56 protein-coding genes and 1 riboswitch (2 of these 57 running past the window's edge) are annotated in these 56,355 nt (G+C 75.2%); of the genes, 14 read left to right on the top strand and 42 right to left on the bottom strand.

From position 1 onward, the window contains the following. From argH to ABIE39_RS12360, 9 genes are all read right to left on the bottom strand, one after another. Positions 1–419, bottom strand: partial view of an argininosuccinate lyase gene (gene argH, locus ABIE39_RS12400; protein ID WP_354051955.1) — the beginning only. The gene continues 1,036 nt to the left of window position 1, outside the view; the window shows 419 of its 1,455 coding nt (coding positions 1–419); the start codon lies at positions 417–419; its stop codon lies beyond the left edge, outside the window. Further along, positions 416–1,645 carry an argininosuccinate synthase gene (locus ABIE39_RS12395; protein ID WP_175010181.1) on the bottom strand — a complete coding sequence of 410 codons (1,230 nt, stop codon included), beginning with the start codon at positions 1,643–1,645 and terminating at the stop codon, positions 416–418. Before ABIE39_RS12395 ends, argH begins: the two co-directional genes overlap by 4 nt. 87 nt (positions 1,646–1,732) lie before the next feature. Then, a complete protein-coding gene (locus ABIE39_RS12390) occupies positions 1,733–2,269 on the bottom strand; it encodes an arginine repressor (RefSeq protein ID WP_074810086.1) in 537 nt (178 codons plus the stop codon). Beyond that, complete coding sequence (gene argF, locus ABIE39_RS12385) at positions 2,266–3,201, bottom strand: ornithine carbamoyltransferase (RefSeq protein WP_175010180.1); 936 nt, start codon at positions 3,199–3,201, stop codon at positions 2,266–2,268. The genes ABIE39_RS12390 and argF overlap by 4 nt, the downstream gene beginning before the upstream one ends. Beyond that, positions 3,201–4,445, bottom strand: coding sequence for an acetylornithine transaminase (locus tag ABIE39_RS12380; protein WP_502914865.1), 1,245 nt, complete (start codon positions 4,443–4,445; stop codon positions 3,201–3,203). The genes argF and ABIE39_RS12380 overlap by 1 nt, the downstream gene beginning before the upstream one ends. 110 nt (positions 4,446–4,555) lie before the next feature. Further along, complete coding sequence (gene argB, locus ABIE39_RS12375) at positions 4,556–5,542, bottom strand: acetylglutamate kinase (protein WP_175010178.1); 987 nt, start codon at positions 5,540–5,542, stop codon at positions 4,556–4,558. Further along, a complete protein-coding gene (argJ, locus tag ABIE39_RS12370; protein ID WP_175010177.1) occupies positions 5,539–6,750 on the bottom strand; it encodes a bifunctional glutamate N-acetyltransferase/amino-acid acetyltransferase ArgJ in 1,212 nt (403 codons plus the stop codon). The genes argB and argJ overlap by 4 nt, the downstream gene beginning before the upstream one ends. Next, positions 6,747–7,835 carry an N-acetyl-gamma-glutamyl-phosphate reductase gene (gene argC, locus ABIE39_RS12365; protein ID WP_502914864.1) on the bottom strand — a complete coding sequence of 363 codons (1,089 nt, stop codon included), beginning with the start codon at positions 7,833–7,835 and terminating at the stop codon, positions 6,747–6,749. Before argC ends, argJ begins: the two co-directional genes overlap by 4 nt. Before the next feature lie 404 nt (positions 7,836–8,239). Further along, positions 8,240–9,994 carry a 2-isopropylmalate synthase gene (locus ABIE39_RS12360; RefSeq protein WP_354051952.1) on the bottom strand — a complete coding sequence of 585 codons (1,755 nt, stop codon included), beginning with the start codon at positions 9,992–9,994 and terminating at the stop codon, positions 8,240–8,242. Between the two features lie 181 nt (positions 9,995–10,175). Here ABIE39_RS12360 and ABIE39_RS12355 point away from each other — a divergent pair, with 181 nt between their 5' ends. The 4 genes from ABIE39_RS12355 to ABIE39_RS12340 are packed head-to-tail and all read left to right on the top strand — an operon-like array spanning position 10,176 to position 13,272. Further along, complete coding sequence (locus ABIE39_RS12355) at positions 10,176–10,868, top strand: FCD domain-containing protein (protein WP_175010176.1); 693 nt, start codon at positions 10,176–10,178, stop codon at positions 10,866–10,868. Positions 10,869–10,894: 26 nt separating this feature from the next. Next, positions 10,895–11,956 (top strand): zinc-binding dehydrogenase, encoded by a 1,062-nt coding sequence (locus ABIE39_RS12350; protein ID WP_175010175.1) that lies wholly within the window; start codon positions 10,895–10,897, stop codon positions 11,954–11,956. Next, positions 11,953–12,234, top strand: coding sequence for a hypothetical protein (locus ABIE39_RS12345; protein WP_354051950.1), 282 nt, complete (start codon positions 11,953–11,955; stop codon positions 12,232–12,234). The genes ABIE39_RS12350 and ABIE39_RS12345 overlap by 4 nt, the downstream gene beginning before the upstream one ends. Positions 12,235–12,273: 39 nt before the next feature. Beyond that, on the top strand, positions 12,274–13,272 hold the full coding sequence (locus ABIE39_RS12340; protein WP_354051948.1) for a DUF4862 family protein: 999 nt from the start codon (positions 12,274–12,276) through the stop codon (positions 13,270–13,272). Positions 13,273–13,351: 79 nt separating this feature from the next. Here the strand turns inward: ABIE39_RS12340 and thiD are convergent, their stop codons facing one another. Next, on the bottom strand, positions 13,352–14,311 hold the full coding sequence (gene thiD, locus ABIE39_RS12335) for a bifunctional hydroxymethylpyrimidine kinase/phosphomethylpyrimidine kinase (RefSeq protein ID WP_354051946.1): 960 nt from the start codon (positions 14,309–14,311) through the stop codon (positions 13,352–13,354). After that, positions 14,305–14,399: riboswitch (TPP riboswitch) on the bottom strand. (Overlaps the previous gene by 7 nt.) A gap of 77 nt (positions 14,400–14,476) precedes the next feature. Here thiD and ABIE39_RS12330 point away from each other — a divergent pair. Then, on the top strand, positions 14,477–14,701 hold the full coding sequence (locus ABIE39_RS12330) for a hypothetical protein (RefSeq protein WP_074810076.1): 225 nt from the start codon (positions 14,477–14,479) through the stop codon (positions 14,699–14,701). Between the two features lie 71 nt (positions 14,702–14,772). Here ABIE39_RS12330 and ABIE39_RS12325 read toward each other — a convergent pair whose 3' ends face one another. The 8 genes from ABIE39_RS12325 to infC form a co-directional block, all read right to left on the bottom strand. After that, positions 14,773–15,657: an SDR family oxidoreductase gene (locus ABIE39_RS12325; RefSeq protein WP_354051944.1), complete on the bottom strand. Its 885-nt coding sequence runs from the start codon at positions 15,655–15,657 to the stop codon at positions 14,773–14,775. Beyond that, positions 15,654–18,275, bottom strand: a complete 2,622-nt coding sequence (gene pheT, locus ABIE39_RS12320; protein ID WP_354051942.1) for a phenylalanine--tRNA ligase subunit beta — start codon at positions 18,273–18,275, stop codon at positions 15,654–15,656. The genes ABIE39_RS12325 and pheT overlap by 4 nt, the downstream gene beginning before the upstream one ends. Continuing rightward, positions 18,275–19,396: a phenylalanine--tRNA ligase subunit alpha gene (gene pheS, locus ABIE39_RS12315; protein WP_209827670.1), complete on the bottom strand. Its 1,122-nt coding sequence runs from the start codon at positions 19,394–19,396 to the stop codon at positions 18,275–18,277. Before pheS ends, pheT begins: the two co-directional genes overlap by 1 nt. 286 nt (positions 19,397–19,682) lie before the next feature. Further along, positions 19,683–20,327, bottom strand: a complete 645-nt coding sequence (thpR, locus tag ABIE39_RS12310; RefSeq protein WP_354051940.1) for an RNA 2',3'-cyclic phosphodiesterase — start codon at positions 20,325–20,327, stop codon at positions 19,683–19,685. Then, entirely contained in the window at positions 20,324–21,202 is an 879-nt protein-coding gene (locus ABIE39_RS12305) for a TrmH family RNA methyltransferase (protein ID WP_175010185.1), read from the bottom strand. Before ABIE39_RS12305 ends, thpR begins: the two co-directional genes overlap by 4 nt. Before the next feature lie 68 nt (positions 21,203–21,270). Next, the gene (gene rplT, locus ABIE39_RS12300) at positions 21,271–21,657 is read right to left on the bottom strand and encodes a 50S ribosomal protein L20 (RefSeq protein ID WP_024840664.1); all 387 of its coding nucleotides are present in this window, start codon (positions 21,655–21,657) and stop codon (positions 21,271–21,273) included. Positions 21,658–21,724: 67 nt separating this feature from the next. Then, entirely contained in the window at positions 21,725–21,919 is a 195-nt protein-coding gene (rpmI, locus tag ABIE39_RS12295; RefSeq protein WP_108051433.1) for a 50S ribosomal protein L35, read from the bottom strand. 107 nt (positions 21,920–22,026) lie between these two features. Next, on the bottom strand, positions 22,027–23,022 hold the full coding sequence (gene infC, locus ABIE39_RS12290) for a translation initiation factor IF-3 (RefSeq protein WP_354051965.1): 996 nt from the start codon (positions 23,020–23,022) through the stop codon (positions 22,027–22,029). A 431-nt stretch (positions 23,023–23,453) separates the two neighbouring features. On the opposite strand from infC, the gene ABIE39_RS12285 reads away from it, so the two are divergent. The 6 genes from ABIE39_RS12285 (at position 23,454) to ABIE39_RS12260 (ending at position 28,227) form a co-directional block, all read left to right on the top strand. Then, entirely contained in the window at positions 23,454–23,918 is a 465-nt protein-coding gene (locus tag ABIE39_RS12285) for a transcriptional repressor (RefSeq protein WP_175010166.1), read from the top strand. Positions 23,919–24,031: 113 nt separating this feature from the next. Beyond that, positions 24,032–25,546 carry a catalase gene (locus ABIE39_RS12280; RefSeq protein ID WP_175010165.1) on the top strand — a complete coding sequence of 505 codons (1,515 nt, stop codon included), beginning with the start codon at positions 24,032–24,034 and terminating at the stop codon, positions 25,544–25,546. A 144-nt stretch (positions 25,547–25,690) separates the two neighbouring features. Beyond that, entirely contained in the window at positions 25,691–26,062 is a 372-nt protein-coding gene (locus ABIE39_RS12275; RefSeq protein ID WP_374059024.1) for a DUF1844 domain-containing protein, read from the top strand. Beyond that, entirely contained in the window at positions 26,059–26,847 is a 789-nt protein-coding gene (locus ABIE39_RS12270; RefSeq protein ID WP_255437323.1) for a hypothetical protein, read from the top strand. The genes ABIE39_RS12275 and ABIE39_RS12270 overlap by 4 nt, the downstream gene beginning before the upstream one ends. Beyond that, positions 26,844–27,605: a trypsin-like peptidase domain-containing protein gene (locus ABIE39_RS12265; protein ID WP_175009522.1), complete on the top strand. Its 762-nt coding sequence runs from the start codon at positions 26,844–26,846 to the stop codon at positions 27,603–27,605. Before ABIE39_RS12270 ends, ABIE39_RS12265 begins: the two co-directional genes overlap by 4 nt. A gap of 94 nt (positions 27,606–27,699) precedes the next feature. After that, a complete protein-coding gene (locus ABIE39_RS12260; RefSeq protein ID WP_354051939.1) occupies positions 27,700–28,227 on the top strand; it encodes a hypothetical protein in 528 nt (175 codons plus the stop codon). A 72-nt stretch (positions 28,228–28,299) separates the two neighbouring features. Here ABIE39_RS12260 and ABIE39_RS12255 read toward each other — a convergent pair whose 3' ends face one another. From ABIE39_RS12255 to ABIE39_RS12230, 6 genes are all read right to left on the bottom strand, one after another. After that, positions 28,300–29,046, bottom strand: a complete 747-nt coding sequence (locus tag ABIE39_RS12255; protein ID WP_175009523.1) for an SseB family protein — start codon at positions 29,044–29,046, stop codon at positions 28,300–28,302. After that, on the bottom strand, positions 29,043–29,774 hold the full coding sequence (gene priA, locus ABIE39_RS12250; RefSeq protein WP_074810154.1) for a bifunctional 1-(5-phosphoribosyl)-5-((5-phosphoribosylamino)methylideneamino)imidazole-4-carboxamide isomerase/phosphoribosylanthranilate isomerase PriA: 732 nt from the start codon (positions 29,772–29,774) through the stop codon (positions 29,043–29,045). The genes ABIE39_RS12255 and priA overlap by 4 nt, the downstream gene beginning before the upstream one ends. Positions 29,775–29,860: 86 nt before the next feature. Continuing rightward, entirely contained in the window at positions 29,861–30,535 is a 675-nt protein-coding gene (hisH, locus tag ABIE39_RS12245) for an imidazole glycerol phosphate synthase subunit HisH (protein ID WP_175009525.1), read from the bottom strand. Continuing rightward, positions 30,532–31,044, bottom strand: a complete 513-nt coding sequence (locus ABIE39_RS12240; protein WP_175009526.1) for a hypothetical protein — start codon at positions 31,042–31,044, stop codon at positions 30,532–30,534. The genes hisH and ABIE39_RS12240 overlap by 4 nt, the downstream gene beginning before the upstream one ends. After that, positions 31,041–31,640 (bottom strand): imidazoleglycerol-phosphate dehydratase HisB, encoded by a 600-nt coding sequence (hisB, locus tag ABIE39_RS12235; protein ID WP_175009527.1) that lies wholly within the window; start codon positions 31,638–31,640, stop codon positions 31,041–31,043. Before hisB ends, ABIE39_RS12240 begins: the two co-directional genes overlap by 4 nt. Beyond that, a complete protein-coding gene (locus ABIE39_RS12230; protein WP_209827666.1) occupies positions 31,637–32,800 on the bottom strand; it encodes a histidinol-phosphate transaminase in 1,164 nt (387 codons plus the stop codon). Before ABIE39_RS12230 ends, hisB begins: the two co-directional genes overlap by 4 nt. Positions 32,801–33,115: 315 nt before the next feature. Here ABIE39_RS12230 and adhP point away from each other — a divergent pair, with 315 nt between their 5' ends. Both adhP and ABIE39_RS12220 read left to right on the top strand, forming a co-directional pair. Continuing rightward, the gene (gene adhP, locus ABIE39_RS12225; protein ID WP_175009632.1) at positions 33,116–34,138 is read left to right on the top strand and encodes an alcohol dehydrogenase AdhP; all 1,023 of its coding nucleotides are present in this window, start codon (positions 33,116–33,118) and stop codon (positions 34,136–34,138) included. Between the two features lie 365 nt (positions 34,139–34,503). Further along, positions 34,504–36,768: a DEAD/DEAH box helicase gene (locus tag ABIE39_RS12220; protein WP_175009633.1), complete on the top strand. Its 2,265-nt coding sequence runs from the start codon at positions 34,504–34,506 to the stop codon at positions 36,766–36,768. Positions 36,769–36,795: 27 nt separating this feature from the next. Here the strand turns inward: ABIE39_RS12220 and ABIE39_RS12215 are convergent, their stop codons facing one another. After that, positions 36,796–37,275, bottom strand: coding sequence for a GNAT family N-acetyltransferase (locus ABIE39_RS12215; protein WP_175009529.1), 480 nt, complete (start codon positions 37,273–37,275; stop codon positions 36,796–36,798). After that, entirely contained in the window at positions 37,272–38,597 is a 1,326-nt protein-coding gene (gene hisD / locus ABIE39_RS12210; RefSeq protein WP_034652906.1) for a histidinol dehydrogenase, read from the bottom strand. The genes ABIE39_RS12215 and hisD overlap by 4 nt, the downstream gene beginning before the upstream one ends. A gap of 195 nt (positions 38,598–38,792) precedes the next feature. On the opposite strand from hisD, the gene ABIE39_RS12205 reads away from it, so the two are divergent. Further along, complete coding sequence (locus tag ABIE39_RS12205; RefSeq protein ID WP_175009530.1) at positions 38,793–39,029, top strand: RNA-binding S4 domain-containing protein; 237 nt, start codon at positions 38,793–38,795, stop codon at positions 39,027–39,029. Between the two features lie 27 nt (positions 39,030–39,056). Here the strand turns inward: ABIE39_RS12205 and ABIE39_RS12200 are convergent, their stop codons facing one another. From ABIE39_RS12200 to murD, 16 genes are all read right to left on the bottom strand, one after another. Further along, positions 39,057–39,461: a pyridoxamine 5'-phosphate oxidase family protein gene (locus ABIE39_RS12200; protein WP_354051934.1), complete on the bottom strand. Its 405-nt coding sequence runs from the start codon at positions 39,459–39,461 to the stop codon at positions 39,057–39,059. A 167-nt stretch (positions 39,462–39,628) separates the two neighbouring features. Beyond that, on the bottom strand, positions 39,629–43,165 hold the full coding sequence (dnaE, locus tag ABIE39_RS12195) for a DNA polymerase III subunit alpha (RefSeq protein ID WP_021481777.1): 3,537 nt from the start codon (positions 43,163–43,165) through the stop codon (positions 39,629–39,631). 99 nt (positions 43,166–43,264) lie between these two features. Further along, positions 43,265–43,786, bottom strand: coding sequence for a GNAT family N-acetyltransferase (locus ABIE39_RS12190; protein ID WP_354051932.1), 522 nt, complete (start codon positions 43,784–43,786; stop codon positions 43,265–43,267). Next, complete coding sequence (locus tag ABIE39_RS12185; RefSeq protein WP_354051930.1) at positions 43,783–44,712, bottom strand: RluA family pseudouridine synthase; 930 nt, start codon at positions 44,710–44,712, stop codon at positions 43,783–43,785. Before ABIE39_RS12185 ends, ABIE39_RS12190 begins: the two co-directional genes overlap by 4 nt. After that, positions 44,709–45,389, bottom strand: coding sequence for a signal peptidase II (locus ABIE39_RS12180; RefSeq protein ID WP_354051928.1), 681 nt, complete (start codon positions 45,387–45,389; stop codon positions 44,709–44,711). Before ABIE39_RS12180 ends, ABIE39_RS12185 begins: the two co-directional genes overlap by 4 nt. A 59-nt stretch (positions 45,390–45,448) precedes the next feature. Further along, on the bottom strand, positions 45,449–45,910 hold the full coding sequence (locus ABIE39_RS12175; RefSeq protein WP_021482712.1) for a TraR/DksA family transcriptional regulator: 462 nt from the start codon (positions 45,908–45,910) through the stop codon (positions 45,449–45,451). A 137-nt stretch (positions 45,911–46,047) separates the two neighbouring features. Then, positions 46,048–46,722, bottom strand: coding sequence for a DivIVA domain-containing protein (locus ABIE39_RS12170; RefSeq protein WP_074810057.1), 675 nt, complete (start codon positions 46,720–46,722; stop codon positions 46,048–46,050). 226 nt (positions 46,723–46,948) lie between these two features. Continuing rightward, entirely contained in the window at positions 46,949–47,239 is a 291-nt protein-coding gene (locus tag ABIE39_RS12165) for a YggT family protein (RefSeq protein WP_021482710.1), read from the bottom strand. A 151-nt stretch (positions 47,240–47,390) separates the two neighbouring features. Next, positions 47,391–47,876, bottom strand: a complete 486-nt coding sequence (locus tag ABIE39_RS12160; protein ID WP_034652914.1) for a cell division protein SepF — start codon at positions 47,874–47,876, stop codon at positions 47,391–47,393. A 139-nt stretch (positions 47,877–48,015) separates the two neighbouring features. After that, entirely contained in the window at positions 48,016–48,822 is an 807-nt protein-coding gene (gene pgeF, locus ABIE39_RS12155; protein WP_354051926.1) for a peptidoglycan editing factor PgeF, read from the bottom strand. A 34-nt stretch (positions 48,823–48,856) separates the two neighbouring features. Continuing rightward, positions 48,857–50,194, bottom strand: coding sequence for a cell division protein FtsZ (gene ftsZ / locus ABIE39_RS12150; protein WP_175009533.1), 1,338 nt, complete (start codon positions 50,192–50,194; stop codon positions 48,857–48,859). A gap of 149 nt (positions 50,195–50,343) precedes the next feature. Next, positions 50,344–51,390: a cell division protein FtsQ/DivIB gene (locus ABIE39_RS12145; RefSeq protein ID WP_175009534.1), complete on the bottom strand. Its 1,047-nt coding sequence runs from the start codon at positions 51,388–51,390 to the stop codon at positions 50,344–50,346. After that, positions 51,390–52,868, bottom strand: coding sequence for a UDP-N-acetylmuramate--L-alanine ligase (gene murC, locus ABIE39_RS12140; RefSeq protein ID WP_354051923.1), 1,479 nt, complete (start codon positions 52,866–52,868; stop codon positions 51,390–51,392). The genes ABIE39_RS12145 and murC overlap by 1 nt, the downstream gene beginning before the upstream one ends. After that, a complete protein-coding gene (murG, locus tag ABIE39_RS12135) occupies positions 52,865–54,013 on the bottom strand; it encodes an undecaprenyldiphospho-muramoylpentapeptide beta-N-acetylglucosaminyltransferase (RefSeq protein WP_175009535.1) in 1,149 nt (382 codons plus the stop codon). Before murG ends, murC begins: the two co-directional genes overlap by 4 nt. A gap of 127 nt (positions 54,014–54,140) precedes the next feature. Continuing rightward, complete coding sequence (gene ftsW / locus ABIE39_RS12130) at positions 54,141–55,487, bottom strand: putative lipid II flippase FtsW (protein ID WP_175009536.1); 1,347 nt, start codon at positions 55,485–55,487, stop codon at positions 54,141–54,143. A gap of 12 nt (positions 55,488–55,499) precedes the next feature. Beyond that, positions 55,500–56,355 carry the 3' portion of a UDP-N-acetylmuramoyl-L-alanine--D-glutamate ligase gene (murD, locus tag ABIE39_RS12125; protein WP_354051921.1) on the bottom strand. 593 nt of this gene lie beyond the right edge of the window, so only the last 856 of its 1,449 coding nucleotides appear in the window; its start codon lies off the right edge, out of view; the stop codon is at positions 55,500–55,502.

Here is a 56,355-nt window from a genome sequence, read left to right as displayed (position 1 = left end):
AGGTACATGCGCGTGAGCGTCGCGATCTGGTCGTTGCGCGACCGGCCCGCGCGCAGCTTCCCGCCGAGCTCGGGCCCGGCGCGCTCGATGAGCCCGCGCTCCAGCGCGGTGTGCACGTCCTCGTCGTCGTCGGCCGCGACGAACGCGCCCGACGCGACGTCCTCGCGCAGGCGCTCGAGCGCCGCGTGCATGCCGTCGAGCTCGTCGTCGTCGAGCAGGCCGGCCGCGTGCAGGACCTTCGCGTGCGCCTTCGAGCCCGCGACGTCCTGGCCCGCGAGGCGCCAGTCGAAGTGCGTGGACTTGCTCAGCGCAGCCAGCGCGTCGGCGGGGCCGCCGGCGAACCGGCCGCCCCACAGGCTCACCCGCGACGTCTCCGTCGTCTCGGCGGCGGTGCCGTCCTGGTCGTCGTGCGTGCTCACAGCGCTCCCGTCCCGAGGTCCACACCGTTGCCGAACTTCTCGTCGCGCGCGGCGGCGAGCTTCGCGGTGAGACCGTAGATCTCGATGAATCCCTTGGCCTGCGACTGGTCGAACGAGTCGCCCTCGTCGTACGTCGCGAGGTTGAAGTCGTAGAGGCTCGCGTCCGAGCGCCGGCCCGTGACGGTCGCCCGACCGCCGTGCAGCACGAGGCGCACGTCGCCGGACACGTACCGCTGCGTGTCGTCGACGAACACGTCGAGCGAACGCTTGAGCGGGCTGAACCACATGCCGTCGTACACGAGCTCGGTCCAGCGCTGCTCGACGCCGCGCTTGAAGCGGGCCTGCTCGCGCTCGAGCGTGACGTTCTCGAGCTCCTGGTGCGCGGCGATGAGGGCGATCGCGCCCGGCGCCTCGTAGACCTCGCGCGACTTGATGCCCACGAGGCGGTCCTCGACGATGTCGATCCGCCCGACGCCCTGGGCGCCGGCGCGACGGTTCATCTCCTGGATCGCCTGCAGCGGGGTCACCGCGACGCCGTCGAGCGCGACCGGGACGCCCTGCTCGAACGTCACGACGACCTCGTCCGCGACCGGCGGGAACGTCGGGTCGTCGGTGTAGTTGTAGACGTCCTTGGTCGGCGCGTTCCAGATGTCCTCGAGGAAGCCGGTCTCGACCGCGCGCCCCCAGACGTTCTGGTCGATCGAGAACGGGTTGTGCTTCGTCGTGGCGATGGGCAGCGCGTGCGTCTCCGCGTACTCGATGGCCTTCTCGCGGGTCAGCGCGAGGTCGCGCACGGGCGCGATGGTCTTGAGCTCGGGTGCGAGGGACGTCGTGGCGACCTCGAAGCGCACCTGGTCGTTGCCCTTGCCCGTGCAGCCGTGCGCGACCGTCGTGGCGCCGAACTGGCGCGCCGCGCGCACGAGGTGCTTGACGATGACCGGGCGCGACAGCGCCGAGACGAGCGGGTACCGGTCGAGGTACAGGGCGTTCGCGCGCAGCGCGGGCATGCAGTACTCCGCCGCGAACTCGTCGCGCGCGTCGGCGACGTACGCCTCGACGGCGCCGCAGTCCAGGGCACGCTGCCGGATGACCTCGAGGTCCTCCCCGCCCTGGCCGACGTCGACCGCGACGGCGACGACCTCGGCGCCCGTGGCCTCGGCGATCCAGCCGATGGCCACCGACGTGTCCAGGCCGCCCGAGTAGGCGAGCACGACGCGTTCAGTCATGACGGTCTCTTTCTGTGACGTGCGGGTGGGGTCCGGGGTCCAGTCTCGCAGGGCGCCGCGGCCGCGCGGGGCGCGGTCCGACGGCGGTCAGTCCGGCGTGCCGGGGACGGGCCCGCCGTGGGGTCCGGAGAGCTCGAGGAAGCGCCGCGCGAGGTCCGCGCCGCCGTCGGGGTCGCGCGCGATGACGAGGATCGTGTCGTCGCCCGCGATGCACCCGAGCACGTGCGGGAGCACGGAGTGGTCGATCGCCGACGCGAGGTAGTTCGCGGCACCGGGGGGCGTGCGCAGCACGACGAGGTTCGCGGACGCCTCGGCGGACACGAGCATCTCGGAGCACAGGCGCGCGAGCCGGGCCGCGAGGTACTCGGGCGACTCCGCGGTCTGGACGCTGCGGTCCCCGCCCTCCCCCGGCACCGCGTACACGAGCGCGCCCGAGGCGCCGCGCACCTTCTCCGCGCGCAGCTCGATGAGGTCGCGCGAGAGCGTCGCCTGCGTCACCGACAGGCCCTCGCGCTCGAGCTCGCGCGCGAGCTCCGCCTGCGAGTGGATCTCGGTCCGGCGCACGATCTCGGCGATGCGCGCGTGGCGCGCCGTCTTCGTCGTCGCCGTGCGGGGCTCGGTCACGACCGCTCCAGGAGGAACGTGAGCAGCGCCTTCTGCGCGTGCAACCGGTTCTCCGCCTCGTCCCACACCGCCGAGCGGGGGCCGTCGATCACCTCGGCGGTGATCTCCTTGCCCCGATAGGCGGGCAGGCAGTGCAGCACGATCGCGTCGGGCCGGGCGTGCGCGAGGAGCTCGTCGTTCACCTGGTACGGCACGAACGGCAGGGCGCGGTCCTCGGCCTCCGCCTCGTCGCCCATCGACACCCACGTGTCGGTCGCGACGACGTCCGCCCCCGCGACGGCCTCGACCGGGTCGGAGGTGACGAGCACGGAGCCGCCGGTCTCGGCGGCGATCCGCTCGGCGTCGGCCACGAAGACGGGGTGCGGCGGGTACCCGTCCGGCGTCCCCACCCGCACGTGCAGGCCCGCGGTCGCGCCGCCGAGCAGGTAGGAGTGCGCCATGTTGTTCGCGCCGTCGCCGACGTACGCGAGCGTCTGGCCCGCGAGCGCCCCCGTCCCGCCGCGGAGCTGGGCGATCGTCAGGAGGTCCGCGAGGATCTGGCACGGGTGGAAGTCGTCGGTGAGCGCGTTGACGACCGGGACCCGGCTGATCGCCGCCATCTCCTCGATCCGGTCCTGGCCGAACGTGCGCCACACGATGGCGGACGCCTGCCGGTCGAGCACGCGCGTGACGTCCGCGACGGACTCGCGCACCCCGACCTGGGCGAGCCGGCCGTCCACGACGACCGGGAAGCCGCCGAGCTCGGCGATGCCCGTCGCGAACGAGAGCTGCGTGCGCAGCGTCGGCTTGTCGAACAGGACGGCGACGCCCTGCGGTCCGGCGAGCGGCTGGCGGAACGTGCGGTCGTCGCGGAACGCGAGGCCGATCTCGAGCACCCGACGCTGCTCGGCGGGCGTGAGGTCGTCGTCGCGCAGGAAGTGCCGGGGGGCCATCAGGAGCTCCTCGTCGTGGGGGCGGTCGTGGGGGCCGTCGTGGGGACAGGGGGGACGTCGGCCGGGGCGGCGGCGTCGTCGGAGACCTCGACCGCGGCGAAGAACGCCACGACGTCGCGCGCCTGGTCGGGGGTGAGGACGAGCGGCGGCGCGAGCCGGATCGCGTCGGGCGCGACGGCGTTGACGACGAAGCCCGCGTCGAGCGCCGTCCGCGCGACGTCGGCCGCGACGGGCCGGGTGAGCTGCACGGCGAGCAGGAGCCCGCGTCCGCGCACCCCGGCGACGAGCGGGTTGCCCGCCGCGGAGATCCCGTCGCGCAGGAGCGCCCCGACGGTCCGCACGTTCTCGAGGAGCCCGTCGCGCTCGATCACCCCGAGCGTCGCGAGCGCCGCCGCCGCCGCGACGGGGTTGCCGCCGAACGTCGTCCCGTGCTGGCCGCGGCCGAGCAGCGTCGCCGCGCGCTCGCCGTACGCGACCACCGCGCCGACGGGGAACCCGCCGCCGAGGCCCTTGGCGAGCGTGACGACGTCGGGCACGACGCCGCCCCCCAGCGCCGGCTGCTGGTACGCGAACCACGAGCCGGTCCGCCCGACGCCGGTCTGCACCTCGTCGAGGACGAGCAGCGCGCCGTGGCGTGCGGTGAGCTCGCGCGCGGCGACGAGGTAGCCCGGCGAGAGCGAGCGCACGCCCGCCTCGCCCTGCACGGGCTCGACCACGAGCGCGGCGACCTCGCCGCGAGCCGCCACCGCCGCGGGCGAGAAGGCCTCCTCGAGCGCGGCGACGTCGTCGAACGCGACGAACTCGACGCCGCCCGGGAGCGGCTCGAACGGCTCGCGGTACGCGGCCTTCGACGTCATCGCGAGCGCGCCCATGGTCCGGCCGTGGAAGCCGCCCTGGAGCGCGAGGACCCGCGTGCGACCCGTCCGGCGCGTCATCTTGAACGCCGCCTCGTTCGCCTCCGTGCCCGAGTTCGTGAAGAACACGCGCGACCCCTCGGGGGCCTCCGCGAGCGCGAGCAGGCGCTCGGCGAGCGCGATCTGCGTCGGGGTGCCGAAGAAGTTCGAGACGTGCCCGAGCGTGCCGAGCTGGGCCGAGACAGCGGCCGTGAGCGTCGGGTGGGCGTGGCCGAGCGCGTTGACCGCGATGCCTGCGAGCAGGTCGAGGTACCGCTTGCCGTCGGCGTCCCACACGTACGCGCCCTCGCCCCGCACCAGGACGCGCTGCGGCGGGCCGAACGTGTCCATGACGGCGTGCGCGTAGCGGTCGGTCCACTGCGCGACGGAGCCGTCGGCCGGGGCCGTCACGTCGGTCGTCGGTGCGGGCGCGGGCGCGCCCTGCTGGTGGTCGAGCGCGTTCACGCGGCCCCTCCGGCGGTCGTGGTGAGCGCGGGCGCCGGCGCGCCCGCGGCGTCGGGGACGACCATCGTCCCGTTGCCCTGGGTGGTGAAGACCTCGAGCAGCGTCGAGTGCGGCACGCGGCCGTCGATGACCGTCGCCGCGGGGACCCCGCCCTCGACGGCGCGCAGGCACGCCTCCATCTTGGGGACCATGCCCGCCGAGAGCGACGGCAGGAGGGCCGCGAGCTCGGAGCGCGAGATCTGCGCGACGAGCGAGCCCCGGTCCGGCCACGACGTGTACAGGCCCTCGACGTCGGTCAGGACGACGAGCTTCTTCGCGCCGAGCGCGACCGCGAGCGCCGCGGCGGCGGTGTCCGCGTTGACGTTGAGCACCTGGGTCGGGTCCTCGAGGTCGGGGGCGATGGTCGAGACGACGGGGATGCGGCCGGCGTCGAGCAGGTCCTGGACCGCGGACGGGTGCACCTCGACGACGTCGCCGACGAGCCCGACGTCGACCGGCTCGCCGTCCACGGTCGCGTGCCGGCGCTGGGCCTGCAGCAGGCCGCCGTCCTCGCCCGAGAGCCCGACGGCGTACGGCCCGTGCGCGTTGATGAGGCCGACGAGCTCGCGCGAGACCTGGCCCGTGAGGACCATGCGCACGACGTCCATCGCCTCGGGCGTCGTGACGCGCAGCCCCCCGCGGAACTCGGACTCGATGCCGAGCCGGTCGAGCATCGCGGAGATCTGCGGGCCTCCGCCGTGCACGACGACCGGGCGCAGCCCGACGCGGCGCAGGAACACCATGTCCTCGGCGAACGCGGCCTTGAGCGTGTCGTCGACCATGGCGTTGCCGCCGTACTTGACGACGACGAGCGCGCCGGCGAACTCCTCGAGCCACGGCAGGGCCTCGACGAGCACCTCGGCCTTCTGCTCGGGGCGCAGGTCGGTGCGCGTGTCGAACGCGGCGTCGTGGGGGTGGGGAGCGGGCGTGGTGGGGTCGCTCATGAGGAGTACGCGCTGTTCTCGTGGACGTAGTCGTGCGTGAGGTCGTTGGTCCAGACGGTCGCGCTCGCGGAGCCGGCGTGCAGGTCGATCTCGACGCGCACCTCGCGCTCGGCCGCGAGGTCGACGAGCTCGCGGGGCTCGCCCACTCCCCCGGCCCGGCACACCTGGACGTCGTTGACCGTCACGTCGAGCAGGAGCGCGTCGAACGGCGCGACCTCCTCGGGGACGGTCCCGACGGCGGACACGATGCGGCCCCAGTTCGGGTCGTTGCCGAAGATCGCGGCCTTGAACAGGTTGGAGCGGGTCACGGCGCGCGCGACGGCGACCGCGGCGTCCTCGCTCGACGCGCCCACCACGGTGACGGCGACGTCGTGGCTCGCACCCTCGGCGTCGGCGACGAGCTGGCGCGCGAGCGACCCGCACGCCTCGGTGACGGCGTCGGTGAGCGCGTCGAGACCGACCTCGACCCCGGACGCGCCCGAGGCGAGCAGGATCACGGTGTCGTTGGTCGACATGCAGCCGTCGGAGTCGACGCGGTCGAACGTCGTGCGGGTCGCGGCGCGCAGCGCGGCGTCGGCCGTCGCGGCGTCGACGACGGCGTCCGTCGTCAGCACGCACAGCATGGTCGCGAGGCCCGGGGCGAGCATGCCCGCGCCCTTCGCCATGCCGCCCACGGACCACGTCGCGGCGCCGTCCGTCGCGGTGGCGTCCGTGACCTCGCGGACCACCGCGACCGTCTTCGGCACAGTGTCCGTCGTCATGATCGCGAGCGCGGCGTCACCACCGCCGTCGACCGCGGCGACCGGGTCCGCGAGCGCCGCCGCGGCGGCGTCGACGCCGGCGAGGAGCTTCTCCATGGGCAGCCGCACGCCGATGAGGCCCGTCGAGCAGACGAGCACGTCGCCCGCCGACGTCGCGAGCACGTCGGCGACGTGCTCCGCGGTCCGGTGCGTGTCGGCGAAGCCCTCCGGGCCCGTGCACGCGTTCGCGCCGCCCGAGTTGAGCACGACGGCCGTCGCGCGCCCGTCGCCCACGGCCTGGCGCGTCCAGGCGACCGGCGCGGCGAACACGCGGTTCGTCGTGAGCACGGCCGCGGCGACGTCGAGCGGCCCGTCGTTGACGACGAGCGCGACGTCGCGCGCGCCGGTGGACTTGAGCCCGGCGGCGACGCCGGCGGCCCGGAAACCCTGCGGGGTGGTGACGGTCACGGGGCGACCCCCTCGGTCGTGAGACCCGCCGTCTGGGGCAGGCCGAGCGCGATGTTCATGGACTGCACCGCGGCGCCCGCGGTGCCCTTGACGAGGTTGTCGATCGCCGTGACGGTGACGACGCGGCCCGCCGCGTGGTCGACGGCGACCTGGACGAGCGCGGTGTTCGCGCCGAGGGTCATCGCCGTCGTCGGCCACTGCCCCGCGGGCAGCACCCGGACGAACGGCTCGCCGACGTACGCGTCCTCCCAGGCCTGGCGGACGCGCGCGTCGAGCGCGGCGGGGTCGAGGCGCGCGGCGTCGTCGGACAGGCGCGCCGTCACCGTGGCGAGGATGCCGCGCGACATGGGCACGAGCGTGGGCGTGAACGAGATGCTCACGGCCGGGGCCCCCGCGGCCCGCAGGTTCTGTGCGATCTCCGGGATGTGTCGGTGCGACCCCCCGACGGCGTACGGCTGCGCCGACCCGAGCGCCTCGGACGCGAGCAGGTGCGGCTTGAGCGACTTCCCCGCGCCCGAGTACCCGTTGGCGAGCACCGCGACGAGGTCCGTGCCCTCGACGAGCCCGGCGGCGACGCCCGGCTGGATGCCGAGCGTCACGGCGGTGACGTTGCACCCGGGGACGGCCACGCGCCGCGCCCCGACGAGCCGCTCGCGCTGCTTCGTCTCGGTCGCAGCGGCGCCGGGCGCGACCGTGAGCAGGAGCTCCGGCAGACCGTACGGCCACGTGCCCGCGTGCTCGGAGCCGTAGAACGCCGACCAGTCCGCCGCGGACTCGAGCCGGTGGTCCGCACCGAGGTCGAGCACGAGGACGTCCTCCGGGAGCTGCGCCGCGATCTCGCCCGACGCACCGTGCGGCAGCGCGAGGACGACGACGTCGTGGCCCACGAGGTGCTCGACCGCCGTCGGCAGGAGCACGCGGTCGGCCAGGGATCGCAGGTGCGGCTGGTGCTCGCCGAGGAGCGTGCCCGCGTTGCTGTGCGCCGTCACGGCGCCGATCTCCACCTCGGGGTGCCCGGCGAGCAGGCGGAGCGTCTCCCCGCCCGCGTATCCCGACGCACCCGCGACCGCGACTCTGATCGTCATATGCATCACTATACATACTTATGCAACGGCGGGTCGGAGGGCCTGCCCCACGGTACGCGGGGTCGGGTCCGCGGTGCTGCATCGGCCGACGACCCGCCGAGTCGGGTCCGCGGTGGGGTCGGACCGTGCGCTCGGACTGGCACACCGTCACCTCGGTCTTCCGGGCGGAGGTCGAGGAGTGCGCCTCGACGTCCTTCGCACACGGTCCGACCCCACCGCTCGTCCTGCCCGTCACCGCACGACCCGCGCTCAGCCCCGGCCGTCCCGTCCGGTCGGGCCTGCCCCTCGGCGGGGAGCGTCTCGGCCGAGAGGCGAGAAGTGGCCCCTTCGGGGCCCGCTCGGGGGCCACTTCTCGCTTCTCGTCGCCGCGCGCACGACTCGGACCGGTCGCGAGCCCGGCGGCCTCAGGCCGTCGCCGCGCAGACCGCGCGGACGGCGGCTCCCAGGACGGACGTGTCACGACCCACGGTCCAGCGTGGGGTGCCGTCGGGGCCGCGGTGCTCGAGGTAGGTCAGCGCGGTCGCGTCGCTGCCGCTGCCGACGGACTGCTGGGTGAGCGAGAGGACCTCGACCGGGCGGCCGAGGCGGGCCAGCGCGTCGACGAGGGCGTCGACCGCGCCGGCGCCCGTCCCGGACGTGGGGACTCGCTCGCCGTCGACCGTGACCACCAGGTCGAGGTGCTCCGTGCCGTCGTCGGAGCGTCGGCTCGTCCACGCGACGGGCTCGACGGCGCCCGTGCGCGCGTACGCGGTCTCGAACAGGCCCAGGAGGGCGTCGGCCGTGACCTCCGCCCCGGTCGTGTCGGCGTGCTCCTGGACGCGGCGCGCCAGGTCCACCTGGAGGCCCCGGGGCAGGTCCAGGCCGTGCACGGACTGCAGCACGTACGCGACGCCGCCCTTGCCCGACTGGCTGTTCACGCGCACGAGGGCCTCGTACGACCTCCCGAGGTCCGCGGGGTCGACGGGCAGGTACGGCACGCGCCACGGCGCCTCCGCGGGGTCGAGGCCGACCGCCGCGGCGTCGGCCCGGTGCCGCGCCATCCCCTTGCGGATCGCGTCCTGGTGGGTGCCGGAGTAGGCGGTGTGCACGAGCTCGCCCGCGTACGGGTGGCGCGGGTGGACGTCGATCCGGTTGCACGCCACGACGACGTCGCGGATCGCGTCGAGGTCGGAGAAGTCGACCATCGGGTCGACGCCCTGCGCGTGGAGGTTGAGGCCCAGCGTGACGAGGTCGACGTTCCCCGTCCGCTCGCCGTTGCCGAACAGGCACCCCTCGACGCGCTGCGCGCCGGCGAGGACCGCGAGCTCGGCGCACGCGACGCCGGTGCCCCGGTCGTTGTGCGGGTGGACGGAGAGGATCACGCCGTCGCGCCGCGCGAGGTTCCGGTCCATGTACTCGATCTGGTCGGCGTAGACGTTGGGCGTCGCGACCTCGACCGTGGCGGGGAGGTTGAGGACGACGGGCCGCTCGGGCGTCGCGTCCCAGAGCGTCGTCATGCGGTCGCACACGTCGAGCACGTAGTCGGGCTCGGTGAGGTTGAACACCTCGGGCGAGAACTCGAAGCGGACCCGCGGGACGTCGCCGGCGTGGCGCAGCACCTCGGTCCCGGCGTCGGTGATCAGCCGGGCGAGCTCCTCGCGGTCGCGGCCGAGCACGACGTCCCGCCAGACGGGCGCCGTCGCGGCGTACACGTGGACGACGACCGGGTTGCGCAGCCCGCGCACGGCCTCGACCGTGCGCGCGACGAGGTCGGCGCGCGCGGCGGTGAACACGACGACGGTCACGTGCTCGGGCGCGAGGTCGGTCTCGGCGAGCAGGCGCACGAAGTCGAAGTCGGTCTGCGACGCCGACGGGTAGCCCACCTCGATCTCGGTGTACCCCATCGCGACGAGCAGCTCGAAGAAGCGGCGCTTGCGCGCCGGGTCCATGGGTTCCGCGAGCGCCTGGTTGCCGTCGCGCAGGTCGACGGGGACCCACAGCGGCGCCTCGGTGAGCCGGCGCGCAGGCCAGCGGCGGTCGGGCAGGTCGGGCACGTCGACGCGGGCGTGGACGTCGGCGTAGCGGGACGACGGCATGGGCGAGGGGCGCTGCCGGTTCCACGTGGGCGTGGTCGTGGCGGAGGGGCGGTCCGTGCGGGCAGGGGTGGCGGAGACGGTCATGGCGGTCCTTCGGCTGGAGCCCCGTGATGGCCGGGGCGCGGGACGACCGGCGCACGACGGACCCCCACGGCGGGGGGCCGGTCCGGTCAGACCCCGCCGTGGCGCCGAAGGAGGAGCGCCGTCCAGGACATGCGGGGTACGCTAGCCCCGATCAAGTCCTCAGACAACCTGAGAGGTTTCCATGACCGCGCTGCAGCGGCGCCCCCTGGCCGACCAGGCGGCCGAGCTCCTGCTCGAGCGCGTGCGCTCCGGCGTCTGGCCCCTCGACCACCGGCTGCCCGGGGAGCAGTCGCTCGCCGCCGAGCTCGGCGTCGGCCGCTCGACCGTCCGGGAGGCGATCCGCCAGCTCGCGGGCCGCGGCGTCCTCGACAGCCGCCAGGGCTCGGGCGTGTACGTCGTCTCGACGGACACCACCGACGACTGGGACGAGGTGCTGCGCCGCGGCGAGATCGTCGACGTGCTCGAGGTGCGCGCCGCGCTGGAGGCGGAGGCCGCAGGGCTCGCCGCCGCGCGCCGCACCCCCGCGGACCTGCGCACCATGACGACGGCGCTCGCTCGCCGCGGGCAGGTCGCGGCGACGGCGTCGCCCGCCGAGTACGTGGACGCGGACCTCGCGTTCCACCGGGCGGTCGTCGACGCCGCGCACAACGCCGTGCTGGCCGAGCTCTTCGCGACCTTCGTCCCTCGCCTGCGCCGCGCGATGGTCGCCATGGTCGATCTCGACCGGGCGGGCACGACGCACCGGCACGACCAGGACGCGCACGAGGCGATCCTCGACGCCGTGCGCGCCCGGGACGCCGGCCGCGCCTCCGCGGCGGCGCGCGAGCACCTCGCCGCCGTGCACGCGAAGGTCGCCGGGGACGGGCGGCCCTGACCGCCGCACGACCCTAGGCTGGGGGCATGCACGCGATCGTGGCCCGCGCGGCGGGCGGCCCCGAGGTCCTCGAGCTCACCGAGCTGCCCGACCCGTCGCCGGGCCCGGGGCAGCTCCGCGTCCGGTCCGCGGTGGCGGGCGTGAACTTCATCGACACGTACAAGCGCTCCGGCGTGTACGCGATGGAGTACCCGCACGTCGTCGGGAGCGAGGGGGCCGGGGTCGTCGCCGAGGTGGGCGAGGGGGTCGAGGGGTTCGCCGTCGGGGACCGCGTCGTGTGGACCGAGGCGCCGGGGTCGTACGCGGACCTCGTGGTCGTGGACGCCGAGCAGGCTCTCCACGTGCCGGACGCCGTCTCGCTCGAGGACGCGACCGCCGTCGCGCTCCAGGGGCTCACCGCGCACTACCTGTGCACGTCGTCGTACCCCGTGCGTCCGGGCGACCGCGTCCTCGTGCACGCGGGAGCGGGCGGCGTCGGGCTGCTCCTGACCCAGATGCTCGTGGCGCGGGGCGCGCACGTGATCTCCACGGTCTCGACCCCCGAGAAGGCGGAGCTGTCCCGCGGCGCGGGCGCCGAGCACGCGATCCAGTACACGGCGTTCGCGGACCTCACCGCCGAGCTGCCGGAGGTCGTGCGCGGGCTCACGGGCGGCGAGGGGGTCGCGGCGGTGTACGACTCGGTCGGCAAGGACACGTTCGACGCGTCGCTCGCGTCGCTGCGCCGCCGCGGCACGCTCGTCCTCTACGGCGGCTCCTCCGGGCAGGTCCCCCCGTTCGACCCGCAGCGCCTCAACGCGGGCGGCTCGCTGTTCCTCACACGGCCCAAGCTCGCCGACCACACGGCGACGCGCGCGGAGCTCGTCGAGCGCGCGACCGAGGTGCTCGGCGCGGTCGCGGGCGGCACGCTGCACGTGCGCGTGGGCGCGACGTTCCCGCTCGCCGACGCCGCCGACGCCCACCGCGCGCTCGAGGGCCGCGCGACCACCGGCAAGGTGCTGCTCCGGCCCGCCGGGGCGGACGGCGCGGCCGACACCACGGCCCGCACCACGACCGGTGCCTCGACCGGCACCTCGACCGGCACCGCGTGAGCTGGGACTGGGTGCCGCCGCGCCCGGGCGAGGAGGACGGCTCCGACGGCGGTCCCTCCCCCACGCTGCGCCGCACCGTGACCGTGCTCGCCGTGCTGCTCACCGCGGTGTTCGTCGTCTACTACGTGACCGCCGCGGTGCGCCAGCAGGCCGACGCGTGCGTCGCCGACCGTCCCGCGGGCGTCGCGGTGCAGGACGTCGAGACACGGTGGCGCTGGGTCCCGCCGGGCTACACGTGCGAGTACGCCACCGCCGACCAGGGCGTCGCCCGCGCCTGACGAGCCCGCCCCTTCCCCACCCACGACCGACGAGGACCGATGACCGACCTGCACGACCGCCCCCTGACCCTGCTCGGTGCCTACGCCCTCGCGGGCGTCCCCGACCCGGGCGGCTGGTACGCCGCCCTCGACGAGGACGGTCTCGACGGCCTCGAGCACCCCGTCGACCCGGACGACGCGGACGCGCTCGCGACGACCGCGGCCGCGCTGCCGCCGCACTGGGCGCTGCTGCCCACGACGGTCGCCGCGACGGCCCGCCGCGCCGCGGCCGACCGCGCCTACGGCCTCGCGTCCGACGACGAGGAGGGTCGGCGCGCGGCGGTCGACGGCGTCGCGCGCGTCCTCGCGGCCGTGGCCCGGCTCGCCGAGGCGGAGGGGCGGCGACGCGTCGTCGCGGTCGAGCTCCAGTCCGCGCCCGGTCCCGGCCGCGGGTCCGGCGCGGCGCTCGTGCGCAGCCTCACGGAGCTGGCCGCCGTCGCGCCCGCCGGGCTGCCGCTCGTGGTGGAGCACTGCGACGCGCCACGCCCGTGGGGCGTCGCGGAGAAGGGGTTCCTCGCGCTCGACGACGAGATCGCCGCCGTCGCGCGCGCCGCCCGGGACACCGGCCACCCGCTGCACGTCGGGCTCAACTGGGGCCGGTCCGCCATCGAGGGGCGCAGCGCCGCCACGCCCGTCGAGCACGCACGGGCTGCCGCCGCCGCGGGCCTCCTCGCGAGCGCGATGCTCTCGGGTGCCAGCGGGAGCCCGGGCCGGTGGGGCGCTCCGTGGGCGGACGCGCACGTGCCGCCCCACGGCCCCGACCCCGCGCTCCCCGGCCCGGACGAGACGATGCTCGGCCCGGCCGAGGTGCGCGAGTTCCTCGCCGCGGCCGGTCCCGTCCCGCTCGTCGGCGCCAAGGTGACCACGCGGCCCGCGGACGCCCCGCCCGCGCAGCGTCTCGCCGTCGCGCGCGCGACGCTCGCCGTGCTCCGCGACGCGCTGGCCGCCGTCGCCCCCGACACCGGTGCCGATCGCGCAGCGAGCCGCCCCGCCGGCTGAGCGCGTCCCGCGGGCCGCGCCCGTCCCGGCTCGACCCCGAGCCCGACCGGGCGCAGCTCGCGCCCGACCCCGCGCAACCTCAGCCCCGCGGCACGGGCGCCGAGCGGTGCAGGTGGTCGACGGGCCCGCGGCCGGTCCCCACCCGCAGAGCGGCACCGGCGCGCAGCGCGCCCGTGAGCCACTCCTTCGCCTCGCGCGCGGCCTCCTCCCAGCTCGCGCGCTGCGGTCGCAGCGCCGCGAGCGCCGCCGAGAGCGAGCACCCGGTGCCGTGGGTGTGGGGCGTGTCGACGCGCTCGGCGTCGAACGTCGTGACGGTGGCCGCCCCCGGCACGCGACCCGACGTCGGCCCGGGCGCGGGGACGACGAGCGCGTCGGGCGACGTGCGCCCGGTGAGGTGGCCGCCCTTGAGCAGCACGACGGCGCCGCTCGCCGCCGCGTACGCCGTCGCCTGGCACAGGGCGTCGTCCCACGTCGTCGCGGGCTCCCGCCCGCCGAGGACGGCGAGCTCGGGCAGGTTCGGCGTGACGACGTCCGCGCGCGCCGCGAGGTCGCGCACGGCCTGCTCGGCGCCCGCGTCGAGCAGGCGGTGACCGGACGTGGCGACCATCACCGGGTCCAGGACGACCCACGGCCGCGGACCACCCGCGGCGGCGAGGTCGTCGAGCCACTCCCCGACCGTGCGGGCGTTCGCCTCGTCCGCCACCATGCCGATCTTCACCGCGTCGACCTCGACGTCGTCCGACACGGCGTCGAGCTGCGCGCGCAGGAACGCCGGCCCGGGGACGTGCACCGACCGCACGCCGTGGGTGTTCTGCGCGACGAGCGCCGTCGTGACGGCCATGCCGTAGGCGCCGTGCGCGCAGAACGTCTTGAGGTCGGCCTGGATCCCGGCGCCGCCGGTCGGGTCGGTCCCCGCGACGGACAGGACGCGGGGGCGGGACGGAGCCGGGTCGGGCCCCCGGCCCGGGTCGGGGCGACGGTCACGGTCCGCGCGGGCGGGGACCGGGTCGGAGGTGTGCCGGGGCAGGGCGAGCGTCATCGCGCGGACATCCCTTCGCTGGTACGAGCCAGATCAGGTTCGACGGGTCTCATCTCAGCCCCGGTGCGGGGCACCCCGTGTCGCGGGCCATGCTACGCGGCGGGCCGCGCGCTTTTCACCCGCCCCGACGCGTGAGACGACGCGCGTGCGCGCGTCTTTCCGGGTATGACGCAGCACGTCGCCCCCGCGACCCGCCCCTTCCTGCCGGACGCACCCGTCCCGGTGCAGGTGCCCGCCCTCTGCACGACCTACGACCGGGACGGTCGGCGGGTCGTGCTCACGGGCGTCATCACGCACGACGCGGGCGGCCTCGTGGCCTTCGAGTACGAGCACCCCGAGCGGGGCCTGTGGCACGTGTGGGTCGACCGGGACACGTGCGCTCCCCGGTGACCGGTGCCCCGGACGCACGGACGCCGCCCGACCGGGGAGTCGGGCGGCGTCGCCGTGCGGGGTGCGCGCGCTCAGCGGGCGGGGAGCTCTCCCGGCATCGGGTCGTCGGCGCCCCAGCGCGTGACGCGCAGCCGACGGCCGTCCGGCCCGGGCAGCGCGACGCCTGCCCGGGCGGCCTCCTGGGCGGCCGTGCGGAGCGACTCGGGCGAGTCGTGCGTCACGCGGACGAACGCCCCCGAGAACGCGTCGAGCTCGCCGCGGGCGATCGCGGCGACCATCTCGACCGTGCGCTCGACGGGCGTCCACTCCGTGCGGCCCTCGTGCATGACCATGGACGCCGTCATGTCGGTCTGCACGACGCCCGGCGACACCTCGAAGGTCCGCAGCCCGAGCGCGTGGCCCGAGCGGTGCAGGTTCGCCCCGAGGCGCAGGAGCGCCGTCTTGCTCGCGTTGTACGCGCTCGCGCCCTCCATGTCGTGCGAGCCCGCGCCGCTGCTGAGGTCGACGACGCGGCCGCCGCCGCGCGCGAGCATCCCGGGGACGACCGCGCGCGCGAGCAGGAACGGCCCGCGCACGTTGGTCTCCAGGACGGCCCACCACTCGTCGGGGTCCGCCTCCCACAGCGGCACCTCGGCGTCGACCCGGCCCGCGTTGTTGACGAGCAGGTCCACGCTCCCGAGCGCGACCTCGGCCTCGCGGACGGCCGCGGCCACCGCCGCCGCGTCGGTCACGTCCGCCGTGACGACGACGGCCCGGCCCGCGCCGTCGAGCGCGGCGATCTCGTCGGCCACGCCCGCGAGCCGGCCCGCGTCGCGCGCGAGGAGCGCGACGTCGAGGCCGGCCGCGGCGAGCCCGACGGCGACCGCGCGGCCGATGCCGCGCGACGCCCCGGTGACGAGCGCGGTGCGGGCGGGCGCGACGTCCGGCGCCGCGCCCGGCCCCGGTGCGCCGCTCATGCGCGCAGCTCCGCCCCGACGCGCTCGCGCGCGGCGGCCACAGCGCCCTCCCGGACCCGCGCGACGTCGTCGGCGGTGAGGGTGCGGTCCGCGGCGCGCAGCCGCAGCGAGAACGCGAGCGACTTGCGCCCGGCGCCCACCTGCTCGCCCGTGAAGACGTCGAACAGCGCGACCTCCTCGGCGAGCTCGCCGGCGCCCTCGACGACCGCGGCGCGCAGGGCCTCGGCCGGCACGTCGGCAGTGACGACGAACGCGAGGTCCTCCTTCGCCGCCGGGAACCCGGAGACCGGGGTCGCCTGGACGGGCTCGTCCGACGCACCGGCGACGAGCGCCGTCAGGTCGAGCTCGAACGCCACGGAGCGGGCGGGCAGGCCGACGTTCTCCAGCACCTTGGGGTGCAGCTCGCCCGCGTGCCCGACGACCGTCCCGTCGGCGAGCTCGAGGCGCGCGCAGCGGCCGGGGTGGAACGGGGCCCGCGCGGTGTCCGCGACGACGCGCACGGCGTCGTCCCCCCGCAGACCGGCGCGGTTCGCGACCAGGCGTGCCGCGTCGACCGCGTCCGTCCAGTCCGCCGGACGGCCGGGGCCCCACCAGCCCGCCCGCTCGCGACGACCGACCAGGACGCCCGCGACGTGGCGCGGCTGCGTGGGGAGCGCGGCCTCGATCGCGGCGAGGTCGTCGTCGGAGGGACGCACACCGCCGGGCAGCGACGGCGCGGCCGGGGCGCCCGGGCGCGGGTGCGTCACGAGCCCGACCTCGAACACGGCGACGTCCGCGAGCCCGCGGCCCACGTTGCGGCGCGTGGTCTCCAGGAGCGTGCTCAGCACGTCCGTGCGCATCAGGGGGCGGTCGTCGGCCAGCGGGTTGAGCAGGCGCAGGGCCCGGCGGCGCTCGTCGTCCGCGGGGATCCGCAGCGCGTCGAGCTCGCCCTCGCCGACGAACGGGTAGCTCAGCGTCTCGACGAACCCGTGCTCGGCGAGCGCCCGGGCGACCGACCGGCGCACGCGCTGCTCGCGCGTGAGCCCGCGCCCGCCGGGCGCCGCGGGGAGCACCGACGGGATCTCGTCGTACCCGACGAGGCGCGCGACCTCCTCGACCAGCTCGGCCGGCTCGGTGAGGTCGGGGCGCCACGACGGCGGGGTCACGACGACGACGCCCGTCGCGGCGGCGTCGTCCGCGTCGACCGTGCACCCGATCGCTCCGAGCGTCCCGACGACCTGCTCGAGCGTGTACGGCACGCCGACGAGGCGCTCGGCCTCGCCGACGGGCAGGCGGATCGGGGCGGGCGTGGTCACCCGGTCGAGGTCGCTGACGGCCGGGTCCGCGGTCCCGCCGCCCAGCTCGACGAGCAGGTCGACGACGCGCTGCGCCGCGACCGCGGGCAGCAGCGGGTCCACCCCGCGCTCGAACCGCTTCGCGGCCTCGCTCGACAGCTTGTGGCGGCGCGACGTGCGCGCGACCGTCACGGGGTCGAAGTGGGCGGCCTCGACGAGCACCGCCGTCGTCTCCGGCCCGACCTCCGACGAGGCGCCGCCCATGACGCCCGCGAGCCCGAGCACGCGCGCGCCGCGCGCGCCGTCGGGGCTGTCGGTGATGAGCAGGTCCTCCGGGTCGAGCGCGCGGTCCACGTCGTCGAGCGTCGTGAGCCGCTCGCCCGGGGCGGCGCGCCGCACCACGACGGGGGCCGCGACCTTCTCGAGGTCGTATGCGTGCAGGGGCTGCCCGAGGTCGAGCATGACGTAGTTCGTCACGTCGACCGCGAGCGAGATGGGCCGCATGCCCGACGCCGTGAGGCGGCGCTGCATCCACGCGGGCGTCTGCGCCGCGGGGTCGAGCCCGCGCACGACGCGCGTCACGAAGCGGTCGCACCCGACGACGCCGTGGACCGGCGCCGCGTCGTCGACCTCGACGGGGAAGCCGTCGGGCGTCGCCGCGGGCGGGGGCGCGGGCAGGGAGCCGGGCAGGCCCGGGTCCGTGAAGCGCGCGCCCGTCGAGTGGGAGAACTCGCGCGCGACGCCGCGGTAGGAGAACGCGTACCCGCGGTCGGGCGTCACGTTGATCTCGAGCACCTCGTCACCGAGACCGAGCAGCGCGACCGCGTCCTGCCCCGGGGTGAGGTCCTCGGCCGCGTACCCGAGCCGCGGCAGCACGATGATGCCGTCGTGGTCCTCGCCGAGCCCGAGCTCGCGCTGCGAGCAGATCATGCCGTCGGACACGTGCCCGTACGTCTTGCGGCTCGCGATGGGGAACGGGCCGGGCAGGACGGAGCCCGGCAGCGCGACGACGACGAGGTCGCCCGGCGCGAAGTTGTGCGCGCCGCACACGATCCCGCGCGCGCCGCCCGCCGGCATGTCGGCCGGCTCGACGCCCTGGATCTCGGCGGCGTTGTGCTCCGGCCCGACGTCGACCAGGCACCAGTTGATCGTCTTGCCGTTCTTCTGCGGCTCGGGCGTCATCTCGAGGACGCGCCCGACGACGAGGGGACCCGTCACGGCCGCGCCGTGGATCGCCTCCTCCTCCAGGCCGACGCGGACGAGGTCGGCGGCGAGCCGCTCGGCGGTGAGCCCCGCGGGCAGCTCGACGTGGTCGCCCAGCCAGTCGATGGCGACGTACGGCATCAGATCTCCGTTCCGAACTGGGCGGAGAAGCGCACGTCGCCCTCCACCATGTCGTGCATGTCCGCGATCCCGTGGCGCAGCATGAGCGTGCGCTCGATGCCCATGCCGAACGCGAAGCCCGAGTACTCGTCGGGGTCGACCCCGACGGACCGCAGCACGTTCGGGTTGACCATGCCGCAGCCGCCCCACTCGATCCAGCCCGGTCCGCCCTTCTTCTGGGGGAACCACAGGTCCATCTCGGCGCTCGGCTCGGTGAACGGGAAGTACGCGGGCCGCAGGCGCGTGCGCGCGTCGGGGCCGAACATCGCGCGCGCGAACGCGTCGAGCGTGCCCAGCAGATGCGCCATGGTCAGGCCCTTGTCGATCGCCAGGCCCTCGACCTGGTGGAAGACGGGCGTGTGCGTCGCGTCGAGCGCGTCGGTGCGGAACGTCTTGCCCGGGCACGCCACGTACAGCGGCACGCCGCGCTCGAGGAGCGAGCGGGCCTGGACCGGAGACGTGTGGGTGCGCAGCACGAGGTTCGACGGCCCCGCGCCGTGCTGGCCGTCCGGTCCGGCGACGTAGAACGTGTCCTGCATCTGGCGCGCGGGGTGGTCCACGCCGAAGTTCAGGGCGTCGAAGTTGAACCACTCCGCCTCGACCTCGGGGCCCTCCGCGATCTCCCAGCCCATGCCGACGAAGAAGTCCGCGACGCGCTCCTGCAGCGTCTCGAGCGGGTGCCGCGCGCCCGCGGGGACGCGGTCCACGGGCAGCGTGACGTCCACGGCCTCCTCGACGAGGACGCGCTCGTCGCGCTCGGCCTCGAGCTCGCCCTGGCGCGCGGCGAGCGCCTGGTTGAGCCGGCCGCGCAGCGGGCCGAGGAGCTTGCCCGCGGTCTTCTTGTCCGCGGGGGCGAGCGACCCGATCTGGCGGTTCGCGAGCGCGAGCGCGCTGCGGTCGCCCGTGTGCTCGGTGCGCACGCGCTTGAGCGCGTCGAGGTCGCCGGCCGCGGCGACGGCGGCCAGCGCGGCGTCGAGCGCGCGCTGCAGCGCGTCGGCGTCGAGCGGGGAGGGGGCGGTGGGGGTGTCCGGTCCGCCGTCGCCCGCGTGGGGGGTGACGACGTCGGCGTCAGGGCTGGACATGCGTGCCTTCCTGGCGAGGGCGGGACTGCGGGGAGCGGACGACGGCCGGCGTCGACCCGCGGCACGCGCCGCTCGGGGCGGGGCGTGCGGGGCGCGCGCGTGCGCGCGTCGCCGTCATTCTAGGGCGCCCGTCCGGGCCAGGACCCGACCCGCCACGAGGCGGGCGGGGAGCACGCGTCAGTCGCGCGGGCCCGTGACGGGCCCGGGAAATCGACGACCACCGCGCAGGCTCATGCGACCCATCCTCGCACAGGCGCCCCCGGGAGCAGCCGGAGGGTGGTCCCGCTCACCGCGCGGCGGGTCCGAGCGGGAGGGTCCGCAGGGTCCGGTGCACCGGGTGCCCGGACGCGTCACCGAGGTCGGACTCGACGAGGTGCAGCGCGTCGGCCGTCCACCCGGGGCCGGCGTACACGGCGAGAGCCGCGGCGGGCGCGACGAGCGGGTCGCCCACGGTGCGGTCGGGCCGGGTCGAGCCGCGGGCGCGCGCCCGGCGGTTCGCCTGGCGCGCCCCGGCCGCGGCCCGTGCCACGGTGAGGTGCGCCCGCTGCCGGGGACGGCGGTCCACCCGGACGCCCGCGGCGCCCGCCGCCTCGGCGACCCCGGCGCTCAGCGCGCGCAGGGCGTCGGCGCCGTCCCCGCCGACGCCGACCCACAGGACGCGCCGGTCGAAGACGCCCGCGCCCCGGAGCCGGAGGTCGAGCGGCGCGGCGTCGTGCGCGACCGGCTCGAGCGCCGCCGCGAGGTCCGGGACTGCCCCCTCGGGCACGTCCCCGAAGAACGACACCGTGAGGTGCCACAGCTCGGGCGGCGTCCAGCGGACGAGCGGTGCGCCGTCGGGTCGGCGCGCCTCCTGCGCGTGGGCGTCCGCGAGGGCGAGCGCGAGGTGGTCGAGCGCCGCCGGACTCGGGTAGAGCGCGGCGAACAGCCTCACGCGCCGCCCTCCGGGTCGCCGGTCGGACCGCGGACCGGCCGGTGCGCGCGGCTGGAGGCGTAGAGGCAGACCGTCGCGGCCGTCGCGAGGTTGAGGGACTCGGCCCGGCCGCGGATCGGCACGCGCACGACGCCGTCGGCGAGCGCGCGGTCCTCCGGGGGCAGACCCCACGCCTCGTTCCCGAAGACCCACGCGGTGGGTGCCGCGAGGTCGACCGGGCGCTCGGTACCGGTGCCCGCGGCGCCGGCCACGTCGAGCAGGTCGTCGAGGTCGAGGTCCCCCGCGCCGTCGGCGGCGAGGACCGTGAGCCCCGCGCCGCGCAGCGCGGCCACGGCCTCGGCCAGGCTCACGCCCGTGACGACCGGGAGGTGGAAGAGCGACCCGGCCGTCGACCGCACGACCTTGGGGTTGTGCACGTCGACGCTCTCGCCCGCGAGCACGACCGCGTCGGCCCCCGCGGCGTCCGCCGCACGGACCACCGTCCCGGCGTTGCCCGGGTCGCGGACCGTCGCGAGCACCGCGACGAGCGCCGGGCGGTCGCGCCCCGCGAGCGTCGCGACGACGTCCTCCAGGCGCGGCGCGTGCGCACGCACGACGGCGAGCACCCCCTGCGCGTCGGCGCTCATCGCCGCGAGGACCTCGGGCGTCGCACCGTGCACGTGCAGCGCGGCCGCGCGCGCGTCGGCGACGATCTCGGGATGCCGGTCCGCCGCGGCGGGCGTGACGTAGACGTCACGGACCCGGTCGGGCGCGTGCCGGACCGCCTCACGGACGCCCTGCGGGCCCTCCACGAGCAGCTGCCCGTGCCGTGAACGCGCCGGACGCCCGGCCAGCGCACGGACCGCCTTGACCCGGTCGCTGCGAGGGTTCGTCAGCGTGGGGTCGAGCGGGCCGGGCGCCGGACGGGCGTCCGTAGCCGACGGGCGGCTGGGCGAGGCGCTGGTCAGGCTGCGGCCTTGGGCGCGTTGACGTCCTCGGGGAGCGCGTCCTTCGCGACCTGGACGAGCGCGTTGAACGCGGCCACGTCGTTGACCGCGAGCTCCGCGAGCAGGCGACGGTCGACCTCGACACCCGCGGCCTTGAGACCCTGGATGAGGCGGTTGTACGTCAGGCCCTGGGCGCGCGACGCAGCGTTGATGCGCTGGATCCACAGCTTGCGGAAGTCGCCCTTGCGCGCCTTGCGGTCACGGTAGGAGTAGACGAGGGAGTGGGTGACCTGCTCCTTCGCCTTGCGGTAGAGGCGCGAGCGCTGGCCGCGGTAGCCGCTGGCGCGCTCGAGGGTCGTACGGCGCTTCTTCTGGGCGTTGACCGCCCGCTTCACGCGTGCCACGTGATGCTCCTTGCAGTTCGGGGCTCAGGGGTGAGCCGGTCGGTGGCGGGTCCCGCCACCTGCCGGGTCACTTGCCGAGCAGCTTCTTGATGGACTTGACGTCGGCGGGCGAGACCACCTGGTCCTGGGCGAGGCGGCGCTTGCGCTTGGTGGCCTTGTGCTCGAGCAGGTGTCGAGCGTTGGCCTGCTCGCGCATGACCTTCCCGGTACCCGTGATGCGGAAGCGCTTCTTGGCACCCGAGTGCGTCTTGTTCTTCGGCATGACTGCCGTCTCTCCTTGTGTCCGGTCAGCCACCTCGCGGTGGCCGACGTGTTCGGGTCCGGGCCGGTGGGCCCGGACCCCGAGCAGGGTCCGTCCGTGGTGCCGGCTCAGCCGGCCTTGCCTCGCGGCGCCGGCTTGGGCGCCGGGCGCGGAGCACCCGGCTTCGGCGCGGCGGGCCGAGGTGCTGCGGGCTTCGCGCCGTCGGACGACGCCGGTGCGGGCGAGGCCGCGGGCGCCGGGCGGGGCGTCGCGGGCTTCGACTCCGTGGCCGGCCGGGCGGCGGGACGCGGGGCCGGAGCCGAGCGCGGGGCCGGAGCCGAGCGCGGGGCCGGAGCCGAGCGCGGAGCCGGAGCCGAGCGCGGGGCCGGAGCGGCCTGGGCCGGCGCGGGCTCCTCCGCCGGCGCGGGGGCAGGAGCAGGGGCCTCGACCGCGTCCGCGGTCTCCGTCGCCTCGACGGCGGTCTCCGTCGCTTCGACCGCGTCGGTGGCCTCGACCGCGTCGGTGGCCTCGACCGTCTCGACCGTCTCGGTCTCGTCGGTCACGTCCGCGTCGTCGCCCGAGCGCGCCGCGGCGCGCTGGGCGGACTTCGTGAGACGCGGCTCGGCCTCCTGGGCGCGCTTGCGCTGCTCGCTCTTGGCGTCGGCCTTCTTCTTCACCGGACCGAGCACCATGGTCATGTTGCGCCCGTCCTGCTTCGGCATGGACTCCACGAAGCCGAGCTCCGCGACGTCGTCCGCGAGGCGCTGGAGCAGGCGGACACCCATCTCGGGGCGCGACTGCTCACGGCCGCGGAACATGATCATGACCTTGACCTTGTCGCCCGCCGCGAGGAAGCGCTCGACGTGGCCCTTCTTGGTGCCGTAGTCGTGCGGGTCGATCTTCAGGCGGAAACGGATCTCCTTGAGGACCGTGTTCGCCTGGTTGCGCCGCGCCTCACGCGCCTTCATGTCGGACTCGTACTTGAACTTGCCGAAGTCCATGAGCTTGGCGACGGGGGGCCGGGCGTCCGGGGCGACCTCGACGAGGTCGAGGTCCGCGTCCTGGGCAAGGCTCAGGGCAACCTCGGTGCGGACGACGCCGACCTGCTCCCCGCCGGGACCGATGAGTCGGACCTCGGGGACGCGGATCCGATCGTTGATGCGAGGCTCGCTGATGTGATGCTCCTAGGAAGTCGTCGGTAGACCGCCCGGACACGAAGAAGGCCTCCGTCCCTGGCGCAGGGCGGAGGCCATCAGGTCGGGACGTCACGCGAACGCGACGACCACGGCGGAGCGCTCCCCGAGGGGCTCGCTCCGGACCAGGACCCGGCCTCTGTCGCGACGTGAGTCGGCGGTCGAGACCCGGGTGGGATGTCATCCACTTGCGCACCCGCACGCCTTCCCCACCACCCGGAACCGGGTGACGCGGACACGAACGAGTCGGTCAGTCGTCAAGGATAGCAGAGCGGTCGCGGGCGTCGAGCGGAACGCTCGTCGGACACCTGATTCGATCCATCAATGGAACTCTTCCAGAATAGGGGGGTACAGTGGTCGCCATGACCACAGGAGCGACGTCGACCGCGGGCACCGGCCTCGAGGACGGGGCCCGCCGCGCACGCCACGAGAGCGAGCTGCGCGACCACGGCCTGCGCGTCACCGCCGCACGCCTGGCGGTGCTCGACGCCGTCGAGGTGCAGCAGCACGCGGACGCCGACGACGTCCTGCGGGCCGCGCGCACCGCGCTGGGCTCCGTCTCCGTGCAGGCCGTCTACGACGTCCTGCACACGCTCACCGACAAGGGGCTCGTGCGCCGCATCGAGCCCGCCGGGCACCCGGCCCGCTACGAGCGCCGGCTCGGCGACAACCACCACCACGTGGTGTGCCGGGGCTGCGGCGCCGTCGCCGACGTGGACTGCACCGTGGGCCACGCCCCGTGCCTCACCCCCAGCAGCACCGCGGGGTTCCGGATCGACACCGCCGAGGTGACGTTCTGGGGACTCTGCCCGGACTGCGCCGACTGACCCCGCACCACCCGCCTCGGGGCCTCGTGCACCCGGAGCACGTCCGTTTCCTCACGGATGCACTGTTTGAGAACGCCACACGAGCCGTACCCGCGGCTCACGGAAGGAGACCCATGACCGCGCCCTTCACCACGACGAACGCCGGCGCCCCCGTCGCCTCGGACGCCCACTCCCAGTCCGTCGGCGCCGACGGCCCGATCGTCCTGCACGACCACTACCTCGTCGAGAAGCTCGCCCAGTTCAACCGCGAGCGTGTCCCGGAGCGCGTCGTGCACGCCAAGGGCGGCGGCGCGTTCGGCACGTTCACCGTGACCCAGGACGTCAGCGCGTACACCCGTGCGGCGCTGTTCCAGCCCGGCACGACGACCGAGATGCTCGCGCGCTTCTCCTCCGTCGCCGGCGAGCAGGGCTCGCCCGACACCTGGCGCGACCCCCGCGGCTTCGCGCTGAAGTTCTACACGACCGAGGGCAACTACGACCTCGTCGGCAACAACACGCCCGTGTTCTTCCTGCGCGACGGCATCAAGTTCCCCGACTTCATCCGCTCGCAGAAGCGTCTGCCGGGCTCGAACCTGCGCGACAACGACATGCAGTGGGACTTCTGGTCGCTCTCCCCCGAGTCGGCGCACCAGGTGACCTGGCTCATGGGCGACCGCGGCCTCCCGTCGAGCTGGCGCCACATGGACGGGTTCGGCTCGCACACCTACCAGTGGATCAACGCGGCGGGCGAGCGGTTCTGGGTCAAGTACCACTTCAAGACCCAGCAGGGCATCAAGAACCTCACGGCCGACGAGGCCTCGCAGCTCGCCGGGTCGGACTCGGACCACCACATCCGCGACCTGTACGAGCACATCGAGGGGGGCGACTTCCCGCGCTGGACGCTCTCGGTCCAGGTCATGCCGTACGAGGACGCCAAGACCTACCGGTTCAACCCGTTCGACCTCACGAAGGTGTGGCCGCACGCCGACTACCCGCTGATCGAGGTGGGCATCATGGAGCTGAACCGCAACCCGGAGAACTACTTCGCGCAGATCGAGCAGGCGACGTTCGCGCCGAGCAACTTCGTGCCGGGCATCGCCACGAGCCCGGACAAGATGCTGCTCGCGCGCATCTTCTCCTACGCCGACGCCCACCGGTACCGCGTGGGCACGAACCACGCCCAGCTCCCGGTGAACGCGCCGCACGCCGCGGCCGAGGCCGGCCACTCGTACGCGAAGGACGGGTCGATGCGCTACTCGTTCTCGTCGGCGACCACGCCGGTGTACGCGCCCAACAGCCGGGGCGGCGCGCACGCCGACCCGGCCCGCGCGGCGGAGTCCGCCGGCTGGGAGGCCGACGGCGAGCTGACGCGCAGCGCCGCGACGCTGCACCCGGAGGACGACGACTTCGGCCAGGCGGGCACGCTCTACCGCGAGGTCTTCGACGACGCCGCCCGCGCGCGCTTCCTCGAGACGATCACGGGCCACGTCGGCGCCGTGCGCAGCGAGGACATCCGCGAGCGCGCCGTGCAGTACTGGACGTCCGTCGACGCGAACCTGGGTCGCGACCTGCGTGCGGCCCTGGCCGCCGCGGACGCCCCGCTCGAGGGCGGCCAGCCCGGGACGGCCGCGGAGCCGGTCCGCGTCTGACCCCGTCGCGGCCGCCCTGCGGGGCGGTCGCACCCCGTCGGCCGCCGCCCCTCGCCGGGGGCGGCGGCCGACGTCGTCCCCGGGCAGGGGGCGGTCCGACCCCCGCCCGCACCGGGGCCACCGCTCCCGCCGCCGGATGGAAAGATGGTCGCCATGAGTACCGAGAACGCCGCCGTGCCCGACCCCGCCACCGACGCGGTGCGCGACATCGCCGACGTGGCCGCCGTGGAGGTCATCACGTCCGCGGCCGTCCACCTCATGAGCGCCGCCGCCGTCAAGTGCGGCCTCGCGGAGGACGCGCAGGAGCAGGGTCACCTCGACCTGGACGAGGCGCGCAAGCTCATCAACGCGCTCGCCGCGCTCGTGACCGCGAGCGCCCCCGACATCGGCAACCAGCACGCCCGCTCGCTCCGCGACGGGCTGCGCTCGCTCCAGCTGGCCTTCCGCGAGGCGTCGGTCTACCCGGACGCCCCGGGCGAGGGGCCGGGCGAGAAGTACACGGGCGCCGTGAGTTGAGCACTCCCCCGGTCCCGCCCCCGCACGGCCGTCCCGCGAGGCCGCCGCAGCCGCCCGAGAGCGTGCCGCGGGGCACCCCCGCCGGCGCGGTCCCGGCGACCGCGCCGGGCGCCGTCGGGCCGCCGTCGTTCGCGCCCGCGGCGGCCGGCCCCGGGGCTCCGGCACCCGGGTCGGCGTACGCCTCGACGGCCACCGGGACCGCGTCGGGCGACGGCGCGCGCACGGGCGGTGACGGCACGCTCACGCACAGCGGTGCCGCGGCGGCCCGGCCGCGACGTCGTCGCGGGGCCGTGGTCGCGATCGTCGTGCTCGCGCTGGCCCTCGCCGCGGCGCTGGGCGTCGGCGCGTACCTGTGGCTCACCACGACGCGCTGGCAGGAGACCAGCGCCGCGTGGGAGTCGGAGGCGCGCGGCCTGGGGCAGGACGTCGCGCAGCTGCGCACCGAGCTCGACGGCGCGAACGCGGAGCTCGAGTCCGCGCGCACGCAGCTCACCGCCGCCCAGGACCGCATCAGCGACCTCGCCAACGAGAAGGCCCAGCTGGGCGACGAGAACGAGGCGTCCCAGCAGTACCTGGACTACCAGAGCCGCGTCTCGGACGCCGCGGGCAAGGTCGCGGCCGCGCTCGGCCAGTGCACGACGGCGCAGACGCAGCTCATCGGGTACCTGAACAACCGGGACGCGTACGACCCCGCCGACATCGACCGGTTCGCGGACCAGGTCGGGGTGCTGTGCCAGGAGGCCACCGACGCGAACGCCCAGCTCCAGCAGGAGCTCGCCGGATGACGCGCCGCCCGTCCCGGCGCGCCTCCGCCCGCGTCGTCGGCGCGGTGCTCGGGCTGTCGCTCGTGGGCGGTGCGCTCGCCGCGTGCGGTGTCCTCCCGGAGCTCCCCGAGCCGGTGCCGGGCTCGGTCGTCCCGTCGCTCGTGGCGCCGGACGACCCGGCCGGCTCGGAGCACCTCTCCCCCGACGGGTTCGACGCCGTGCAGCGCATGGCCGTGCGCATCCGCAACGTGCGGTGCGACGGCCTGTCCACCGGGTCGGGGTTCGCCGTCGACTCCCGCACGCTCATCACCAACAAGCACGTGGTCGACTCGTCGCGCTCGCTCCAGCTCCTCACCTACGACGGGCGCGACATCGCCGCCCAGACGGCGAGCGTGGCCGGCCTGGCGGACCTCGCGATCGTCCGGACCGCGGAGGACCTCCCGTCCGCCCCGACCCTCGCCGCCGCCGACCCGGCGCCCGGCGACGCGGTGACGGTCGTCGGGTACCCCGAGGGCGGACGGCTCACCGTGACCCAGGGATCGGTGATCGGCACGACGACCGACCCGCTGCACGAGAACCTCGGCGAGGTGCTCGTCACCGACGCCCCCGTCGAGCCGGGCAGCTCGGGCTCGGCCGCGCTCAACGCGGCGGGCGAGGTGATCGGCGTCGTGTACGCGAAGACCTCGACGGAGAAGTCGCTCCTCGTGCCCGTGAGCACCCTCCAGACGATGCTCGGCGACGAGTCCGCGTTCACGGCCCTCCCGGAGTGCGACGCCTGACCCGTCCCGGCGTCCGAGCGCCCGCGGCCTCGACGACGAGGCGGTGCGCGCGGTTCCCGCGCGCACCGGGGGCCTCAGGTCTACCCTTCGTGCCATGAGCACACACGCGAGCTCGGACACGCCCCCCGTCGACCCGGCGCACGTCACCCACGCGGCACGCGACACGCTCACCGTGCGTCGCGTCTTCGGGGAGTCCTACGAGCGGGACGGCACGCTCGTCATCCCCGTCGCGACGGTCTGGGGCGGCACGGGCTCCGGCTGGGGGTCCGGCACCGGCGAGCTCTCCGGCAAGGGGGCAGCGGACTGGCGGCGTCGCGTCGGCGCGGCGTCCGCGCGCAAGGCGGACGCCGACCCGGGCGACGGCACCGCGGACGGCGGCTCGTCGTCCGACCCCGGTTCCGGCAACGCCGGGGGCGAGGCGGGCGGCGAGGGCTCGGGCGGTGGCGGCGGCTTCGGGGTGCGGGTCGTCGCGAAGGGCGTCTACGTCGTCGACGACGCAGGGGTGCGCTGGCAGCCGGCACTCGACCTCAACCGCGTGATCCTCGGCGGGCAGGCCCTGGGCGCCGTCGTGGCGTTCTCGGCCGCGCTCGCGTGGGGCCTCAGCCGCCTGCGTCGGCGCTGAACCCGGACGGGCGGTCGGTCGACCCGGACCGGCCCCGCGGACGCGCCGGCCTCACCGGGTCGACCGACCGTCTCAGTCGGCCCGGCCGACGCGCAGCTCGAGCCCGTCGACGCGCTCGGACACCACGGCGTCCGTCGCGAGCGCGGCGTTGACCTGCCCGAGCACGGCGTCGAGACCGGCGCGGTCGAGACCGGCGTCGATGCGCAGGACCACCGCGACCTCCGCCCGGCGGCCCGGCTCGGCCCAGACGCGCGCCACGTGCGGCACGCCCGCGAGCGACCCCTGGACCGCGGCGAGCACCTCGGGCACGACGACCCCGTCGACGACGGCGGGCGACCAGTCCTTGCCCTGCGCGAGCGCCCACACGGCCGGGCGCGGCACGAGCGCCGTGACCGGTCCCGCCGGGTCGAGCACGAGCAGCGACCAGTCCTCGCTCACGGCGGACAGCGCCGCGCGGCGCGCGTCCACCGGCACCGGCCGCGCGCTGGCGCGCCAGGCCGCCATCGCCGCGACGGACGTGAACACGGGCAGCGCGCGACGCCCGTCCGGCGCCTCGATGGCGACGACCCCGGCCGACGCCTCCTTGTCCACCGTGTGCCCGTGCTCGCCCTCGCCCGCGCTCTCGAGCTCGGCGAGGATCGGCACGAGCACGCGCGTCTCGCCGAGGCGAGCGACGACGTCGGACAGCGAGGCCGAGCCCGCGGCGTAGGTGTCGAGGAGCGCGGCGAGCGCGGGGTCGGCCGATCCGTCGTCGCCCGCGAAGCCGGAGGACGGCGGGAGCGCCTTGCCCGGGCCCGCGGGCTCGTGGTCGGTCGTCACGGCCGACCCGCGACGTCGAGCGCCTGCGGGAGCGTGAACGCGCCCGCGTAGAGGGCCTTGCCCACGATCGCGCCCTCGACGCCGGCCGGGACGAGCGAGCGCAGCGCCTCGAGGTCCTCGAGGCTCGAGATGCCGCCGGAGGCGACGACGGGCGCGTCGGTGCGCGCCGCGACGTCGCGCAGCAGGTCGAGGTTCGGGCCGCGCAGCGTCCCGTCCTTCGTCACGTCGGTGACGACGTACCGCGCGCACCCGGCCGCCTCCAGGCGGTCGAGGACCTCCCACAGGTCGCCGCCCTCCTGCGTCCAGCCGCGCGCGGCGAGCGTCGTGCCGCGCACGTCGAGGCCGACGGCGACCGCATCGCCGTGCTCCGCGATGACCTTGGCCGTCCACTCGGGGTTCTCGAGCGCGGCCGTCCCGAGGTTGACGCGGCGGGCGCCGGTGGCGAGCGCGCGCTCGAGCGACGCGTCGTCGCGGATGCCCCCGGAGAGCTCGACCTGGACGTCGAGGCGCCCGACGACGTCCGCGAGCAGCTCCGCGTTGGAGCCGCGGCCGAACGCGGCGTCGAGGTCCACGAGGTGGATCCACTCCGCGCCGCCGGACTGCCAGTCGAGCGCGGCGGCGAGCGGGTCGCCGTACGAGGTCTCGGAGCCCGCCTCGCCCTGGACGAGGCGGACGGCCTGGCCGTCGGCGACGTCGACGGCGGGGAGCAGCACGAGGCGGTCGGTCACGGGGGTCTCCATCGGTGTAGGCGGTGGCGCGGCGCTGTCGCGCCGGGTGGTGCGCGCCGGGCGGTGTGCCTCGGTGCGCAGACGGTTCAGAGCGAGCGGACCCAGTTCTCGAGCAGGGTCGCGCCGGCGTCGCCCGACTTCTCGGGGTGGAACTGCGTCGCCGACAGCGGGCCGTTCTCGACGGCCGCGACGAAGCGGCCACCGTGCTCGGACCACGTGACGAGCGGTCGGCGGACGGGCGAGTCCGCCGGGAGGTCCTGCCCGGTCGTGAACGACCGTGCGGCGTAGGAGTGCACGAAGTAGAAGCGCTCGTGCTCGACGCCGCGGAACAGCACGCTGCCCTCGGGCACGTCGACCGTGTCCCAGCCCATGTGCGGCACGACGTCGGCATCGAGGCGGTCCACGAGGCCCGCCCACTCCCCGAGCCCGTCGGTGAGCGTCCCGTGCTCGTCGCCCTGCTCGAACATGACCTGCATGCCCACGCAGATGCCGAGGACGGGCCGCCCGCCGGCGAGGCGCCGACCGACGATCTCGTCGCCGCGCACGCCGCGCAGGCCGGTCATGACCGCGGCGAACGCGCCCACGCCCGGGACGACGAGGCCGTCCGCGTCCTGCGCGCGCGCCCGGTCGGCGGTCAGCTCGACGTCCGCGCCGACGCGCTCGAGCGCGCGCACGGCCGAGCGGACGTTGCCGAAGCCGTAGTCGAGCACGACGACGGACGGGCGGCGGGCGGTCGACGGCGTGGCGCCGGGCTCGGTCATGCGCCGTCCTTCCGTGCGCGCCGCGCCGCCGACGTGAGCAGCCGCATCGCCTTCCAGCGGGAGATCGACGAGCTCGCCACGACGCCGTCCTGGTCGGCGAGCGTCGTCGTGCCGGTGATCAGGTCCTCGAGCGACTCGGGCGCACCGCCGAGCACGAGGCCCGGCGCGAGGCGGTCGCCCGGCACGCCGTCCGCCCAGCGCGTCATGGTGAGCTGCTCGCCGCTGCGCTCGACGAGCACGAGCGGCACGCCCTTGACGAGGGTGGTCAGGGCGGCGGCCGCGTGCGCGGGCGCGTCGCCCGCCGGGTCGCGCAGCACCGCCACGGCACCGACGTCGGTCGGGACGACGTCCGCCTCGACCTGCGCGAGCGAGCACGCTGCCGCGAGCGGCTCCGCGCCCGCGATCTGCGTGATGAGCGCCACGAGGTCGGGGACCGCCGAGGCCGTCAGCGACGAGAGGTCGTCGGGGATCTCGACGCCGTCCAGCGCGTCGTCGTCGTGCGTGCTCACAGGGCTCCCTTCGTGGACGGGACGCCCTCGACGCGCGGGTCCGGCGCGACGGCGGCGCGCAGCGCCCGGGCGAGCGCCTTGAACTGCGCCTCGACGATGTGGTGCGGGTCGCGGCCCGCGAGGACGCGCACGTGGATGCAGATGCCCGCGTGGTGCGCGATCGACTCGAGCACGTGCCGCGTGAGCGACCCCGTGAAGTGCCCGCCGATGAGGTGGTACTCCTGGCCCTCGGGCTCCCCCGAGTGCACGAGGTACGGGCGCCCGGACACGTCCACGACGGCGAGCGCGAGGGCCTCGTCGAGCGGGACCGTCGCGTCGCCGAAGCGCCCGATGCCCACCTTGTCGCCGAGCGCGACGCGCAGCGCCTCGCCGATCGTGATCGCGACGTCCTCCACCGTGTGGTGCGCGTCGATGTGGGTGTCCCCCGTCGCGACGACCTTGAGGTCGATGAGCGAGTGCTTGCCCAGCGCCGTGAGCATGTGGTCGTAGAACGGGACGGTCGTCGAGATCTCGGTCCGTCCGGACCCGTCGAGGTCGAGCTCGACGAGCACGCTCGACTCGGACGTCGCGCGCTCGATGCGCGCGGTGCGCTTCACAGTCCTGCCACCTCCACGAGGGCCTGTCGGAAGGCCCTCATCTCGTCGCCGGTGCCGATCGACACCCGCAGCCAGCCGTCGGGACCAGTCTCCCGGATGAGCACGCCCCGCTCCAACAACGCCGCCCAGACCGCGTGCCGGTCCGCGAACGTGCCGAACAGGACGAAGTTGGCGTCGGACTCCGCGACCTCGAACGGACGACCGTCCGGGTGCCGCAGCGAGCGCAGCCACGCGACGGTCTCGTCGCGGCGCTCGCGCAGCGCGGACACCTGCGCGAGCAGCTCGCCCGAGTGCGCGAGGGCCGCGCGCGCGACCGCCTGCGTCACGGCCGACAGGTGGTAGGGCAGGCGCACGACGCGCAGCGCGTCGACGAGCTCGCGCGACGCCGCGAGGTACCCGACGCGGGCGCCCGCGAGCGCGAACGCCTTGGACATCGTGCGCGTCACCGCGAGGTTCGGGTAGCGATCGAGCAGCTCGAGGGCCGACGGCGTCCCCGCCCGTCGGAACTCGCCGTACGCCTCGTCGACGACCACCACGGCGGGTGCGTCGCGCCCGTCGGGGAGCGGGACCCGCACCGCGAGCGCCGCCTCGCACACCGCCTCGACGGTCGCGGCGGGCAGCGCCGTGCCGGTCGGGTTGTTCGGGCTCGCGAGCAGGACGACGGACGGCTGCTCGCGCGCGACGACCTCGCGGGCGTGCTCGGGGTCGAGCGTGAAGTCGTCCGCGCGGCGCCCGACGACCCAGGCCGTGTGGGTGTCGCGCGCGTACTCGGGGTACATCGAGTACGTCGGGGCGAAGGAGACGGCCGTGCGCCCCGGGCCGCCGAACGCCTGCAGCACGTGGAGCATGATCTCGTTCGAGCCGTTCGCGGCCCACAGCCGGTCCGCCTCGAGCGCGACGCCCGCCTCCGTGCCGAGGTACGCGGCGAGGTCGGCGCGCAGGCCGAGGAAGTCGCGGTCGGGGTAGCGGTTCAGCCCGGCGGCGGCGTCGTGCACCGCGCGGGTGATCGTCGCGACGACGGCCTCGCTCGGCGCGTGCGGGTTCTCGTTGACGTTGAGCAGGACCGGGACGTCGAGCTGCGGCGCGCCGTACGGCTCGACGCCGGCGAGCTCGGGGCGCAGCGGGAGCAGGGGTCGTCCCGCGACGGAGGGTGGGGTCACCCCCACAGTCTACGAACCGTCGGCGCACGGCCGCCCGTGACGTCCGGCACGCGGTCACCCGGGACGGTCGACGTGCGGCCGGCCGGGCCGGTCGGCTCGCGGCCAGCCGGGCCGGTCGGCTCGCGGTCGGCCGGGACGGTCGGCCTCGCCGACGAGAGGCGGAGGTCCCGACCTGGACGGACGTCGGTCGCCGGTCCGGCCGTCCGGGGCGCCGGAGCGGCCTCGCGCGCGTAGCGTCGAGAGGGTAGGGAGGACCGTCGGCAGGGTCCTCCTGGCCCCTCTCCCCGAGAAGACGAGGTGATCCCCGTGCCCACCATGCGTGCCGCCGTCGTCCGTTCGTTCACCGACCCGCTGGTCGTCGAGGAGGTCGACGTCCCGTCGCCCGGACCCCACGAGGCCCTGGTCAAGGTCGACTACACCGGCGTGTGCCACACGGACCTGCACGCCGCGCGCGGTGACTGGCCGGTCAAGCCCGCTCCCCCGTTCGTGCCGGGCCACGAGGGCGTCGGCACGGTCGTCGCCGTCGGCGACCAGGTGACGCGCGTACGGGTGGGCGACACGGTCGGCAACGCCTGGCTGTGGAGCGCGTGCGGCGAGTGCGAGTACTGCGAGACGGGCTGGGAGACCCTGTGCCCGCAGCAGAAGAACGGCGGCTACTCGGTCGACGGGTCGTTCGGCCAGTACATGCTCGTCGACTCGCGGTACTGCCCCGTGGTCCCGGACGGGGTCGACCCCTCCGCCGTCGGGCCGATCCTGTGCGCCGGCGTCACCGTCTACAAGGGGCTCAAGGTGACGGACACCCAGCCCGGCGAGTGGGTGCTGGTCTCCGGGATCGGCGGCCTCGGCCACATCGCGGTGCAGTACGCGGTCGCGATGGGCCGCCGCGTCGCCGCGGTCGACGTCGACGACGAGAAGCTCGCGCTCGCGCGCAAGCACGGTGCGGAGGTCACGGTGAACGCGGCGACGTCGCCCGACGCCGCGGCGGAGATCCGGGAGCAGACGGGCGGCGGGGTCCACGGCGCGCTCGTCACCGCCGTCAACGCGCACGCGTTCCCGCAGGCCGTGGGCGCGCTGCGCCGCGGTGGCACGGTCTCGCTCGTCGGTCTCCCGCCGGAGAAGTTCCCGCTCGACATCTTCACGACCGTCCTCTTCGGCCTGACCGTGCGCGGCTCCATCGTGGGGACGCGCAAGGACATGGCGGAGGCGCTCGACTTCTTCGCGCGCGGGAAGATCAGTCCGACGTACACGGTGCGTCCGCTCGACGACGTCAACGCGATCTTCGCCGAGATGGAGGAGGGTCGGATCGACGGGCGCGTGGTCATGGACATGCGCTCCTGACCCGCCCGCCCCACGACCCACGGCTACGGCCCGCGTCCCGCCCCCGGGCTGCGGGCCGCGGCCTGTGCACGACGCCCCGAGGGTCGGCGGGTGCGCCTACGATCGTGCGGGTGAGCCCCACCGACCCGTACGCCGACCTCCCCTTCGACCCGGCCGACGAGCCGCCGCTCGACGAGCCCGCCGACCCGTCCGGCGACCCGTGGGCGGGGGCGGGGGCGCAGGCAGCGGGGACCGCGGCTCCCGCCGCGGGCCCGGCCGGCGTCGAGGTCCCGGGCACGGACGCCGGGGGCGGCGCCCCCGCGCCTGACCCCGCGCCCGTTCCGGCGGCCGACGGCGGCGAGGCCGCCAAGCGGGCCAAGCTCGCCATGCTGCGCGGCCTCCTGGACGGGCAGTCGCTGCGCGAGGACGCCGAGACCGCGCTGCGCGCCCTCGTGGGGCGCGACGACGCGGCGCTGCGCGAGGACCAGTGGCGCGCGATCGAGGCCCTCGTGGCGTTCCGCCGCCGCGCGCTCGTCGTGCAGCGCACCGGGTGGGGAAAGTCCGCGGTGTACTTCGTCGCGACCCGGCTGCTGCGCGACCGCGGCGCCGGCCCGACGGTGATCGTGTCCCCCCTCCTCGCGCTCATGCGCGACCAGATCTCGGCGGCGGCCCGGGCCGGGATCAAGGCGGTGACGATCAACTCGGCCAACGTCACCGAGTGGGACGACGTCCACCGCGCGATCGCGGACGGCGAGGTCGACGTCCTCCTGTGCTCGCCGGAGCGGCTCAACAACCCCGGCTTCCGCGACGAGGTCCTCCCCCGGCTCGCGGCCGACGCGGGCCTCGTCGTCATCGACGAGGCGCACTGCATCTCGGACTGGGGCCACGACTTCCGTCCGGACTACCGGCGCATCCGCACCCTCCTCGCCGACCTGCCGCCCGGCATCCCGGTGCTCGCGACGACCGCGACGGCGAACGAGCGCGTGACCGCCGACGTCGCGGAACAGCTCGGCGTGACGGCGGCGCACGCCGCGGGCGGGGCCGTCGGCGACGCCGCGGGCGCGGCAGCCCACGAGGACGTCCTGGTCCTGCGCGGCGGCCTGGACCGCGAGTCGCTGCACCTCGCCGTCCTGCGCCTGCCCGACCAGCCGACGCGCGTCGCGTGGCTCGTCGAGGCGCTGCAGGACGTCGACGGCTCGGGGATCGTGTACTGCCTCACCGTCTCCGCCGCCGAGCAGGTCGCGAGCCAGCTCCGCGCCGCCGGTCTGGCGGTCGCGTCGTACACGGGCCAGACGGACCCCGCCGAGCGCGAGCGGCTCGAGGAGGACCTCAAGGAGAACCGCGTCAAGGCGCTCGTCGCGACGTCCGCGCTCGGGATGGGCTTCGACAAGCCGGACCTGGCGTTCGTCGTCCACCTCGGGGCGCCGAGCTCGCCCATCGCGTACTACCAGCAGGTCGGGCGCGCGGGCCGTGGCGTGGACTCGGCCGTCGTGGTGCTGCTGCCGGGCGAGGAGGACCGTCGCATCTGGGAGTGGTTCGCGTCCACCGCGTTCCCGCCGCAGGACCAGGTGCGCGCGACCCTCGACGCCCTCGGTGCGGGCGGCACGCAGTCCGTCGCGCAGCTCGAGACGCAGGTCGACCTCAAGCGGTCGCGCCTCGAGGGCATGCTCAAGGTGCTCGACGTCGACGGCGCGGTCCGGCGGGTCAAGGGCGGCTGGGAGGCCACGGGCGAGCCCTGGACGTACGACGCGGAGCGCTACGAGCGCGTCGACGCCACGCGTTCGGCCGAGCAGCAGGCGATGCTCGACTACGAGGCCACCGACGGGTGCCGCATGGCGTTCCTGCGGGCCGCGCTCGACGACCCGGAGCTCGACGACGGCTGGCGGTGCGGCCGCTGCGACACGTGCGGCGGTGTGACGCTGCCCGCGCTCCCCGACGCGGAGGCCGTCGCCGCCGCGCGCGCCGACATGGACCGCCCGGGCGTCGAGGTCGTGGCGCGTCGGCAGTGGCCGAGCGGCATGGACCGCCTGGGGCTCGACCTGCGCGGGCGCCTCGGCTCGGACGAGCTCGCGGAGACCGGGCGCGCGGTCGCGCGTCTCGACGGTCTCGGTTGGTCCGCGCCGCTGCGCGAGCTGTTCGCAGCCACGACGCCCGACGGCGACACGCCCGTCGCGCTCCGGCGCGCCGCCGCGCGCGTCCTCGACGACTGGGCGGAGCTCTACGAGTCCGCCCCGCAGCCGGACGGGGAGACCGGCGCCGACGACGCGCCCGGCAGCGGGGGTCCCGCCGAGCGGCCGCTCCTCGTGGACGGCGTCGTCGCGGTCCGCTCCGCGACACGACCGCGGCTGACCTTCCACCTGGCGAACGGGCTCGCGAGCTACCTCGGCAAGCCCCTCATCGGCGCGGTCGGGCCGGTGCCGGGCCGCGAGGAGCCGGGCCGGCACGACGTGAACTCCGCGACGCGCCTCGCGGGCGTCGCGGGCCGTCTCCAGCTCGAGCTGTCGGACGCCGCGCGCGCGGGTCTCGCCGGTCGCCGCGTGCTGCTCGTCGACGACTACACCGAGTCGGGCTGGACTCTCACGGTCGCGGCGCGCCTGCTGCGCCGCGCCGGGGCGGCGGCGGTGCACCCGTTCGTGCTCGGGGTGCGCTGACGCGGTCCCGTCCCGGGACCGGGCGCGTCACCAGCGCAGGCGCAGCTCGGTGTACGTCGTGTCCACGAAGCCGAGCGAGCGGTAGAGGGGCTCTCCCTCCGGCGTCGCGTGCAGGGACACGGAGTCCGCGCCCGCCGCGCGGGCCCAGTCGAGGGCCGCTGCGACGCACGTACGCCCGTACCCGCGGCCGCGGTCGGCCGGGTGCGTGCAGACGTTCGACAGGTGCGCCGTCGTGCCGCGCGGGTTGCGGGCCGACGGCGCGGACCGGTGCAGCTCGACGAGCGCGCACGCCGCGAGGCGCCCCGGTGCGTCGACGACGAACGCGACGACGTCCGACGTCGCGAGACCCGCGGCGAACCACTCGCGGGCCCGCGCCTGCCACGTCGGGTCCCCCGCGCCGGGCTCGCCCATCGCGCGCATGAGGTGCACCCGCAACGACACCAGGTCGGCGGCGTCGCGCGGGACCGCACGCCGCACCCGCACGACGCCGTCCTGCGCGGCGGTCACAGGAACCGCGCCCGCACCGCCTCGCCGTGCGCCGGGAGGTCCTCGTCGTTCGCCACCGCGACGATCCGGTCCGCGAGGTCCTCGAGCGCGTCGCGGTCGTACTCGACCACCTGGACGGCCTTGACGTAGCTGTGCACGCCGAGCCCGCTGGAGAAGTGCGCGCAGCCGCCCGTCGGCAGGACGTGGTTCGACCCGGCCATGTAGTCCCCGAGCGAGACCGGCGACCAGGGACCGACGAAGATCGCCCCCGCGCTCGTGACGCGCTCCGCGAGCTCGGCCGCGCCCGCAGCCTGGATCTCCAGGTGCTCCGCGCCGTAGGCGTCCACCACCTGCAGCCCGTGCTCGAGGTCGTCGACGAGCACGATCGCTGACTGGGGGCCTGCGAGCGACTGAGCGACCCGCTGCGCGTGCTTGGTCGCGGTCACGAGGTCCGCGAGCCGCGCCTCCACCGCGGCGGCGAGCTCGACCGACGGGGTGACGAGCACCGCGGCGGCCAGCGGGTCGTGCTCCGCCTGGCTGATGAGGTCGGCCGCGACGTGGCCCGGGTCCGCCGAGGCGTCGGCGAGGACCGCGATCTCGGTGGGGCCCGCCTCGGCGTCGATGCCGACGACGCCCCGCACGAGGCGCTTCGCCGCCGCGACGAAGACGTTGCCGGGGCCCGTCACCACGTCGACCGGCTCGCACAGCACGTCGCCGTCCTGCGGCTCGCTGCCGGCCGCGCCGTACGCGAACATCGCCACCGCCTGCGCCCCGCCCACGGCGTAGACCTCGTCGACGCCGAGCAGCGCGCACGCCGCGAGGATCGTCGGGTGCGGCAGGCCGCCGCTGTCCCGCTGGGGCGGCGACGCGACAGCGAGGCTCGGCACGCCCGCCTCCTGCGCCGCGACGACGTTCATCACGACGGACGACGGGTAGACGGCGAGCCCGCCGGGCGCGTAGAGCCCGACGCGACGCACGGGCACCCACCGCTGGCGGACCTGGGCACCCGGCGCGACCTGGACCGTGAAGTCCTGCGGTCGCTGCGCCGCGTGCACGAGCCGGACCCGGCGGATCGACTCCTCGAGCCCTGCCCGGACCTGCGGGTCGAGCGCCGCGAGCGCCGCGGCGATCTCGTCGGCCGGGACCCGCAGGTGCTCCGGCCGCACGCCGTCGAAGCGCTCGGCGTACTCGCGCAGGGCCTCGGCCCCGCGCGTCCGCACCGCCTCGAGGATCGGCGCGACCCGATGCGCCGCGTCCTCGACGCCGACCTCTGCGCGCGGCAGGGCCTCGGCGAGCTCGCGTGCGGACAGGGAACGCCCTCGGAGATCGATGCGGGAGATCATGCGACGAGTCTAGGAGTTCCGGGGGCTCCGCGACGAGCGCGTTCCGCCCTGCGGTCCTCTCGCCGGCGTGCCTGCGCGTCGCGACCCGCGCGCCCGGCCGTCCCGCCGGTGCCGTCCCGCCGAGCCCCGGCCCGCCGAGCCTCGGGTCGTCGGGGCCGTGTCGTCGCAGCGCTCACCGCCGGGGAGAATGGCGTCATGAACCCCTCCGACGACGCCCGCCCGGTCGAGATCTCCGACGACGTCATCCGCCTCGGGCAGTTCCTCAAGCTCGCCGGGCTCGCCGAGTCCGGCGCGGAGGCGCGCGAGCTCGTCACCGAGGGCGAGGTCCGCGTGAACGGCGAGGTGGACACGCGCCGGGGACGCCAGCTGCACCGGGGCGACGTCGTCACGGTGGACCGGCCGCAGGGCGGGGAGAGCGCGACCGTCGCCTGAGCGGCCGCTACGGCCCGCCCGAGCAGGTCAGGCCATGTAGGTCGAGGCCATCACCTTGTCCGGCGTGAGGCGCAGCACCACGCGCTCCGGCTTGGGCGTCAGCGGGCGGTAGCGGCGCGCGTAGCGCGCGACGGCGTCCGCCACCTCGTCCGCGTCCTCGACGACCTCGATGGTGCCCTCGAGCGTGAGCCACCGCCCGCGGTCGACCTGGCACACCGCGGCGCGCGGGTGCGCGCCGTCCGGGCCGGTCCGGCGGGCGTTGCGCGCCTTCACCGAGCCACGGTTCGTCGTGATCCGCACGACGCCCGCGTCCGGGTCCCAGGTGAACGCCACCGGGACGACGTGCGGGCTCCCGTCCTCGCGCAGGGTCGTGAGCGTGGCCAGGTGCCGCTCGGTGACGAAGACGCGCTGCTCGGGGTTGAGTCGGATCACGCTCGCGAGTCTAGGCGTGGCCGCGCGGCGTCGGCCGGAGCCGACCCGTGCCGGTCGTCACACGGTGCCGGGGGCCGTGCCGCCTGGGCACGGCACGGGCTGTTGCCGGGACGCGCCGTCCCCGTGCGGCACCGCGCGCGGGGCCGGAGACCGACGACGGCACCCTGTCAGAGCAGGCAGGACGGCCCGAGCAGCGCCTTGAGGTCGCCGAACAGCGCCGGCGACTTTTCGACCCGCAGACCGTCGCCCGCGCGCACGACCGTCGTCTTGCCGGGCTCGAGGACCTGGACGTGCACCTCGGCCGAGCCGGGGTGCGTCGCGAGGACCTCGCGCAGGCGCAGGATGATGGGCTCGACGCAGCGCGTGTGCGAGACCTTGACCGCGAGCGGCGACTCCGCGCCCACGGTGATGTCCGGGAGGGAGACCTCCATCGCCTGGAGCTGCATGGTGTCGTCACGGCGCCGCACGCGCCCGCGCAGGACCACGACCTGGTCCTCGGCGAGGACGGTCGAGTAGGCGAGGTACGTCTCGCCGAAGAACATCACCTCGACGGCGCCCTCGAGGTCCTCGATCGTCACGGCGGCCCACGGGTTGCCGTTCTTACTCATCTTGCGCTGCAGCGACGTCACGAGGCCGGCGATCGTCACGGTGGAGCCGTCGGGCCGGCCCTCGTCGGCGAGCAGGTTGGCGATCCCGGTGTCCGCCGCGCGTGTCAGCACGTGCTCGAGACCGGACAGCGGGTGGTCGGAGACGTACAGGCCGAGCATCTCGCGCTCGAACGCGAGGCGCTGCTTCTTGTCCCAGTCCGGGAGGTCGGGCACGTCGACGGAGAACGACATGCCGTCCTCGGCGTCGGCGCCGCCGAAGTCGGCGAAGAGGTCGAACTGGCCCTCCGCCTCCTTGCGCTTGACGCTGATCACCGAGTCGACGGCCTGCTCGTGCACGACGAGCAGGGCTCGCCGCGCGTGCCCGAGCGAGTCGAACGCGCCCGCCTTGATGAGCGACTCGATGGTGCGCTTGTTGCAGACGACGGCCGGCACCTTGTCGAGGAAGTCGGTGAACGACGTGAACGCACCCTTCTCCTCGCGCGTGCGGATGATCGCGTCGACGACGTTCGCGCCGACGTTGCGCACGCCCGTGAGGCCGAACCGGATGTCGCCGCCCACCGCGGTGAACTTCGCCGCCGAGTCGTTCACGTCCGGCGGGAGCACGGTGATGTGCATGCGCCGGCACTCGTTGAGGTAGAGGGCCAGCTTGTCCTTGTCGTCGCGCACGCTCTGCAGGAGCGCCGCCATGTACTCCGTCGGGTAGTTCGCCTTGAGGAACGCCGTCCAGTACGCCACGAGGCCGTACCCCGCGGAGTGCGCCTTGTTGAAGGCGTAGCCCGCGAAGGGGACCAGCGTGTCCCAGACCGCCTGGATCGCGGCGTCGGAGTACCCGCGCTCCCGGCAGCCCGCCTGGAACGGCACGAACTCCTTGTCGAGGATCTCCTTCTTCTTCTTGCCCATCGCACGCCGCAGCAGGTCGGCCTGCCCGAGCGAGTACCCGGCGAGGATCTGCGCTGCCCTCTGGACCTGCTCCTGGTAGACGATGAGGCCGTAGGTCTCGTCCAGGATCTCCGCGAGCGGCTGCTCGAGCTCCGGGTGGATGGGCTCGATCTTCTGCAGGCCGTTCTTGCGCAGCGCGTAGTTCGTGTGCGAGTTCATGCCCATCGGGCCCGGGCGGTACAGCGCGATGACGGCCGAGAGGTCGTCGAACTTGTCCGGCTTCATCTGGCGCAGGAGCGCGCGCATGGGGCCGCCGTCGAGCTGGAACACGCCGAGCGTGTCGCCGCGCGCGAGCAGCTCGTACGACGCCTTGTCGTCGAGCGTGAGCGACTCGATCTCGATCGGCTCCTTGCCGTTCATCTCGATGTTCTCGAGCGCGTCGTCGAGGATCGTGAGGTTGCGCAGCCCGAGGAAGTCCATCTTGATGAGGCCGAGGCCCTCGGACGTCGGGTAGTCGAACTGCGTGATGACCGCGCCGTCCTGAGGACGACGCATGATCGGGATGATGTCGATGAGCGGGTCGCTCGACATGATGACGCCCGCCGCGTGCACGCCCCACTGCCGCTTCAGGCCCTCGATGCCGCGCGCGAGCTCGACGACGCGCTGAGCCTCCGGGTCGGTGTCGTGGAGCTGGCGGAACTCCGCGGCCTCGGAGTACCGCTCGTGCTTCGGGTCGAAGATGCCCGACAGGGGGATGTCCTTGCCCATGACGGCCGGCGGCATCGCCTTGGTGAGCTTCTCCCCCATCGCGAACGGGAAGCCGAGGAGCCGTGCCGAGTCCTTGAGGGCCTGCTTGGCCTTGATCGTCCCGTAGGTGACGATCTGGGCGACGCGGTCGTCGCCGTACTTCTCGGTGACGTACCGGATGACCTCCCCACGCCGGCGCTCGTCGAAGTCGACGTCGACGTCGGGCATGGAGACGCGCTCGGGGTTGAGGAACCGCTCGAAGATCAGCCCGTGCTCCAGCGGGTCGAGCTCGGTGATGCCCATGAGGTACGACGCCATCGAGCCTGCGGCCGACCCACGGCCGGGGCCGACGCGGATGCCCTGGTCCTTGGCCCAGTTGATGAAGTCGGCGACCACGAGGAAGTACCCCGGGAAGCCCATCTGGATGATGACCTCGGTCTCGTACTGCGCCTGCTTGCGCGCCGCGTCCGGGATGCCGTTCGGGTAGCGGCGGTGCAGCCCGCGCTCGACCTCCTTGACGAACCAGCTCGTCTCGTCCTCGCCCTCGGGGACGGGGAACCGCGGCATGTAGTTCGCCTTCGTGTTGAACGACACCTCGCACTGCTCGGCGATGAGCAGCGTGTTGTCGCACGCCTCGGGGAGCTCCGCGAACACCCGGCGCATCTCGGCCGCCGACTTCACGTAGTAGCCGGTGCCGTCGAACTTGAACCGGTCCGGGTCGTCGAGCGTCGACCCGGAGTTGATCGCGAGCAGCGCCTCCTGGCTGGACGCGTCCTCCTCGCGCACGTAGTGGAGGTCGTTCGTCGCGACGAGCCGCGCGCCGATGGTCTCCGCGAGGCGGAGCAGGTCCTTCGTGACCCGGGTCTCGATGTCGATCCCGTGGTCCATCAGCTCGACGAAGAAGTTCTCGCGGCCGAAGATGTCCTGGAGCTCGCCCGCCGTCCGCACGGCCTCGTCCCACTGGCCGAGGCGCAGGCGCGTCTGGATCTCGCCCGACGGGCACCCGCTCGTCGCGACGAGGCCCTTCCCGTAGCGCTGGAGCAGGTCGCGGTCCATGCGCGGCCACTTGCCCATCTGGCCCTCGAGCGACGCCAGCGACGACGCCCGGAACAGGTTGTGCAGACCCTCGTTGTCCTTCGCGAGCAGCGTCATGTGCGTGTACGCACCGCGCGCCGAGACGTCGTCGGACTCCTGCCCCTGCTGCCCGAACCGCACGCGGGTCTGGTCGAACCGGCTCGTGCCCGGCGTGACGTACGCCTCCACGCCGATGATCGGCTTGATGCCCTTCGCCTGCGCCCGCGACCAGAACTCGAACGCCCCGAACACGTAGCCGTGGTCCGTCGTCGCGATGGCCTTCTGCCCCAGGCGCTCGACCTCGTCGAACAGGTCCCCGATCCGGGCCGCGCCGTCCAGCATCGAGTACTCGGTGTGGACGTGGAGGTGGACGAAGTCCTCAGTCGCGGTGGGCATGCACCGATCTTAGGCGTGCCCCACCCACACCCCGACGAGGTCGCGGCGGGTCGTGCGGCACGTCACGCGGACGGCCCGTGCCGCACGACGGACGACGCGTCAGACGTCGGCCGTGAGGGTCTTCGCGGCGTCGCGGTGGTCGATGCCCGCGTCGAGGTAGACGGGCCCGGACACGGCGTAGCCGAGCCGCTCGTAGAAGCCGATCGCCTGGACCTGGGCGGAGAGGAGGACGCGCACGACCGGGCGTCCGTCCTGTCCGGGGACAGCGTGCTCGGCGAGCGCGATCTCCTCCAGCGCGCGCATCACCGCGGCGCCGGCACCGGTGCCGCGCGCGACCGCGGCGACCGCGACCCGGCCGACGTGCACCTCGCCCGGGTGCCCGGGGTCCGTGAGGAGCCGGCCCGTCCCGACGACCTCCCCGTCCCGCTCGGGGTCCCGGACGAGCACGTGCGTGGTGGTCTCCGCGGCGTCCAGGTCGTCGATCTCCTCCTCGACCGGGACGCCCTGCTCGTCGACGAACACCGCGAGCCGCAGCGCGTGCGCGGCAGCCAGCCCGGCGTCGTCGACCACGCGCTCCACGGCGAGCCGGGCGTCGCCCGGCCCCGGGGCGGCGACGGTCACGCGTACGCCCCGCGCAGCACCTCGAGCGCGTGCGCGAGGTCGTCCGGGTACTCGCTCGTCAGCTCGAGCCACTGCCCGGTCGTGGGGTGCTCGAACCCGAGGCGCACGGCGTGCAGCCACTGGCGCGTCAGGGAGACGCGCGAGGCCAGCACCGGGTCGGCGCCGTACGTGAGGTCGCCGACGCACGGGTGCCGCAGCGCGGAGAAGTGCACGCGGATCTGGTGCGTGCGGCCCGTCTCGAGGTGCACCTCGACGAGGGACGCGGCGGGCAGCATCTCGAGGACCTCGTAGTGCGTGACCGACGGCTTGCCCTCCGCCGTGACGGCGAACTTCCAGTCCGCGCTCGGGTGCCGCCCGATCGGCGCGTCGATCGTCCCGGTGGTCGGCTCGGGGTGGCCCTGGACGAGCGCGTGGTACACCTTCTCGACCGTGCGCTCCTTGAAGGCGCGCTTGAGCGCGGTGTACGCGACCTCGCTCTTCGCGACGACCATGAGCCCCGACGTCCCGGCGTCGAGGCGGTGCACGATGCCCTGGCGCTCCGCGGCACCCGACGTCGAGATCCGGTACCCCGCGGCCGCGAGGGCGCCGACGACGGTCGGGCCGGTCCAGCCCGGCGACGGGTGAGCGGCGACCCCGACCGGCTTGTCGACGACCACCAGGTCGTCGTCGTCGTGCACGATGCCCATGCCCGGCACGGGCTCCGCGACGACCTCGACCGCGGGCGCGGCGTCGGGCACGTCGACCTCGAGCCACCCGCCCGGGACGAGCCGGTCGGACTTGCCGACCTCGCGTCCGTCGAGGCGGACCGCGCCGCTCGCGGCGAGCTCCGCCGCCCGGGTCCGCGAGAGGCCGAGGAGTCGGGACAGCCCCGCGTCGACCCGCTCGCCCGCGAGGCCGTCGGGCACCGGGAGCGACCGGAGGCTCACCGCGCCCCCTCGTCGTCGGTCCGCGAGACGGTCGGCTCGGGCACGGGCGTCGGCTCGTCGGCGTCGGCCGCGCTCGTCTCGCCGTCCTGGTCGTCACCGCCATGACGCGTCCCGTCCAGACCGATCCCGAGCACCGACAGGACGGCGATCATCACGGCCGCGGCCACGATCGCGATGTCCGCGACGTTGCCCACGAACCAGTTCGCGTAGGCGATGAAGTCGACGACATGCCCGCGCGCGAAGCCGGGCTCCCGGAAGAAGCGGTCGACGAGGTTGCCGAGCGCACCACCCAGCAGGAGACCCAGCGCGACCGCCCACGCGCGCGAGCCGATGCGGCGCACCATGCGCACGATGACGACGACGACCGCGACCACGACGATGGTCAGGAGCCACGTCATGCCGGTCGCGATGGAGAGCGCCGCACCGGGGTTGTAGATGAGCCGCAGCCCGAGCAGCGACCCCACGAGCGGGATCGTGTCGTCGCCGAGCGTCAGACTCGACTCCGCCCACCACTTGGTGAGCTGGTCGAGCACGAGGACGAGGACGGCGAGGACGACGGTCCACACGACCAGGACGCGGCGCGGACCGGGCCGGACGGCTCCTGCGGAGGGGTCGGCGGGCGTCTGCGGGGAGGTGTCGACGGGGTCGGTGGGCTCGGGGTGCGCGGAGGTGGACATCGGCGGCAAGTCTGCCACGTCGTCGCCCCGGGCGACGCGGCCCCCCGGCGCCCCGGCGCTCAGCGCCGCTCGGCGCGCTGCTTGGCCTCGACGGAGAGGTTCGCGCGCGGGAACGCCTGCAGGCGCGCCTTGCCGATCGGCAGCCCCGTCTCCTCGCACGTCGCGTACGTGCCGGCCGCGATGCGGTCGAGCGCGTGCGACGTCTGCGCGAGGAGGTCGCGCACGTTGTTGACGAGCGTCAGCTCCTGCTCGCGCTCGAGGGCGCTGGACCCGGAGTCGGCCTGGTCGTCACCGGCGCCGTCACCGGAGTGGCGCAGGAGGTTCGACAGCTCCTCGTCGGCGACGGCGAGCTCCCCCTCCAGCCGTTCCTTCTCGGCGAGCAGCTCCGCGGCGAGCTCCTCGGCCTCACGCAGGGTCCAGGGCTCCTCCCCGTCGCGCACGGGGAAGGACTTGACGTCCTTCGCGAGGTTCGGGAAACGGTCGCGCACGGCCGAACGGGCCGCGGTGGTGAGCTTGGTCATGTCGCCCCTCCAAGTTCGAGTCACGCGAGAGTAGACGCAGCGGCCGGCACGCACAACACACCACGCCGGACCGCCGAGGCGGGAGAGAGGCGCAGGTGCGAGGCGTACCGGCCGCTGCCGGACTGTCGACGCAGGTGCTAGATGCCGGGAGCGAGGTCGCTCGTGCGGCTCGCCCCGCCGACGTTGCTGCGCGGCGGGAGGGCGCTGCCCCGGTTGTCCAGGTCACCCAGCAGGTTCTGCAGGTAGCTCTTGAGACGCGTGCGGTAGTCGCGCTCGAAGATCCGCAGCTCGTCGATCTTGCGCTCGAGGAGCGAACGCTCCTGCTCGAGCTGCGAGAGCGTGCGGTGCGAGGTCTCCTCGGCCTCGCGCACGATGCGCGAGCCCTCCTCCTTGGCCTCCGCGATGAGGCGGTCGCCCTCCTCCTGGCCGGAGCGCACGTAGTCGTCGTGCAGCTTCTGGGCCAGCTGGAGCATGCCGGTCGCCGACTCGGGCTCCGCCGCGTTCTTCGTGACGACGGCCTGCGAGATCGGGGCCGCGCGCACGGGCTCCGGCTCGGGCTCGGGCGCCTTCGGCGTCTCGACGACGGGGGGCTGCACCGCAGCGCTGGACGCGTCGGCCCGGCTGAGCTCGGCGAGACGACGCTCCGCCGCAGCGAGCTTCGACTTGAGGTCCTCGTTCTCCTCCTGCACGGAGTTGAGGGTCCTCACCACCTCGTCCAAGAAGTCGTCGACCTCTTCGACGTCGTAGCCCTCGCGGAACTTCGTCGCCGAGAACTTCTTGTTCAGGATGTCCTCTGCAGTGAGCAGTGCCATCGGTTCACCTCATAGCGTTTGCGTGTCGGTCCGGGCGACCTCGCGATCACCAGACTCCAAAGTAGCGGACATTGCCCTCAGGGGCGGGGGCAGCCGCGCCGTCGCGCGCCGTCGGAACCGTGCCGACGACGTGCAGCGTGCGCGGGCGTGCGGTGGGGGTCGGGGCGAACCGGACGTAGCGGCCCGGTCCGGGCCGTCCAGACACCCCGATCGGGTGACGTGCGTCTCAGAGCGAGGACACGATCTGCGCCGCGATCGTCACCGCGAAGAACAGGATGATGAACGCGAGGTCGAGGCGCACCTGCCCCAGGGAGAGCGGCGGGATGAGCCGGCGCAGGGCGCGCAGGGGCGGGTCCGTCGCCGAGTAGATCACCTCGGCGAGCACCAGCAGGACCCCCCGGGGCCTCCAGTCGCGCGCGAAGAACTGCACCCAGTCGAACACGAGCCGACCGATGAGCAGCAGCAGGTAGAGCCAGAGCAGGAATCCGACGATGCCTGTGATGAGGTCCCAGATCACGGGTCAACTGTGCCAGACGCACCGCACCCGGCCCCGCCGGGGACACGCGCTACGCCCAGGGCGGACGCGCAGGAGGGACGGGCGCGTCACCGCGTCCGTCCCTCCGTGCGTGCGGCGCGTGCTCGGCGGGTGCACCGCGCCGCGCGCACGCTCAGCTCTGGTTGTAGAAGCCCGCGCGACCGGGGGCCGGCGCGGCGGCCTGCTCCTCGCCGGTGATCTCGACGTGCTCGGGCGAGAGCAGGAACACCTTGTTGGTGACGCGCTCGATGGCCCCGTGCAGCCCGAAGATGAGGCCTGCGGAGAAGTCGACGAGGCGCTTCGCGTCCGCGTCGTCCATGTCCGAGAGGTTCATGATCACCGGGGTGCCGCCGCGGAACGCCTCGCCGATCACGCGCGCGTCGTTGTACGACCGCGGGTGCACCGTCGTGATCCGCCGCAGCTCGGCCGCCGACATGCTCGTCTGCGGCACCTCGCGCGGCCCGAGCGCGCGGTGCAGCGGCGTCACCGGTGCCTGGTAGTCGTGCGCCACGTCCGCCCCCGTCTCGTCGAGCTCGTCGACGTACTCGTCCTGCTCGTCCTCGCCGCGATCATCAGCGAGGCCCAGATACAGCATGGTCTTGCGCAGCGCTCCCGCCATGGGCCTTGCTCCGTCCTCGATCGATCCTCGGTCCACCGGCCGTCGGACCGGTGCGTTCACGCTAACCGAGGGTGCGCGGCGAGCCCCGGACGACACGCCCGGCGTGCGCAACCTCGTGCGGAGGTCGGACCGAGCCCGCTCAGGTACCGGTGAGCGCCACGAGACCGGCGAACCGGCCGGTCGTCGTCCCGTGGCGCGTGGCGCGACGGTGCGAGAAGAACCGCTCGTCCTCGATCGTGCACGCCGGGACGCGGACGACGTCCGCCACGCCCGCGGCGACCAGGTCGGCGACCACCCCGGCCGGCAGGTCCAGCGCGGGCGTCCCCCAGGACGTCGTCGACCACGTGGCCGGACGCGCGAGCGCGACGTCGTCCCGCATCGTCGCGGGGACCTCGTAGCAGCGCCCGCACGCGCTCGGCCCGACGGCGGCCCGCACCCGGTCGATCCGCGCGCCGGCGGCGACCAGGGCGTCCAGTGCCGCCGCGACCACCCCGTGCGCGAGCCCGCGGCGTCCCGCGTGCGCGACGCCGACCACGCCGGCATCGGCGTCCGCGAGGAGGACGGGCACGCAGTCGGCCACGAGGACGCCCAGGCCTGCGCCGCGGGACGCGGCGACGAGGGCGTCCGCCTCCCCCACCGTGTCGGCCGGGTCCGCACCGCGCGGCGCAGGCTCCACCGTCGCGACGCGGGTGCCGTGCACCTGCGTCGCGAAGGACGCCGGGACGCCGAGCCACGCGGCCGCGCACACACGGTTCGCGCGCACCCGGTCGGCGTCGTCGGTCACGTTCAGCCCGAGGTTGAGCGTGTCCCACGGCGCCGGCGAGACGCCGCCGGCGCGGGTCGTGAAGCCGGCGCGCACGCCCGGCCCGAGGTCAACCTCGAGCACGACGGGAGGGGCGGCGCCGTCGGCGCCGCCCCTCCCGTCCTGCACGGGCACGGCGCTCACGGCGTCCCGCGCCGCGTCGCGCGGCCGCGCCGCGTCACTTGAGGAAGTCGGGCACGTCGAGCTCCTCGACCTTGCGGCGCGGAGGCTCCTCGTCGAAGATCCGCGGCGGCACGTCGACGCCCTCGTTCTGCCCGCCCGGGACGGCCTCCGCGTTGTGGTTCCCGGCGTCGCCGGAACCGACCACCGTGAAGGGCGCGGGCGCCACGGGCTGCACCGGCACCGGGCCGTGCCCGCCGTCGAGCGTGACGGGGACGTCGTCGGCCTCCGGCTGGATCGGGACGACCGGGCGCGGCAGCGTGTGCGCGCCCGTCGTCGGTGCCGGCGGCACGGCGCGCGCGGCGGGCACGACCGGGATCGCGCTCGTCGCGGGACGCTGGGCACCGGCCACCTGGCCGAGCGCGCGCGCGTCGCCCCGCGCCTGCGGGGCACCGCCGTCGAAGCCGGCCGCGATGACGGTGACGCGGACCTCGTCGCCCAGCGCGTCGTCGATCACGGCACCGAAGATGATGTTCGCCTCGGTGTGCGCGGCCTCGTGGACGAGGCGGGCGGCCTCGTTGATCTCGAACAGGCCGAGGTCGGAGCCACCCTGGATGGAGAGCAGCACGCCGTGGGCGCCGTCGATGCTCGCCTCGAGGAGCGGCGACGAGATCGCCATCTCGGCCGCCTGCACCGCGCGGTCGTCGCCCCGCGCGTTGCCGATGCCCATGAGTGCGCTGCCCGCGCCCTGCATGACGGACTTGACGTCCGCGAAGTCGAGGTTGATCAGACCGGGGGTGGTGATGAGGTCGGTGATGCCCTGGACACCGGACAGCAGCACCTGGTCGGCCTGGTGGAAAGCCTGGAGCGCGCTGACGTTGCGGTCCGACATCGACAGGAGGCGGTCGTTCGGGATGACGATGAGGGTGTCGACCTCGTTGCGGAGGTTCTCGATGCCCTGGTCCGCCTGGACCGAGCGACGGCGACCCTCGAACGTGAAGGGCCGGGTCACGACACCCACGGTCAGCGCGCCGAGGGAGCGTGCGATGCGCGCCACGACCGGGGCACCGCCCGTGCCGGTGCCGCCACCCTCGCCCGCCGTGACGAAGACCATGTCCGCGCCGCGCAGCACGTCCTCGATCTCCTCGGCGTGGTCCTCGGCCGCCTTCTTGCCGACCTCCGGGTCGGCCCCGGCGCCGAGGCCGCGCGTGAGCTCACGACCGACGTCGAGCTTGACGTCCGCGTCGGACATGAGGAGCGCCTGCGCGTCCGTGTTGATGGCGATGAACTCGACACCCTTGAGGCCGACCTCGATCATCCGGTTGACGGCGTTCACGCCCCCACCGCCGATGCCGACCACCTTGATCACTGCTAGGTAGTTCTGCGGAGTTGCCACGTCAATGCCTCTCGATCGGTCAGCCCTGAACCTTCACCCTCAAGTAGAGGGTTATAGTTATGTCAGGTCGTTCATGGGTCGACCGTAGGTGTCGACGTGCCCATCATCAACGACCGTCTCGCGCGTGTCGGAGATCGCCACGCGCCCTTTCATCGCGTCACCGGGAGCCGCGGGGCCGAGACGTCGTACACGGTGACCCCCGCGTTCTCCGGGACGGCCCGGAGCGTCTGCAGGACGCGCACCTTCAGGGCCGCCTCCTCGGAGCTCCCCCACTCGACGACGACCCCGTCCCGCAGCGTCATGCTGACCGCGTCGCGCGTGGGCGCCGAGACCTCCGCGACCTGCGCGTGGAGGTCTGCCGGGAGCGCGTTGAGCAGCACGAGCGCGGCGTCGAGCGCGCGCGCCCCCTGGTCGTCGAGCGGCGCGTCGATCTCCGGCAGCCCCTCGGGCACCGCCGGGTCGGTGCGCACGTGGACGCCGTCCGCGTCCAGCAGCGCGAAGCCGTCGTCCACGGGCACCGCCACGACGGGCTCGCGCGACTCGAGGAGCACGGCCAGCCCCGTAGGCCACGCACGCCGGATCTCGACGTCGCGCACGCCGTTGAGGTCGAGCACCTGCTCGCGCAGCGCGACCGTGTCGAGCCGCGGCAGCGGCACGCCGTCCGCCGCGGCGACCACGTCGCGGACCTGCTGCGGGTCGATCACGGTGCCCTCGCCGGAGACGGTGACCCTGTCGAGGTCGAGGCCGAGCACGGGCGAGAAGAACGCGACCCAGGCCAGGCCGGCCACGACGAGGAGCCCCGCGACCCAGCCGAGGATGCGCGTGCGCACGCGGTGGCGGCGCATCGCGTCGCGCTCGGCGAGCCGCTCGGCCATGCCGTGCGAGACGACCCCGATCGGGGCGGCCGAAGCGCCGCGCGGGACCGACGTCGTCGTGCCCGCGCCGCGGCCCCCGCTGCGCGCAGCAGGAGGACGCCCGGCGGCGGGGCGGCCGCCCGACGAGCGCACGAGGTCGGAGCCCGGCGCCGCGACGCGGCGCACCGGCCGCGTCGGCGTGTCCTCGACCGGCGCGCGGCGCGCGCTCGCGGACGGGGCCGGCTTCGCGGGGCCCGGGTCCGCGGGCCGTCCGGCCCGCTCGCCCGCGCCCGACCGGCCCGGCCGCGGCGCGGCGGGACGAGGCTTGGGCGGCGGACGCATCAGGCCTCGCCCCCTCCGGGCGCCGGGGCGCCGTCGCGACGCGCGCGGATGCGCTCGAGGACGACGGTGCCCAGCTCCGTGACGTCCCCCGCCCCGACGGTGAGCACGAGGTCTCCCGGGCGGGCGGCGTCCGCGACGCGGTGCGCGGCCTCGACGCGGTCCTCGACCGCCGCGACGACCACGCCGGGGGCGTCGACCAGGTCGGTGATCGTGCGCGCGCTCACGGCCGGGTCCGGCTCCTCGCGCGCCGCGTAGACGCCCGTGACCACGACCTCGTCCGCACCGGCGAGCGCCTGCGCGAACTCGCGGGCGAACGTCGCGGTGCGCGAGAACAGGTGCGGCTGGAACAGCACGAGCACCCGGCCGCCGGCCGCGACGGGTCGGGCGGCGGCGAGCAGCGCGGCCACCTCGGTCGGGTGGTGCGCGTAGTCGTCGACGACGCGTACGCCGCCCGCCTCGCCGCGGGCCTCGAAGCGCCGGCCGGTGCCGAGGAAGCCGTGCGCGGCGGCGACCGCCGCCGCCGGGTCGACGCCGAGCACGACCGCCGTCACGACGGCCGCGGTCGCGTTGAGCGCGTTGTGGTGGCCCGGCACGCGCAGCCGCAGCTCGAGCTCGTCGACGCGCGCCGCACCGACCGTGCCCGTGAGCGACGCCCGCACCCCGGGTCGGCCCGCGTCCTCGGTGGGCGCCACGCCCGCGACACGCACGTCCGCGTCCGCGGACGTGCCGTACGTGACCACCGCTCCCCCGTCGCGCGCGTGCGCCACGGCGAGCGCACGCGCCCCCGCGTCGTCGGCGCACGCGACGAGCGTCCCGCCCGGGACGATCCGCGCGGCGAAGTCGACGAACGCCTGCTCGAACGCGGCCCGCGACCCGTAGTGGTCGAGGTGGTCGGGCTCGACGTTGGTGACGACGGCGACGTCCGGGGCGTAGTTGAGGAACGACCCGTCCGACTCGTCGGCCTCGGCGACCAGGACGTCCGACCCGAGATGGCCGCCCGCGACGGGGCCGACCTCGGTGAGCACCGTGCCGCCGATCGCGAACGACGGGTCGAGGCCCGCACCGCGCAGGACGGTCGCGATCATCGCGGACGTGGTCGTCTTGCCGTGCGCGCCCGCCACCGCGACGGACCGGCCGCGCGCCATGAGCGCGGCCAGCGCCTGCGAGCGGTGCAGCACACGCAGCCCGGCCGCCCGCGCCGCGGCGAGCTCGGGGTTCGTCTCGCGCACCGCGCTCGACACGACGACGGTGTCCGCGCCGGCGACGTGCGCGGCGTCGTGCCCCACCCACACCCGGACGCCGTCGGCGCGCAGGGCGGCGAGCGCGTCGCCGTCGCGCGCGTCGGAACCCTGGACCGGGACGCCGTGCGCGGCGAGGAGGCGGGCTACGACGGACATCCCCGCGCCGCCGACGCCGACGAGGTGGACCGTGCCGAGGGCCTCGAGCACGAACGGGATCCCGCCCGACGGCGCGGTCACGGTCGCGCCCCCGGAGCACCGGCGACCGCCTCGGCGACGAGGTCCGCGACGCGCGCGGCGCCGTCGCGCACACCCGCCCCCGCGGCGGCCGCGGCCATCGCGTCGAGCCGGCCCGTGTCGCCGAGCAGCGCCGGGACCTCGCGCGCGACCCACGCCGCGTCGAGCTGCGCGTCGTCGACGAGCAGGCCACCGCCCGCGGCGACGACGGGACCGGCGTTGAGCCGCTGCTCCCCGTTGCCGATGGGCAGCGGCACGTAGACGGCCGGGATGCCCAGCGCGGCGAGCTCGCCCACCGTGCCCGCGCCCGCGCGGCACACGACGAGGTCCGCGACCGCGAGCGCGAGCTGCATCTCGGCGAGGTACTCGCGCACGTCGTAGCGCGCCCCAGGACGGGCCGCGACGGCCGCGTGCGCGGCCTCGCGCACCGCGCCGTCCTTGCCCTTGCCGGTCAGGTGGAGGATCTGCGTACCCGTCCCGAGGAGCGCGCCGGCGGCCCCCGAGACCGCCTCGTTGAGGCTCTGCGCCCCGAGCGAGCCGCCGGTGACGACGAGCGTGCGCGCGCGGGGGTCGAGGCCGAGGCGCGCCGCGGCGTCCGCGCGCACCGCCGCGGCGTCCGCCGTCCGCGCGGCCACGAGGTCCTGGATCTCGCGGCGCAGCGGCAGCCCGGTGACGACGCCGCCCTTGAGCGGCGTGCCCTCGAACGTCACGCCGACGCGCGCGGCCCAGCGGGCGCCGAGGCGGTTCGCCAGGCCGGGGCGCGCGTTCTGCTCGTGGATCACGACGGGGACGTCGCGACGGCGCGCGGCGAGGTACGCGGGCGTCGAGACGTAGCCCCCGAAGCCGACGACGACGCGCGCGCCGGTCTCGTCGATGACGGCGCCCGCCGCGTCCACGGCGGACTTGAGGCGTCCCGGGAGGTTGACCCACTCCGCGCTCGGACGGCGCGGGAGCGGGACGCGCGGCACGTGCCGCAAGGGGTATCCCCGGGCGGGGACGAGGTCGTCCTCCAGACCGCCCGCGACCCCGAGCGCGGTCACCACCACTCCGGGCTCACGCGCCCGCAGCTCGTCCGCCACCGCGAGGAGCGGGTTCACGTGCCCCGCCGTCCCGCCGCCTGCGAGCACCACCGAACCGATCGTCGTCACGTACCTCGTCGTCCTTCCCTGCGGCGGGTGCCGCGTCCTGTCCGTCGTGCGGAGGTCTGTCGTGCGGAGCGCGGGGCGCCCCACGGGTCCGGGGTCACGGCCCGAGCGGCCACGACCTCCGGGGAGGTCATCGCGCGGCCCGACGCCCCGGGCGAGCGGCCCGGCCGACGACGGCGAGCGAGCGCCGCACGACGCTCCCCCGCGCGGCGAGCGCCTCGGCAGCGCCCGGTTCCGAGCGCGCGAACGAGATGAGCACGCCGAGCGCCGCCATCGTCATGATGAGCGCGGAGCCGCCCGCGGAGACGAGCGGCAGCGGGACGCCGATCACGGGCAGGAGCCCGATGACGACGCCGATGTTGATGAAGGCCTGGCCGACGATCCAGCACGCGATCCCGGCCGTCGTGATCTTCACGAAGGGGTCGGGGTGACGGCGCACGATCCGGCTCGTGGCGACGCCGACGATGACGAACAGCCCCAGCACCAGGAGCGTGCCGAGCAGCCCGAGCTCTTCGCCGATCACGGCGAAGATGAAGTCGTTGTGCGCCTCCGGCAGGTACGACCACTTCTCGCGGCTCGCCCCGAGGCCGACGCCCGTGAGCCCGCCCGTGCCGAGCGCGTAGAGGCCGTGCATCGACTGGTAGCACTCGCCGAGGGTGTCGGTGCACTCGCGGTACGTCGCCATGATGCGCGAGAGCCGGTCGCCGCCCGACTGGTTGAGGATGAAGACGTACCCGACGACGAACGCGGCGCCGCCCGCCCCGAGCGCGAGCAGGCGCCCGTCGGCGCCCGAGACGAAGAACGCCCCGGCGATGATCGCCATGACGACGAGCGCCGTGCCGAGGTCGTGCCCCGCGAGGACGAGCCCGACGACCGCGACCGCGACCGGCACGGCAGGGATCAGGACGTGGCGCCACTGCCCGAGCATCCGCTGCTTGCGCCCCAGGACGACGCCGAGCCACAGCGCGAGCGCGAGCTTCGCGACCTCGGCCGGCTGGAACGTGAAGAGCCCCAGGTCGATCCAGCCGGTGTTGCCGTTGACGTTCTTCGCGAGCGGCGTGAACACGAGCATCTGCAGCCCGAGCGCCACGAAGAGCGCGGGCCACGCGAGCCGCTTGTACCACTCGACCGGCACGCGCGTGGCGACGAGCAGGACGGGCAGGCCCATGAGGGCGAACTTCGCCTGCTCGAAGAACGCCCCGAACGGCGACTGGCCCGCGGCGATCTGCGTGACCGCCGAGCTGGAGAACACCATGACCAGACCGATGATCGCGAGCAGCGCCGTCGCACCGACGAGGAGGTAGTAGCTCGTCACCGTGCTGTTCCACTGGCCGAGCCACGGCCGCTCGGCGGGCGCGGGCCGCGGGCGTCGCGGCTCGCGCGTCGTCGTGCGGCCCCGCGGCACCGTCCGGCTCGTGCCGGCGCGGGGGACGGTGCGCGTCGAGGGCGCGCCTCGTCCGTTCGCGGTCTGGGTCATGGGCGGCCCGGCCTACCCGTGGTCGGGGCGCAGGGCGCGCGCCGCCTCGGCGAACGCCTCGCCGCGCGCGGCGTACGAGCGGAACTGGTCCATCGACGCGCCGGCGGGCGCGAGCAGCACCGTGTCGCCGGCCTGTGCGAGGCGGCGGGCGGAGTCGACGGCGCGGGGCATCACGGTCCCAGTGTCGCCAGGATCCACGCGCACGACGGGGATATCGGGCGCGTGTCGGGCGAGCGCACCGGCGAACGGCTCCGCGTCGAGGCCGATGAGCACGACGGCGCGCAGCCGGTCGGCGCGCGCGGCGACGAGCTCGTCGAACGACGCCCCCTTCGCGAGGCCCCCCGCGACCCACACGACCGTCCCCGGTGCGAACGCCGCGAGCGACGCGGACGCGGCGTGCGCGTTCGTCGCCTTGGAGTCGTCGACGTAGGCCACCCCGTCGACCGACGCGACCTGCTCGATGCGGTGCGACCCCGTGCGGAACGCGCGCAGCCCGTCTCTCACCGCGACGGCCGGGACGCCGTGCGCCCGCGCGAGGGCGGCCGCGGCGAGCGCGTTCGCCACGACGTGGGCGGGCACGACGCCGTCGGCGCCCGCGAGGTGCGACAGGTCGCCGAGCGTCGCGAGCTCGGCGGCGTGCGTGTGCCGGTCCGGCGCGTCCGCGGGCGCGTGGAACGCGCGGTCGACGAGCACGTCCTCGATGACGCCGAGCTGTCCGCGCGCCGGGGCGCCGAGCGTGAAGCCGACGGCACGCGCCCCCTCGACGACGTCCGCCTCGCGCACGAGCGCCTCGGTGCGGGGGTCCGCGACGTTGTAGACGCACGCGACCCGGGCGTCCTCGAAGACACGGCCCTTGTCGGCCGCGTAG

The organism is Cellulosimicrobium sp. 4261, assembly GCF_040546915.1.
Lineage (GTDB): Bacteria > Actinomycetota > Actinomycetes > Actinomycetales > Cellulomonadaceae > Cellulosimicrobium > Cellulosimicrobium cinnabarinum.
Note: the sequence above shows the minus strand (reverse complement) of the source record. Positions and strands in the feature narration are given on the sequence as shown.

What these genes read in the sequence shown, in the direction of transcription:
- adhP (WP_175009632.1), top strand. Translation starts at nt 33,116, where the DNA reads ATGCGTGCCGCCGTCGTCCGTTCGTTCACCGACCCGCTGGTCGTCGAG.
- ABIE39_RS12170 (WP_074810057.1), bottom strand. Translation starts at nt 46,722, where the DNA reads ATGGCACTGCTCACTGCAGAGGACATCCTGAACAAGAAGTTCTCGGCG.
- ABIE39_RS12145 (WP_175009534.1), bottom strand. Translation starts at nt 51,390, where the DNA reads ATGCGTCCGCCGCCCAAGCCTCGTCCCGCCGCGCCGCGGCCGGGCCGG.
- hisH (WP_175009525.1), bottom strand. Translation starts at nt 30,535, where the DNA reads ATGACCGAGCCCGGCGCCACGCCGTCGACCGCCCGCCGCCCGTCCGTC.
- argC (WP_502914864.1), bottom strand. Translation starts at nt 7,835, where the DNA reads ATGACGATCAGAGTCGCGGTCGCGGGTGCGTCGGGATACGCGGGCGGG.
- ABIE39_RS12275 (WP_374059024.1), top strand. Translation starts at nt 25,691, where the DNA reads ATGGTCGCCATGAGTACCGAGAACGCCGCCGTGCCCGACCCCGCCACC.
- ftsW (WP_175009536.1), bottom strand. Translation starts at nt 55,487, where the DNA reads ATGACCCAGACCGCGAACGGACGAGGCGCGCCCTCGACGCGCACCGTC.
- argB (WP_175010178.1), bottom strand. Translation starts at nt 5,542, where the DNA reads ATGAGCGACCCCACCACGCCCGCTCCCCACCCCCACGACGCCGCGTTC.
- ABIE39_RS12260 (WP_354051939.1), top strand. Translation starts at nt 27,700, where the DNA reads ATGAGCACACACGCGAGCTCGGACACGCCCCCCGTCGACCCGGCGCAC.
- ABIE39_RS12280 (WP_175010165.1), top strand. Translation starts at nt 24,032, where the DNA reads ATGACCGCGCCCTTCACCACGACGAACGCCGGCGCCCCCGTCGCCTCG.
- ABIE39_RS12160 (WP_034652914.1), bottom strand. Translation starts at nt 47,876, where the DNA reads ATGGCGGGAGCGCTGCGCAAGACCATGCTGTATCTGGGCCTCGCTGAT.
- ABIE39_RS12205 (WP_175009530.1), top strand. Translation starts at nt 38,793, where the DNA reads ATGAACCCCTCCGACGACGCCCGCCCGGTCGAGATCTCCGACGACGTC.
- rpmI (WP_108051433.1), bottom strand. Translation starts at nt 21,919, where the DNA reads ATGCCGAAGAACAAGACGCACTCGGGTGCCAAGAAGCGCTTCCGCATC.
- ABIE39_RS12355 (WP_175010176.1), top strand. Translation starts at nt 10,176, where the DNA reads ATGACCGCGCTGCAGCGGCGCCCCCTGGCCGACCAGGCGGCCGAGCTC.
- hisD (WP_034652906.1), bottom strand. Translation starts at nt 38,597, where the DNA reads ATGATCTCCCGCATCGATCTCCGAGGGCGTTCCCTGTCCGCACGCGAG.
- pheT (WP_354051942.1), bottom strand. Translation starts at nt 18,275, where the DNA reads ATGCCGTACGTCGCCATCGACTGGCTGGGCGACCACGTCGAGCTGCCC.
- dnaE (WP_021481777.1), bottom strand. Translation starts at nt 43,165, where the DNA reads ATGCCCACCGCGACTGAGGACTTCGTCCACCTCCACGTCCACACCGAG.
- ABIE39_RS12325 (WP_354051944.1), bottom strand. Translation starts at nt 15,657, where the DNA reads ATGAGCGGCGCACCGGGGCCGGGCGCGGCGCCGGACGTCGCGCCCGCC.
- ABIE39_RS12180 (WP_354051928.1), bottom strand. Translation starts at nt 45,389, where the DNA reads ATGTCCACCTCCGCGCACCCCGAGCCCACCGACCCCGTCGACACCTCC.
- pheS (WP_209827670.1), bottom strand. Translation starts at nt 19,396, where the DNA reads ATGTCCAGCCCTGACGCCGACGTCGTCACCCCCCACGCGGGCGACGGC.
- ABIE39_RS12380 (WP_502914865.1), bottom strand. Translation starts at nt 4,445, where the DNA reads ATGGACACGTTCGGCCCGCCGCAGCGCGTCCTGGTGCGGGGCGAGGGC.
- argF (WP_175010180.1), bottom strand. Translation starts at nt 3,201, where the DNA reads ATGGCCCCCCGGCACTTCCTGCGCGACGACGACCTCACGCCCGCCGAG.
- ABIE39_RS12360 (WP_354051952.1), bottom strand. Translation starts at nt 9,994, where the DNA reads ATGACCGTCTCCGCCACCCCTGCCCGCACGGACCGCCCCTCCGCCACG.
- ABIE39_RS12285 (WP_175010166.1), top strand. Translation starts at nt 23,454, where the DNA reads ATGACCACAGGAGCGACGTCGACCGCGGGCACCGGCCTCGAGGACGGG.
- ABIE39_RS12175 (WP_021482712.1), bottom strand. Translation starts at nt 45,910, where the DNA reads ATGACCAAGCTCACCACCGCGGCCCGTTCGGCCGTGCGCGACCGTTTC.
- thiD (WP_354051946.1), bottom strand. Translation starts at nt 14,311, where the DNA reads ATGACGCTCGCCCTGCCCCGGCACACCTCCGACCCGGTCCCCGCCCGC.
- ABIE39_RS12340 (WP_354051948.1), top strand. Translation starts at nt 12,274, where the DNA reads ATGACCGACCTGCACGACCGCCCCCTGACCCTGCTCGGTGCCTACGCC.
- ABIE39_RS12395 (WP_175010181.1), bottom strand. Translation starts at nt 1,645, where the DNA reads ATGACTGAACGCGTCGTGCTCGCCTACTCGGGCGGCCTGGACACGTCG.
- ABIE39_RS12350 (WP_175010175.1), top strand. Translation starts at nt 10,895, where the DNA reads ATGCACGCGATCGTGGCCCGCGCGGCGGGCGGCCCCGAGGTCCTCGAG.
- ABIE39_RS12265 (WP_175009522.1), top strand. Translation starts at nt 26,844, where the DNA reads ATGACGCGCCGCCCGTCCCGGCGCGCCTCCGCCCGCGTCGTCGGCGCG.
- ABIE39_RS12220 (WP_175009633.1), top strand. Translation starts at nt 34,504, where the DNA reads ATGCTGCGCGGCCTCCTGGACGGGCAGTCGCTGCGCGAGGACGCCGAG.
- ABIE39_RS12330 (WP_074810076.1), top strand. Translation starts at nt 14,477, where the DNA reads ATGACGCAGCACGTCGCCCCCGCGACCCGCCCCTTCCTGCCGGACGCA.